At 27.7% G+C, this 57,671-nt stretch carries 55 protein-coding genes, 1 tRNA gene, 1 other RNA gene and 1 pseudogene (2 of these 58 running past the window's edge); 41 read left to right on the forward strand and 17 right to left on the reverse strand.

The genetic code is table 11. The features are described from left to right. From pglJ to CVOLT_RS06310, 14 genes are all read left to right on the forward strand, one after another. Nucleotides 1–640, forward strand: the 3' portion of a protein-coding gene (gene pglJ / locus CVOLT_RS06245) for an N-acetylgalactosamine-N,N'-diacetylbacillosaminyl-diphospho-undecaprenol 4-alpha-N-acetylgalactosaminyltransferase (RefSeq protein ID WP_039665944.1). 467 nt of this gene lie to the left of the window's left edge; 640 of the gene's 1,107 nt are visible here — the last part of the coding sequence; the start codon falls outside the window, past its left edge; the stop codon is at nt 638–640. Further along, nucleotides 637–2,775 carry an undecaprenyl-diphosphooligosaccharide--protein glycotransferase gene (gene pglB / locus CVOLT_RS06250; protein WP_039665945.1) on the forward strand — a complete coding sequence of 713 codons (2,139 nt, stop codon included), beginning with the start codon at nt 637–639 and terminating at the stop codon, nt 2,773–2,775. The genes pglJ and pglB overlap by 4 nt, the downstream gene beginning before the upstream one ends. Next, nucleotides 2,772–3,899, forward strand: a complete 1,128-nt coding sequence (pglA, locus tag CVOLT_RS06255; RefSeq protein ID WP_039665946.1) for a N,N'-diacetylbacillosaminyl-diphospho-undecaprenol alpha-1,3-N-acetylgalactosaminyltransferase — start codon at nt 2,772–2,774, stop codon at nt 3,897–3,899. The genes pglB and pglA overlap by 4 nt, the downstream gene beginning before the upstream one ends. Beyond that, a complete protein-coding gene (pglC, locus tag CVOLT_RS06260) occupies nt 3,892–4,494 on the forward strand; it encodes an undecaprenyl phosphate N,N'-diacetylbacillosamine 1-phosphate transferase (protein ID WP_039665947.1) in 603 nt (200 codons plus the stop codon). Before pglA ends, pglC begins: the two co-directional genes overlap by 8 nt. Continuing rightward, entirely contained in the window at nt 4,481–5,071 is a 591-nt protein-coding gene (pglD, locus tag CVOLT_RS06265) for a UDP-N-acetylbacillosamine N-acetyltransferase (RefSeq protein WP_039665948.1), read from the forward strand. The genes pglC and pglD overlap by 14 nt, the downstream gene beginning before the upstream one ends. Before the next feature lie 125 nt (nt 5,072–5,196). Then, nucleotides 5,197–6,357: a UDP-N-acetylbacillosamine transaminase gene (gene pglE, locus CVOLT_RS06270; protein WP_039665949.1), complete on the forward strand. Its 1,161-nt coding sequence runs from the start codon at nt 5,197–5,199 to the stop codon at nt 6,355–6,357. A 1-nt stretch (nt 6,358) separates the two neighbouring features. Further along, a complete protein-coding gene (gene pglF, locus CVOLT_RS06275) occupies nt 6,359–8,122 on the forward strand; it encodes a UDP-N-acetylglucosamine 4,6-dehydratase (configuration-retaining) (RefSeq protein ID WP_039665950.1) in 1,764 nt (587 codons plus the stop codon). Nucleotides 8,123–8,236: 114 nt separating this feature from the next. After that, on the forward strand, nt 8,237–8,614 hold the full coding sequence (locus CVOLT_RS06280) for a chemotaxis response regulator CheY (RefSeq protein ID WP_039665951.1): 378 nt from the start codon (nt 8,237–8,239) through the stop codon (nt 8,612–8,614). Nucleotides 8,615–8,626: 12 nt separating this feature from the next. Further along, the gene (locus tag CVOLT_RS06285; protein WP_039665952.1) at nt 8,627–9,478 is read left to right on the forward strand and encodes a 50S ribosomal protein L11 methyltransferase; all 852 of its coding nucleotides are present in this window, start codon (nt 8,627–8,629) and stop codon (nt 9,476–9,478) included. After that, nucleotides 9,459–11,381, forward strand: coding sequence for an ATP-dependent zinc metalloprotease FtsH (gene ftsH / locus CVOLT_RS06290; RefSeq protein ID WP_039665953.1), 1,923 nt, complete (start codon nt 9,459–9,461; stop codon nt 11,379–11,381). The genes CVOLT_RS06285 and ftsH overlap by 20 nt, the downstream gene beginning before the upstream one ends. Further along, nucleotides 11,381–11,998: a phosphatidylserine decarboxylase-related protein gene (locus CVOLT_RS06295; RefSeq protein ID WP_039665954.1), complete on the forward strand. Its 618-nt coding sequence runs from the start codon at nt 11,381–11,383 to the stop codon at nt 11,996–11,998. Before ftsH ends, CVOLT_RS06295 begins: the two co-directional genes overlap by 1 nt. Then, nucleotides 11,995–12,705, forward strand: coding sequence for a CDP-diacylglycerol--serine O-phosphatidyltransferase (gene pssA, locus CVOLT_RS06300; protein WP_039665955.1), 711 nt, complete (start codon nt 11,995–11,997; stop codon nt 12,703–12,705). The genes CVOLT_RS06295 and pssA overlap by 4 nt, the downstream gene beginning before the upstream one ends. 64 nt (nt 12,706–12,769) lie before the next feature. Beyond that, nucleotides 12,770–13,327, forward strand: coding sequence for a membrane protein (locus tag CVOLT_RS06305; RefSeq protein WP_039665956.1), 558 nt, complete (start codon nt 12,770–12,772; stop codon nt 13,325–13,327). A 48-nt stretch (nt 13,328–13,375) separates the two neighbouring features. Further along, a tRNA-Ser gene (locus CVOLT_RS06310) sits at nt 13,376–13,465 on the forward strand. On the opposite strand, the gene ciaB is transcribed toward CVOLT_RS06310, so the two are convergent. After that, on the reverse strand, nt 13,444–15,303 hold the full coding sequence (gene ciaB, locus CVOLT_RS06315) for an invasion protein CiaB (protein ID WP_084059217.1): 1,860 nt from the start codon (nt 15,301–15,303) through the stop codon (nt 13,444–13,446). The genes CVOLT_RS06310 and ciaB overlap by 22 nt on opposite strands. A gap of 65 nt (nt 15,304–15,368) precedes the next feature. Between ciaB and CVOLT_RS06320 the strand changes: the two genes are divergently transcribed. Together CVOLT_RS06320 and CVOLT_RS06325 are read left to right on the forward strand one after the other, a co-directional pair. Then, nucleotides 15,369–15,773, forward strand: coding sequence for an acyl-CoA thioesterase (locus CVOLT_RS06320; protein ID WP_039665957.1), 405 nt, complete (start codon nt 15,369–15,371; stop codon nt 15,771–15,773). 65 nt (nt 15,774–15,838) lie between these two features. Then, entirely contained in the window at nt 15,839–16,768 is a 930-nt protein-coding gene (locus tag CVOLT_RS06325; RefSeq protein ID WP_039665958.1) for a ribose-phosphate pyrophosphokinase, read from the forward strand. A gap of 29 nt (nt 16,769–16,797) precedes the next feature. Here CVOLT_RS06325 and CVOLT_RS06330 read toward each other — a convergent pair whose 3' ends face one another. The 4 genes from CVOLT_RS06330 to CVOLT_RS06345 all read right to left on the reverse strand — a co-directional run bounded on the left by CVOLT_RS06330 (nt 16,798) and on the right by CVOLT_RS06345 (nt 22,943). Beyond that, on the reverse strand, nt 16,798–18,354 hold the full coding sequence (locus CVOLT_RS06330; RefSeq protein WP_039665959.1) for an AAA domain protein: 1,557 nt from the start codon (nt 18,352–18,354) through the stop codon (nt 16,798–16,800). Nucleotide 18,355: 1 nt separating this feature from the next. Continuing rightward, on the reverse strand, nt 18,356–22,102 hold the full coding sequence (locus CVOLT_RS06335) for a type II restriction/modification enzyme (RefSeq protein ID WP_039665960.1): 3,747 nt from the start codon (nt 22,100–22,102) through the stop codon (nt 18,356–18,358). A 70-nt stretch (nt 22,103–22,172) separates the two neighbouring features. Then, nucleotides 22,173–22,531, reverse strand: a transfer-messenger RNA (tmRNA) gene (ssrA, locus tag CVOLT_RS06340). 1 nt (nt 22,532) lies between these two features. After that, nucleotides 22,533–22,943 (reverse strand): hypothetical protein, encoded by a 411-nt coding sequence (locus CVOLT_RS06345; protein WP_039665961.1) that lies wholly within the window; start codon nt 22,941–22,943, stop codon nt 22,533–22,535. Between the two features lie 91 nt (nt 22,944–23,034). Here CVOLT_RS06345 and ruvB point away from each other — a divergent pair, with 91 nt between their 5' ends. Both ruvB and CVOLT_RS06355 read left to right on the forward strand, forming a co-directional pair. Next, nucleotides 23,035–24,045 (forward strand): Holliday junction branch migration DNA helicase RuvB, encoded by a 1,011-nt coding sequence (gene ruvB / locus CVOLT_RS06350; protein ID WP_039665962.1) that lies wholly within the window; start codon nt 23,035–23,037, stop codon nt 24,043–24,045. After that, a complete protein-coding gene (locus tag CVOLT_RS06355) occupies nt 24,035–25,078 on the forward strand; it encodes an AI-2E family transporter (protein WP_039665963.1) in 1,044 nt (347 codons plus the stop codon). Before ruvB ends, CVOLT_RS06355 begins: the two co-directional genes overlap by 11 nt. 5 nt (nt 25,079–25,083) lie before the next feature. Here CVOLT_RS06355 and CVOLT_RS06360 read toward each other — a convergent pair whose 3' ends face one another. Further along, nucleotides 25,084–26,385 carry an MFS transporter gene (locus tag CVOLT_RS06360; protein WP_039665964.1) on the reverse strand — a complete coding sequence of 434 codons (1,302 nt, stop codon included), beginning with the start codon at nt 26,383–26,385 and terminating at the stop codon, nt 25,084–25,086. Nucleotides 26,386–26,464: 79 nt separating this feature from the next. On the opposite strand from CVOLT_RS06360, the gene CVOLT_RS06365 reads away from it, so the two are divergent. Further along, nucleotides 26,465–27,076, forward strand: a complete 612-nt coding sequence (locus CVOLT_RS06365) for a non-canonical purine NTP pyrophosphatase (protein WP_039665965.1) — start codon at nt 26,465–26,467, stop codon at nt 27,074–27,076. On the opposite strand, the gene CVOLT_RS06370 is transcribed toward CVOLT_RS06365, so the two are convergent. From CVOLT_RS06370 to CVOLT_RS06380, 3 genes are read right to left on the reverse strand one after another with little or no spacing between them, the layout of a single operon-like run. Beyond that, nucleotides 27,073–29,493 (reverse strand): efflux RND transporter permease subunit, encoded by a 2,421-nt coding sequence (locus CVOLT_RS06370; RefSeq protein ID WP_039665966.1) that lies wholly within the window; start codon nt 29,491–29,493, stop codon nt 27,073–27,075. The genes CVOLT_RS06365 and CVOLT_RS06370 overlap by 4 nt on opposite strands. After that, nucleotides 29,493–30,059, reverse strand: coding sequence for a transporter, toluene tolerance family (locus tag CVOLT_RS06375; protein WP_039665967.1), 567 nt, complete (start codon nt 30,057–30,059; stop codon nt 29,493–29,495). Before CVOLT_RS06375 ends, CVOLT_RS06370 begins: the two co-directional genes overlap by 1 nt. A gap of 8 nt (nt 30,060–30,067) precedes the next feature. Continuing rightward, entirely contained in the window at nt 30,068–30,754 is a 687-nt protein-coding gene (locus tag CVOLT_RS06380) for an MlaA family lipoprotein (protein WP_039665968.1), read from the reverse strand. A gap of 204 nt (nt 30,755–30,958) precedes the next feature. On the opposite strand from CVOLT_RS06380, the gene modA reads away from it, so the two are divergent. The 4 genes from modA to CVOLT_RS06400 all read left to right on the forward strand — a co-directional run bounded on the left by modA (nt 30,959) and on the right by CVOLT_RS06400 (nt 33,450). After that, complete coding sequence (gene modA / locus CVOLT_RS06385) at nt 30,959–31,714, forward strand: molybdate ABC transporter substrate-binding protein (RefSeq protein WP_039665969.1); 756 nt, start codon at nt 30,959–30,961, stop codon at nt 31,712–31,714. Further along, nucleotides 31,711–32,094 carry a hypothetical protein gene (locus CVOLT_RS06390; protein ID WP_039665970.1) on the forward strand — a complete coding sequence of 128 codons (384 nt, stop codon included), beginning with the start codon at nt 31,711–31,713 and terminating at the stop codon, nt 32,092–32,094. The genes modA and CVOLT_RS06390 overlap by 4 nt, the downstream gene beginning before the upstream one ends. Beyond that, complete coding sequence (locus CVOLT_RS06395; protein ID WP_039665971.1) at nt 32,088–32,942, forward strand: sulfate/molybdate ABC transporter ATP-binding protein; 855 nt, start codon at nt 32,088–32,090, stop codon at nt 32,940–32,942. Before CVOLT_RS06390 ends, CVOLT_RS06395 begins: the two co-directional genes overlap by 7 nt. Before the next feature lie 190 nt (nt 32,943–33,132). After that, a complete protein-coding gene (locus tag CVOLT_RS06400) occupies nt 33,133–33,450 on the forward strand; it encodes a DMT family transporter (RefSeq protein ID WP_039665972.1) in 318 nt (105 codons plus the stop codon). Nucleotides 33,451–33,459: 9 nt separating this feature from the next. Here CVOLT_RS06400 and CVOLT_RS06405 read toward each other — a convergent pair whose 3' ends face one another. Then, on the reverse strand, nt 33,460–35,106 hold the full coding sequence (locus tag CVOLT_RS06405; RefSeq protein WP_039665973.1) for a 4Fe-4S dicluster domain-containing protein: 1,647 nt from the start codon (nt 35,104–35,106) through the stop codon (nt 33,460–33,462). Nucleotides 35,107–35,194: 88 nt separating this feature from the next. On the opposite strand from CVOLT_RS06405, the gene selA reads away from it, so the two are divergent. From selA to CVOLT_RS06425, 4 genes are read left to right on the forward strand one after another with little or no spacing between them, the layout of a single operon-like run. Continuing rightward, nucleotides 35,195–36,526 carry an L-seryl-tRNA(Sec) selenium transferase gene (gene selA / locus CVOLT_RS06410; RefSeq protein WP_039665974.1) on the forward strand — a complete coding sequence of 444 codons (1,332 nt, stop codon included), beginning with the start codon at nt 35,195–35,197 and terminating at the stop codon, nt 36,524–36,526. Beyond that, nucleotides 36,519–38,324, forward strand: coding sequence for a selenocysteine-specific translation elongation factor (gene selB, locus CVOLT_RS06415; RefSeq protein WP_039665975.1), 1,806 nt, complete (start codon nt 36,519–36,521; stop codon nt 38,322–38,324). Before selA ends, selB begins: the two co-directional genes overlap by 8 nt. A gap of 44 nt (nt 38,325–38,368) precedes the next feature. Next, nucleotides 38,369–39,082: a thioredoxin fold domain-containing protein gene (locus CVOLT_RS06420; protein WP_039665976.1), complete on the forward strand. Its 714-nt coding sequence runs from the start codon at nt 38,369–38,371 to the stop codon at nt 39,080–39,082. Next, on the forward strand, nt 39,069–39,593 hold the full coding sequence (locus tag CVOLT_RS06425) for a hypothetical protein (RefSeq protein ID WP_039665977.1): 525 nt from the start codon (nt 39,069–39,071) through the stop codon (nt 39,591–39,593). Before CVOLT_RS06420 ends, CVOLT_RS06425 begins: the two co-directional genes overlap by 14 nt. On the opposite strand, the gene CVOLT_RS06430 is transcribed toward CVOLT_RS06425, so the two are convergent. The 4 genes from CVOLT_RS06430 to gltX are packed head-to-tail and all read right to left on the reverse strand — an operon-like array spanning nt 39,571 to nt 43,488. Next, nucleotides 39,571–40,239: a 6-amino-6-deoxyfutalosine synthase gene (locus CVOLT_RS06430; RefSeq protein WP_039665978.1), complete on the reverse strand. Its 669-nt coding sequence runs from the start codon at nt 40,237–40,239 to the stop codon at nt 39,571–39,573. The genes CVOLT_RS06425 and CVOLT_RS06430 overlap by 23 nt on opposite strands. Then, nucleotides 40,236–40,862, reverse strand: coding sequence for a uracil phosphoribosyltransferase (upp, locus tag CVOLT_RS06435; protein WP_039665979.1), 627 nt, complete (start codon nt 40,860–40,862; stop codon nt 40,236–40,238). The genes CVOLT_RS06430 and upp overlap by 4 nt, the downstream gene beginning before the upstream one ends. Continuing rightward, a complete protein-coding gene (locus CVOLT_RS06440; protein WP_039665980.1) occupies nt 40,855–42,096 on the reverse strand; it encodes a malate oxidoreductase in 1,242 nt (413 codons plus the stop codon). The genes upp and CVOLT_RS06440 overlap by 8 nt, the downstream gene beginning before the upstream one ends. Further along, a complete protein-coding gene (gene gltX / locus CVOLT_RS06445; RefSeq protein WP_039665981.1) occupies nt 42,097–43,488 on the reverse strand; it encodes a glutamate--tRNA ligase in 1,392 nt (463 codons plus the stop codon). A gap of 65 nt (nt 43,489–43,553) precedes the next feature. Between gltX and CVOLT_RS06450 the strand changes: the two genes are divergently transcribed. Next, entirely contained in the window at nt 43,554–44,381 is an 828-nt protein-coding gene (locus tag CVOLT_RS06450) for a peptidylprolyl isomerase (RefSeq protein ID WP_039665982.1), read from the forward strand. A 16-nt stretch (nt 44,382–44,397) separates the two neighbouring features. Here CVOLT_RS06450 and CVOLT_RS06455 read toward each other — a convergent pair whose 3' ends face one another. Together CVOLT_RS06455 and accB are read right to left on the reverse strand one after the other, a co-directional pair. Then, nucleotides 44,398–45,729: an acetyl-CoA carboxylase biotin carboxylase subunit gene (locus CVOLT_RS06455; protein WP_039665983.1), complete on the reverse strand. Its 1,332-nt coding sequence runs from the start codon at nt 45,727–45,729 to the stop codon at nt 44,398–44,400. Between the two features lies 1 nt (nt 45,730). Continuing rightward, complete coding sequence (gene accB / locus CVOLT_RS06460; protein ID WP_039665984.1) at nt 45,731–46,177, reverse strand: acetyl-CoA carboxylase biotin carboxyl carrier protein; 447 nt, start codon at nt 46,175–46,177, stop codon at nt 45,731–45,733. Between the two features lie 133 nt (nt 46,178–46,310). Between accB and dcd the strand changes: the two genes are divergently transcribed. The 13 genes and pseudogenes from dcd (at nt 46,311) to CVOLT_RS06525 (ending at nt 57,655) form a co-directional block, all read left to right on the forward strand. Beyond that, nucleotides 46,311–46,871: a dCTP deaminase gene (dcd, locus tag CVOLT_RS06465; protein ID WP_039665985.1), complete on the forward strand. Its 561-nt coding sequence runs from the start codon at nt 46,311–46,313 to the stop codon at nt 46,869–46,871. Between the two features lie 48 nt (nt 46,872–46,919). After that, entirely contained in the window at nt 46,920–47,927 is a 1,008-nt protein-coding gene (pseB, locus tag CVOLT_RS06470; protein ID WP_039665986.1) for a UDP-N-acetylglucosamine 4,6-dehydratase (inverting), read from the forward strand. After that, nucleotides 47,924–49,054, forward strand: a complete 1,131-nt coding sequence (gene pseC / locus CVOLT_RS06475) for a UDP-4-amino-4,6-dideoxy-N-acetyl-beta-L-altrosamine transaminase (RefSeq protein ID WP_039665987.1) — start codon at nt 47,924–47,926, stop codon at nt 49,052–49,054. Before pseB ends, pseC begins: the two co-directional genes overlap by 4 nt. Further along, complete coding sequence (locus tag CVOLT_RS06480) at nt 49,047–50,315, forward strand: DUF2172 domain-containing protein (protein ID WP_052243189.1); 1,269 nt, start codon at nt 49,047–49,049, stop codon at nt 50,313–50,315. Before pseC ends, CVOLT_RS06480 begins: the two co-directional genes overlap by 8 nt. An 86-nt stretch (nt 50,316–50,401) precedes the next feature. Next, on the forward strand, nt 50,402–51,676 hold the full coding sequence (locus tag CVOLT_RS06485; protein ID WP_052243190.1) for a DUF2172 domain-containing protein: 1,275 nt from the start codon (nt 50,402–50,404) through the stop codon (nt 51,674–51,676). Next, nucleotides 51,673–52,455 carry an AAC(3) family N-acetyltransferase gene (locus tag CVOLT_RS06490; protein WP_039665990.1) on the forward strand — a complete coding sequence of 261 codons (783 nt, stop codon included), beginning with the start codon at nt 51,673–51,675 and terminating at the stop codon, nt 52,453–52,455. Before CVOLT_RS06485 ends, CVOLT_RS06490 begins: the two co-directional genes overlap by 4 nt. Nucleotides 52,456–52,457: 2 nt before the next feature. After that, on the forward strand, nt 52,458–52,682 hold the full coding sequence (locus CVOLT_RS06495) for an acyl carrier protein (RefSeq protein ID WP_039665991.1): 225 nt from the start codon (nt 52,458–52,460) through the stop codon (nt 52,680–52,682). After that, nucleotides 52,676–53,578: a class I SAM-dependent methyltransferase gene (locus CVOLT_RS06500; RefSeq protein ID WP_039665992.1), complete on the forward strand. Its 903-nt coding sequence runs from the start codon at nt 52,676–52,678 to the stop codon at nt 53,576–53,578. The genes CVOLT_RS06495 and CVOLT_RS06500 overlap by 7 nt, the downstream gene beginning before the upstream one ends. 49 nt (nt 53,579–53,627) lie before the next feature. Continuing rightward, nucleotides 53,628–54,470 carry a class I SAM-dependent methyltransferase gene (locus tag CVOLT_RS06505; protein ID WP_052243217.1) on the forward strand — a complete coding sequence of 281 codons (843 nt, stop codon included), beginning with the start codon at nt 53,628–53,630 and terminating at the stop codon, nt 54,468–54,470. Beyond that, nucleotides 54,467–54,873: pseudogene (locus tag CVOLT_RS06510) on the forward strand (VOC family protein). The gene CVOLT_RS06505 and the pseudogene CVOLT_RS06510 overlap by 4 nt, the downstream one beginning before the upstream one ends. Continuing rightward, nucleotides 54,870–56,393 carry an HAD-IIIC family phosphatase gene (locus CVOLT_RS06515; RefSeq protein WP_039665995.1) on the forward strand — a complete coding sequence of 508 codons (1,524 nt, stop codon included), beginning with the start codon at nt 54,870–54,872 and terminating at the stop codon, nt 56,391–56,393. The pseudogene CVOLT_RS06510 and the gene CVOLT_RS06515 overlap by 4 nt, the downstream one beginning before the upstream one ends. Continuing rightward, nucleotides 56,383–57,444: a beta-ketoacyl-ACP synthase III gene (locus tag CVOLT_RS06520; RefSeq protein ID WP_039665996.1), complete on the forward strand. Its 1,062-nt coding sequence runs from the start codon at nt 56,383–56,385 to the stop codon at nt 57,442–57,444. Before CVOLT_RS06515 ends, CVOLT_RS06520 begins: the two co-directional genes overlap by 11 nt. Next, nucleotides 57,437–57,655 (forward strand): phosphopantetheine-binding protein, encoded by a 219-nt coding sequence (locus CVOLT_RS06525; protein ID WP_039665997.1) that lies wholly within the window; start codon nt 57,437–57,439, stop codon nt 57,653–57,655. The genes CVOLT_RS06520 and CVOLT_RS06525 overlap by 8 nt, the downstream gene beginning before the upstream one ends. 8 nt (nt 57,656–57,663) lie before the next feature. Here the strand turns inward: CVOLT_RS06525 and CVOLT_RS06530 are convergent, their stop codons facing one another. Continuing rightward, nucleotides 57,664–57,671 carry the end of a DUF2920 family protein gene (locus CVOLT_RS06530; protein WP_039665998.1) on the reverse strand. The gene runs 1,231 nt beyond the window's last position, so only the last 8 of its 1,239 coding nucleotides appear in the window; its start codon lies beyond the right edge, outside the window; its stop codon occupies nt 57,664–57,666.

Here is a 57,671-nt window from a genome sequence, read left to right on the forward strand (position 1 = left end):
AGAAGATCTTTTGCAAAATTTTAACATCCAAGCTGATAAATGCGATATTTTATATAATGCTATAGACTTAGAAAGTATTAGCGAAAAATCAAAAGAGCAAATACCTTTTAAAGATCCTTTTATATTAAGTGTAGGTAGATTAGATAGTGGGAAAAATCATGCTATGCTCATTAGAGCTTATGCAAAAGTGCAAACTAATTTAAAACTTGTCATTTTAGGCGAAGGTATCTTAAAAAATGAGCTTTTAAATTTAATTGAAGAACTAAATTTAAAAGATAAGGTTTTCTTGCTTGGATTTGATAATAATCCTTATAAATACATGAGCAAATGTGATTTTTTTGCTTTTGCTTCTAGTTTTGAAGGTTTTTCCAATGTTTTGATTGAATGCTTAGCTTGTAATTGCGCTGTGCTTTGTACTGATCATAAAAGTGGAGCAAGAGAATTATTTTTAGATGATGAATTTGGACTTTTAGTAAAAGTAGATGATCAAGATGCTATGCAAAAGGGTTTAGAGAAAATGTGCTTTGATGAAAATTTAAAACAACAATACAGACAAAAAGCTTTTACAAGAGCACAAGAATTTGACAAAGTTCAAATCGCTAAAAAACTTTTTGAATTTTTTAATGAGGTTCATGGATGAAATTAAAACAAAATTATATTGAAAATAATTCTATTATTTATACTTGTATTTTAATTTTAATTGCCTTTGGTTTTAGTATAGTTTGTAGGCTTTATTGGGTTGTTTGGGCAAGTGAATTTCATGAATTTTTCTTTAATGATCAACTTATGATTACAACTAATGATGGCTATGCTTTTGCAGAAGGTGCTAGGGATATGATAGCTGGTTTTCACCAAGCAAATGATTTGTCTTATTTTGGTAGCTCACTTTCTACCTTAACTTATTGGCTATATCATTTTTTACCCTTTAGTCTTGAAAGTATTATGGTATATATGAGCACTTTTTTTTCATCATTGATTGTAATACCACTTATTTTAATAGCAAGAGAATACAAACTCACAACATATGGATTTATAGCCGCGTTAATTGCTTCAATTGCAAATAGTTATTATAATCGTACTATGAGCGGGTATTATGATACTGATATGCTAGTGCTTGTTTTACCTATGATGATTTTACTTTCTTTTATACGATTGACCATAACCAAAGATGTCTTTACCCTACTTTTAAGTCCTATTTTTATAATGATTTATTTATGGTGGTATCCATCAAGCTATTCTTTAAATTTTGCTATGATAGGACTTTTTGCACTTTATACTTTAGTTTTTCATAGAAAAGAAAAGATTTTTTATCTTGCTATAGTCGTTATGATTTTAGCTTTAAGTATGTTAGCATGGTATATAAAATTAGCATTAATCGTTTTGCTATTTGCTATTTTTGCATTAAAAGAAGAAAAAATTAACTTTTACACCATTTGGGCTTTAGTTTTTGGAAGCATTTTAGTTTTATTTTTAAGTGGTGGATTAGATCCTGTGTTATATCAGCTTAAATTTTATGTTTTTAAAGCTGATGATGTGCAAAATTTAAAAGAAGCTGCATTTTTGTATTTTAATGTTAATGAAACTATTATGGAAGTAAATACTATCAATCTTGAAGTATTTATGCAAAGAATTAGCTCAAGTGTGCTTGTTTTTATTTGTTCTTTTATAGGTTTAATTTTTTTATGCAAAGATCATAAAAGCATGCTTTTAGCTTTACCGATGTTAGCTTTGGGCTTTGTAGCTTTAATTGCTGGGCTTAGATTTACCATTTATGCTGTTCCTGTAATGGCTTTAGGGTTTGGATATTTTTTATATATTTTAATCAATTTCTTACAAAGAAAAAAAATACTTACTTCGCTTAAAAATATCAATATTTTCTTATTTTTTACTACTATTTTCGCTTTAGCACCTGCTATTTTGCATATATATTATTATAAATCATCTACGGTTTTTACTTCTTATGAAGCTAGTATTTTAGATGATTTGAAAAATAAAGCTCAAAGAGAAGATTATGTGGTTGCTTGGTGGGATTATGGTTATCCTATTCGCTATTTTAGTGATGTAAAAACTTTAATTGATGGTGGTAAGCATCTTGGAAAAGATAATTTTTTCTCATCTTTTATCTTGAGTAAAGATCCTATTTCTGCTGCAAATATGGCAAGACTTAGCGTAGAATATACTGAAAAATCTTTTAAAGAAAATTATCCAGATATTTTAAAAGCAATGGTAAAAGACTATAATACAAGCAATGCTAAAGATTTTTTAAATTTATTAAGCGATAAAAATTTCACACTAGATACTAATAAAACTAGAGATGTTTATATTTATATGCCTTATAGAATGCTACGCATTATGCCTGTTGTAGCTCAGTTTGCAAACACAAGCCCTGACACAGGAGCTCAAGAAAAAAGTTTATTTTTCTCTCAAGCAAATGCTATAGCTCAAGATCCTACAACAAGATCAGTAATACTTGATAATGGAGTTGAAATTGTAAATGATTTTAGAGCTTTAAAACTTGAAGGAGCGACCTTACCTTTAAAAGCTTTTATTGATGTTGAATCCATTGTCAATGGCAAATATTATTACAATGAAATTGATCCAAAATCTCAAATTTATTTATTATTTTTACGAGAATATAAAAGTTTTATTATCTTAGATGAAAATCTTTACAATAGCGCTTATATACAGATGTTTTTGCTCAATCAATACGACACAGATTTATATGAGCAAGTTACCAATGACATTAGAGCTAAAATTTATAGGTTAAAAAAATGAGAATAGGAATTTTAACCCATAGTGCTATGAGTGCTTATTATTTTAGATTAGCACTCATCAAGGCTTTAATAAAAAATAATCACGAAATTATCATCATCACTCCAAAGGATGAATTTTCCTTAGAACTAGCTAAACAAGGTTTTAATGTTTGTCATTATGAGCTTTCAAGAGCTAGTGTAAATCCTTTAGTAGTTTTAAAAAATCTTTTAAGCTTAAAAAATACATTAAAAAATTTAAATTTAGACCTTTTGCAAACTAGCGCACACAAAAGCAATACAACTGGCATCATAGCAGCAAAATTAGCTGGTATAAAATATACTTTTGGTTTAGTTGAGGGTTTGGGAAGTTTTTATATAGATGAAGATTTTAAAAGCAAGCTAGTAAAAACTAGTATTAATTTTTTATACAAAATCGTTTTTAAACTTGCTAATGGTTTTATTTTTGTCAATGAAAGCAATGCTTTATTTATGAAAAATTTAGGCTTAAAAGATGAAAAAATTAAAATCATCAAATCAGTAGGTGTAAATTTAAAACAATTTCTACCACTTCAAATTTCTAAAGAAGAAAGAGAATATTTTTTACAAGAATTTAATATGCCTAATAAACCTATAGTTTTAATGATAGCTAGAGCGCTTTGGCACAAAGGCATAAAAGAATTTTACGAAGCTGCAAATCTTTTAAAAGATCAAGCAAATTTTGTTTTAGTAGGTGGAAGAGATGATAATAAATCTTGTGCACCGCTTGAATTTTTAAACTCAGGTAATGTTTTTTATTTAGGGGCTAGAAAAGATATTGCAAGATTGTTAAATTTATGTGATATTTTTGTATTGCCAAGCTATAAAGAAGGCTATCCTAGAACGGTTTTAGAAGCTATGGCATGTAAAAAAGCTTGTGTGGTAAGTGATTGCGAAGGATGTATTGAAGCAGTAGAAAATGCTATTGATGGTTTAATTTGCAAAAGTAAAGACGCTAAAGACTTAGTAGAAAAAATTCAAATTTTATTAGAAGATGAAAAATTTAAAAATACTTTAGCTAAAAATGCATTTATCAAAGCTCAAAATTATAATGAAAATCATATCGCTTTAGAATATATTGAATTTTATAAAGGATTTGTTGATGTATAAAAATGGCTTAAAAAGAGTATTTGATTTTTTTCTTGCTTTGATTTTGCTTTGTATTTTTTTACCATTTATTTTATTAATCGCTTTGATTTTAAAATTAGTTCAAGGAAGTGCTATTTTTAAACAAGCAAGACCAGGATTAAATGAAAAAGTTTTTTATATTTATAAATTTAAAACTATGAGTGATGAAAAAGATGAAAATGGCAATTTATTAAGCGATGAATTGCGTTTAAAACCTTTTGGTAAATTAATAAGAAGTCTAAGTTTGGATGAATTACCTCAACTTTTTAATGTGCTTAAAGGCGATATGAGTTTTATTGGCCCAAGACCTTTGCTTGTAGAATATTTACCATTATACAATCAAGAGCAAAAAAAACGCCACGATGTAAGGCCAGGCATCACGGGATGGGCTCAAATTAATGGAAGAAATGCTATATCTTGGGAGCAAAAATTTAAATTTGATGTAGAATATGTGCAAAAATGCTCTTTTTTATTTGATCTAAAAATATTTTTTATGACGATCATTAAAGTCATCAAAAGAAGCGGAGTAAATAAACAAGGCAATGCCACAACGGATAAATTCAATGGACACAACTAAAAGTATTTATATATATGGAGCTAGCGGGCATGGTTTAGTTTGTGCTGATGTGGCTATAAATATGGGCTATACTAATATCATTTTTTTAGATGATAATAAAGGCTTAAAATACTCAGCCAAATTAGAAAAACATGATATGTTTATAGCCATAGGTGCCAATGCTATTAGAGAAAAAGTTTTTAATCAAGTCAAGCAAGATGGCTTTAAAATAGTAAATTTAATCCACAAAAGTGCCATCATTAGCCCTAGCGTATCTTTAGATGATGAAGGAATTTTAATCATGCCAAATGTGGTAGTAAATGCCAAAGCTAGTATAAAAAAAGGAGTGATTTTAAATACAGCTAGTGTTGTAGAACATGAATGTTTTGTGGATGAATTTTCCCATATAAGTATAGGAGCTAAAATAGCAGGAAATGTAAAAATAGGAAAGCGTTGCTTTTTAGGAGTAAATTCAAGCATTATACCTTGTATTAATTTAAGTGATGATATCACTTTAGGAGCTGGTGGAGTGATTGTAAAAGATATAAATTGCAAAGGAACTTATATAGGAATTCCTGCTAAAAAACTTCAAAAATAATCTAATTTGTTATTTCATTTTTATAAACATCAAATATCTATTTTAAAAATAAAATTCCAAAAATATCAAATGATAATCTATTTTAGATAGAATACTAAGCAAAATCATTTGCATAAAGGATTAAAATGAGATTTTTTCTATCAGCACCTCATATGAGCAAAAAAGAATTAGAGTACATACACAAGGCTTTTGAAAGCAACTATATAGCGCCTTTGGGAGAATTTGTAAATGCTTTAGAGCAAAGCATAAAAGATTACACAAAAAGTTCTAATGCATTAGCTTTAAATGCCGCTACAGCGGCGATACATTTAGCTCTTAGAGTTTTAGGAATCAAACAAGATGATATAGTCCTTGCTTCAAGTTTTACTTTTATAGCTTCAGTTGCTCCTATTTCTTATATGGGTGCGCGTGCTGTGTTTATTGATTGTGATGAAACTTATAATTTAGATGTAAATTTGTTAAAAAAAGCTATCAAAGAAAGCCCTAAAAAGCCAAAAGCTCTCATTCTTACTCATCTTTATGGAAATGCTTCTAAAATGGATGAAATAGTCCAAATTTGTAAAGAAAATGAAATTTATCTAATCGAAGATGCCGCAGAAGCTTTAGGAAGTTTTTACAAAAATAAAGCTTTGGGAACATTTGGGGATTTTGGAGTATATTCTTTTAATGGTAATAAAATCATCACCACAGGTGGCGGTGGTATGCTAGTAAGTGAAAATAAAGCTAATCTTGAAAAAGCAAGATTTTATAGCACTCAAGCAAGAGAAGATTGCTTGCACTATGAGCATAAAGAATATGGCTATAATTATAGAATGAGCAATATCTTAGGTGCAATTGGTACAGCCCAAATGGAAGTTTTAGATCAAAGAGTAGAAAAAAAACGCCAAATTTATAATTGGTATAAAGAATTTTTAGGGCAAACTTTTACTTTTTTAGATGAGTTAGAAAATTCTAAATCAAATCGTTGGCTTAGCACCGCTTTGCTTGATTTTAGCTTTGATAAACTTAATACTTATGAAAAACACCATATATGTGGCAATGAAAATGTATCAATTCAAAATAAAATTTTAAAAATAATCCAAACTTTAAAAGACAATCAAATAGAAAGTCGTCCTCTTTGGAAACCTATGCATTTACAGCCATTATACAAAGGTTATGATGCATATTTAAACGGCAATAGCGAATTTTTCTTTAGTAATGGCATTTGTCTTCCAAGTGCAACGACTATGGAAAAAAATGATATAGAAGAAGTTTCTATGCTTATTTTAAAAACTTTAAAGGATTAAAATGGATTATAAAAGCAAACGCCTAGGATTTTTCTTAGGTGCTGATATTTTATTATTTGTTATTAGTATATTTTTGTCTTTTTCTTTGCGTTTTAGTGCAGATATACCTAATGAATTTTATGAGGGAATGTTTAAAAGTGCTGTAGTTTTAATCTTTTTAAAGATTATATTTTTAGCTTTATTTAGAATTTATCAGGTTGCTTGGAGGTTTTTTTCTCTTAATGAGGCAAGAAAATTAGTATTGGCACTAGCTTTGGCCGAACTTGCATTTTTAGGAATTTATTTTTTATATGATGATTTTTTTAATCCTTTTCCAAGAAGCGTAATTGGTATAGATTTTGTGCTTTCTTGTATGCTTGTTGGAAGTTTAAGAATTAGTAAAAGAATGGTTGTAGATTTTAGAAAACCAAAATACAATGAAGAACATCCTTGTATAGTAGTTGGAGCAACTTCTAAAGCCTTGCATTTATTAAAAGGAGCCAAAGAAGGTAGTCTTGGATTATTTCCTGTGGCTGTAGTTGATGAGCGCAAAAATTTAATAGGCACTTATTGTGATAAATTTATAGTCGAAAACAAAGAAGCAATCAAAAAATACACCCAAGAAGGCATTCACACAGCTATCATTGCTTTAAAATTAGAACAAGATGAATTAAAAGCTTTATTTGATGAACTTATTTCTTATGGTATAAATGATATTAAACTTTTTTCTTTTACTCAAAATGAAGCAAGAGATATTAGCATAGAAGATCTACTTGCTAGAAAACCTAAAGATTTAGACAATGCTTGTGTAATTGATTTTATCAAGGATAAAACTGTTTTAGTAAGCGGGGCTGGTGGAACCATAGGAGGTGAGCTTTGCAAACAATGTATAAAATTTGGCGCTAAACATCTTATAATGCTTGATCACAGTGAATATAATCTTTACAAAATCAGTGAAGATCTAAACACTCATAAAGAAAAAATCGAAGCTATTATGATAAGCATTTTAGACAAAGAAGCTCTTGAAAAATTGCTAAGTACCAAAAAAATAGATCTTATTTTACACGCTGCAGCTTATAAGCATGTCCCTTTATGTGAGCAAAACCCTCACTCAGCAATTTTAAATAATATCATGGGGACTAAAAATTTAATTGATCTTGCTAAAAAATATGAAGTAAATAAATTTGTCATGATAAGCACTGATAAAGCTGTTCGTCCTACAAATGTCATGGGATGCACAAAAAGAATTTGCGAGCTTTATGCTCTAAGCTCAAGCAAAGATAATTTTGAAGTAGCTTGTGTTCGTTTTGGCAATGTTTTAGGATCAAGTGGTAGTGTTATACCTAAATTTAAAGCTCAAATTGCTGCTAATGAACCTTTGACTTTAACCCACCCTGATATAGTGCGTTATTTCATGCTAGTAGATGAAGCGGTGCAACTTGTATTACAAGCTGCTGCTATTGCAAAAGGCGGGGAATTGTTTGTGCTAGACATGGGCAAACCTGTTAAAATCATGGATTTAGCAAAAAAAATGTTATTATTATCTAATAAGAAATTAGAAATTAAAATCACTGGGCTTAGAAAAGGTGAAAAATTATACGAAGAGCTTTTAATTCACGAAAATGATTTAAAAACTCAATATGAAAGTATCTTTGTTACCACTAGTGAAATTAAAAATTTAGATGAACTAAATAAAGACATTCAAAGATTAATTTGTGCTCAAGATCCTGTGCAAATTTTAAAAGAAATAGTACCTGAATTTAATCATAATAAAAACGGAGAATGATTAAATTCTTGTTTTATTTTAAATAATATAATTTAAATTTTACTTGATTAATATGAATAAAAACGATAGAATTGCATTTTTAAAATGTGATTGAAATCAAATAAAGGAAAAAAAGTGAAATTATTGGTTGTTGATGATAGTTCTACAATGAGAAGGATAATCAAAAATACCCTTGTAAGATTAGGACATAAAGATGTTTTAGAGGCTGAGCATGGGGTTGAAGCTTGGGATTTACTTTCACAAAATGATGATATTAAAGTTTTAATCACTGACTGGAATATGCCTGAAATGAATGGATTAGAGTTAGTTAAAAAAGTAAGAGCTGAAGAAAAATATGCTGATATGCCTATTATTATGGTTACAACAGAAGGTGGTAAAGCTGAAGTTATCACAGCTTTAAAAGCTGGAGTTAATAACTATATAGTAAAACCTTTCACCCCTCAAGTTTTAAAAGAAAAACTTGAAGATGTTTTAGGAAGCAACGAAGGCTAACCTACTCTTTCTATGCAAAAATACTATTATGAACTTTTTTTTCAAACAGACAAGGAATATTTAAATTTATTCCTTGATCTGATTTTTTCTTTTAATATAGATGCAATTGAAGAAAAAGATAATGGTATATACATAAGATCTGAAGAAAACCTAGAACTTATCCATTTAGCTTTAACAGATTTTCATCAAAAACTTTGTGAAAAATTTAATTTACAAATTTTATTTCATTCTAGTTTAGAAAAAAAAGAAAACAAAAATTGGATAGAAGAGTATAAAAAAGGTATACAAGCTTTAACGATAGAAAATATTCATATCCATACAACTTGGCAAGAACCTTTAAAAGATAAAATCAATATTATCATTGATCCTGCTTTAGCTTTTGGCTCTGGTCATCATGAAAGCACTTATACCTGTATAGAATTTATACAAAAATACACTAATAAAGAAAAATTTTGCCTTGATGTAGGATGTGGAAGTGGAATTTTAAGCATCATCATGGCTAAGTTAAACGCCAAAGTACAAGCTTGTGATACTGATGAATTAGCCGTAATAGCAAGCAAAGAAAATGCAAAATTAAACAATGTTGTTTTTGATGATATATGGATTGGTTCAGTTAATAAAAGCTTACAAAAATATGATATAGTTGTGGCCAATATCATCGCTGATGTGATAATGATATTAGAAAAAGATTTAAAAGAAAAAATGAAAGATGATGGAATTTTAATATTATCTGGAATTTTAAATAAATATGAAAACAAAATTAAAGAAAAATTCAAAGATCTTACTTTATTAGAGTCTAAAAATAAAGGAGATTGGTTGAGTTTAGTTTATAAAAAGGAAAAGAATGGACAAAAAAACAAATAACCCTAAAGATAACCAAAATAATAATAGTTTTTTTAATAAAAATCCTATTTTTATTTTTGCTATTTTTGCCATAGTAATGATTTTCTTGTTTAAAGGATTTTCAGATGATCCTAGTATGGGAATTACAGGCAGCGAAAATACTAAAAAAATTACATATTCTGAGCTTAAAACTCTTATAGAAAACAATCAAATAGCTCAAGTAAATATAGGACAAACTACTATAAAAGCCGTTTCTAAAGCAGGAAATATGGTTTATATCACTAAAAAAGTCCCAAGCGATACTACATTTGTTCCTTTGCTTGATTCAAAAGGTGTTTCATATGGTGCATTTAATGAAAGCAATTGGTTTATAGATATTTTGCTTTCTTGGGTATTACCTGTGTTTATTTTCTTTGGAATTTGGATGTTTTTGGCTTCTCGTATGCAAAAAAATATGGGGGGATCCATACTTGGCATCGGTAGCTCTAAAAAACTTGTCAATTCAGAAAAACCAAAAGTAAAATTTAACGATGTAGCAGGTGTTGAAGAAGCTAAAGAGGAAGTAAAAGAAATAGTTGATTTTTTAAAATATCCTGAAAGATACATTAGCTTAGGGGCAAAAATTCCAAAAGGGCTTTTGCTTGTAGGTCCTCCAGGGACAGGTAAAACTCTACTTGCAAAAGCAGTAGCAGGTGAAGCTGATGTACCTTTTTTTAGCGTATCAGGCTCATCTTTTATAGAAATGTTTGTAGGAGTTGGTGCTTCTAGAGTAAGAGATTTATTTGAAAATGCTAAAAAAGAAGCTCCAGCTATAGTTTTCATAGATGAAATAGATGCTATAGGAAAGTCTCGTGCAGCTAGTGGAATGATGGGTGGAAATGATGAAAGAGAACAAACTTTAAATCAACTTTTAGCTGAAATGGATGGTTTTGGAACTGAAAGTTCTCCTGTTATAGTTTTAGCAGCTACAAATCGTCCAGAAATTTTAGATGCAGCTTTGCTTAGACCAGGTCGTTTTGACAGACAAGTTTTAGTAGATAAGCCTGATTTTAAAGGAAGATGTGATATTTTAAAAGTTCATATGAAAGATGTTAAAATTTCACCTGAAGTTAAAGTAGAAGATATAGCAAGACTTACTGCTGGACTTGCGGGTGCTGATTTAGCAAATATTATAAATGAAGCAGCATTATTAGCTGGTAGGGATTCTAAAAAACATGTAGAGCAAAAAGATTTAGTAGAAGCTGTTGAAAGAGCCATAGCAGGACTTGAGAAAAAATCTCGTAGAATTAACGATAAAGAGAAAAAAATCGTTACTTACCATGAATGCGGTCATGCTTTAATAGCTGAAACCACAAAAGGCGCTAAAAAAGTTAGTAAAGTGTCTGTTATACCAAGAGGTTTGGCAGCTTTGGGATACACACTAAATACACCTGAAGAAAATAAATTTTTAATGCAAAAGCATGAACTTTTAGCTGAAGTAGATGTATTGCTTGGAGGAAGAGCAGCTGAAGAAATTTTCATAAAAGAAATTTCAACCGGAGCAAGTAACGATCTTGAAAGAGCTACTGATATCATTAAAGCTATGATTTCTATGTATGGAATGAGTGAGATAGCTGGGCTTATGGTTCTTGAAAAACAAAGAAATACCTTTTTAAGCGGTGGTCAAACCATAAAAGATTATTCTGATAAAATGGCACAAGATTTGGACGAGTATGTTAAAAAAACTTTAGATGAACGCTATATTGGAGTAAAAGAAATACTTAAAACTTATAGCGGAGCCATAGAAACTATGGTTCAAGCTTTATATGAAGAAGAAACTATAGATGGTGCAAAAGTTAGAGAGATTATCAAAAACTACGAAGAAGAAAATAATCTTCCTACACGCTTGGAAGAAAAAGAACAAGAAGCTACTAAGGAAAAATAATGAAAACTAATTTTATTGCAAAATCTGGCTGGGGATTTTTGATATCTCTTGCCATAATTTTTGCAATAATTCAAATTATTTGGGGATTTTCTTGGGTATTGTGTTTGATTTTTGCTTTTTTTGTATTTATTTTTAGATCAAGCAAAATCGAAAATGTTGCTGATTTAAACACTATTATTTCTCCTATAGAAGGAAAAGTAAAAAAAATTCAATCTACTACTTATACAGAGCTTGGAGAATGCGTTGAAATTCAAATTGTAAATTCAATTTTTTCTCAAGGAAGCATTGTTACTCCACTTGATATGGAGATAAAAGAAACAAAAATCAAACATGGTCTTTTTTTATGTCCTTTTATGAAAAGCTCTAGTTTATTAGGAGAAAGAATTTTATTTTTAGCAAATTCTAAAAATAAAAAATTAGCAATGAGAATCATATTTGGTGCGTTAAATAGAAAAACTTGCATTTATGAATTTGGCCATTATTTAAATCATGGACAAGAAATGGGTTTTATGTTGGATGGAAGCGTGAGTTTATTTTTGCCAAAAGATAGCAAAATTTGTGTCAATGAAAATGATAGTGTTCGTATTGGCGGATTAATAGGGTATTTAAACTCATGAATTTTAAATTAATTTACATCTTACCAAATCTTTTTACAGCGGCTTCAATTTTTTTAGGAATTATTTCTATCATAGCTTCTATTAATCAGCATTTTGATAAAGCACTTATTTATATCATACTTTCTTTAATTTGCGATGGACTAGATGGACGCGTTGCAAGAGCTACAAATTCAACATCTAAATTTGGTATAGAATTTGATTCTTTAGCTGATTTAATCGCTTTTGGCGTTGCCCCTGCAATCTTATTTTACATGAGTATAGGATATGAATATGGCAAATTTGGCTCTCTTGTTGCGGGTTTATTTGTAGTTTTTGGCGCTATACGCTTAGCAAGATTTAATGTCACTACAGGCACTTATGAGCCATCTGTATTTATAGGTTTGCCTATACCAACTGCTGCTGTAGTAAGTGCTTTATGGGTAAGTGCTTATTTATATTATGATATTTTTAAAGATTATTCTTTATTGATTTTAGGTATTCAAATTTTACTTGCATTTTTGATGGTAAGTAACATCAGATACCCAAGTTTTAAAAAAATTGATCTTAAAAGAGCCAATGTATTAAAAGTTTTAATCGCTTTGGTTGTTTTATTTTCCATGTTTTATTTATATTTTTTAGAAAGCACTTTAATACTTGCTAGTTCTTATGTTTTATATGGCTTACTTAGAAGCGTATATACCCTAACAAAGACTTTCAAAAAAGACTAAAATTCATTTTTACTTCATTTTGGAATGTTAAACTTAATTAAGATTTCAAAATAAGGAGTAAAATTTGAATAAAAATAAAATTTTTAGACAAATTCATATTTATATTAGTTTGTTTTTTTTGCCATTAGCTTTTTTATATGCTATCACAGGTTTTTCTTTTCTTGCTAGTATTGATGGAGATGTTGGATCTAAAATTCAAGAATATAAAGTTCAAGCTGTGATACAAAAAGGTGCTGAAGCAGAATTTTTAATAGATTTTTTAAAGCAAAACAATCTTGCTCTACCATCTTCTTTAGAGCCAAAATTTAACAAAAAAAATCACAATATAATTGAAATTGGAAAATTACACTATAGCGTAAGCATAGAAAAAATCAATGAAAATGAATATAGAATTAGCACAAAAACTAGAAGTTTGCTTGGAGATATGATTTTATTACATAAAGATAAAGGTATGTGGTATTTTTCTATACTAGGTTTAGCCTTTGCTTTAGCTATGATTATTCTTTATTTTTCTGGACTTTTAATAACTTTAGTTGCCATCCGTAAAGACAGAGGAAAACAAATTGCAGTATTGATTTTAGGCTTTATTGTTACACTAACAATTGCTTATTTTAGCGTATAGTATTTAAGGTATATCTTATAAAATTTAAGATATACTTACGACTTTTAAGGACAGATGGGTGAGTGGTTGAAACCACACCCCTGCTAAGGGTGCAGATCTTAACGGGTCTCGAGGGTTCAAATCCCTCTCTGTCCGCCACTTTCAATAGCGTTTATGTATTTTTCAAATTCCCCACTTTCATCAATATCATTTCCATATAATTGATAAAGTTCATAGTAATATTTTACAAATTCCTTGTACTCTTCATCAAGTGGTAAAAACACCTCATCTTCTAAAATACAAAATTTATCCAAATAATTTTTCGCATCTTCTTTTAATACATAATGTCTTGCAAGCTCATAATAATTTTCTAAAAATACTTTTTTAAATCTTTCATACGCTTCTATGCTAAAATCTATATTTAATTTTTCATCTTCAAATACCAATACTCTTGCGTTAAAAAGTAATGATAGATGTATCAAACCTTCAGTGTAATAAGGTTTTACCTCTTCAACTTTTTGCCAAGCTATAAGACCTACAGCCCTTTTTATAAGCTCATAAAATACAGGTAATTTTAGCTCCTCTTCTTCATGTAAAAAGAAATTCACAAGCCCGCCTGCAGTAGCTTTAAATTCTTCAATATTTTTAAACACCCCACTTTCATTCATTTTCTTTTCACTATCATTTGCCACAAAGAAAATATGTCCAAATTCATGACCTATAGTGGAAACTTCATATATTTTTTTCCAAAGTTTTTCATTAAAAAATAAAATTTGTCGCCCATAATCTAAAAATTCTTTTTCAAAAATCATAGATGAAAGTTTCATAAAAGGTTTTGTTTTAGCATTTTCATACACATAGTTTAAAAATGCAAAAATCTTTTTACCAGCAATATTGCTTACATATTCATCATTTGGCACTACTTGAGCCGAAAAAAGTCCTTTAAGCTCTGCTCCATAAAAAATCATAGGCATACAAATATAAAGTTGAGTTTTATCTAAATTAAAATTCACTTCTTCAAAAAGTTTTTCATCTTTTTCTTCTAAATTTTCATAAATCATAGAAAAACTTTCTTTAATTTTTTGCTTAAAATTATCAGCGTTAAAATCACTCACATCTTCTAAGCGTATATCCCATTCTAAAGCAACTGCATGTGTGTAAGAATCTTCATAATATTCTAATGGATGACCTATTTGCAAAGGAGATTTTACTTCCATCCATGCAAGTTCAGCTTCTTGCCATTTTTTAATCACCTCATCATTATTTTTTTCACAAAATGCTAATTTTAATTTTTCTATATAATCAACATAAGCTTTTTTACCATCATCTAAATCATAATTTTTTAATTTTTCCAAAAGTTTGTCAAATTCATACTCAAGTTTTAAAACTTCATTTTCAAACGCTTTAGCATAAGGTAAAAATCTCCAAATAGTTCCTATCTTTACCAAAGCTCCATAACTTCTTTCACAAATTTGCTCATCTTGATTTAATTGGTATAATTTATTTTGTTTTAAAAATTCTAATACATCACTTAAATTTGGAAATTGTTCTTTTAAAATTTTATTATTAGTATCTAAAATTTGCTTACTCCAAACAATATCAAAAGAATTCATCACAACGCCTATATTATGCACCCCTTGAATCAAAGCTAAATAAAATTCATCAAGCAAATTTTTAGTTTTAATTTCATCGATTAAATCTTGATGTTCTACTTCATAAAAAGCCCTTACTAAAGAATGAACTTTATATTTAATCTGCGTAATTTCTTCTTCACTCAATCCTTTTTTTTCAAGCTCTTGAACTAAATTTTCTTCTTTTAAATCCACCAAACGACGCAAAATAGCTAAAACATTGCTTTTTTCATTGTCAAGTTCAGCTAGCTCTAAAGCTCTATCAATTAAAGGATGGCTTTGATTGTTTTGTAAAATTTTATAAAGATCATTGATGTTTTGTTTTCTATTTTTTACAATTTGTGCAATTTGTTTAAAATCATTCATATTAACCTTTCTTTTTTTTTCATTCTTAATTATAATATTTTTTTGAAAATACAAGGAGAAATTGTATGAAAAATATGGGTGAAGCAAAATTAAAAATTATAGCTATGCCAAGCGATACAAATCCTGCGGGCAATATATTTGGTGGATGGATTTTATCTCAAATGGATTTAGCTGGTGGCATTGCAGCTAGAGAATTATCTCCTCAAAGAGTAGTAACTATTGCTATGGATGAAGTTAGCTTTAAAGAACCTATATTTGTAGGAGATTTAGTATCTTGCTATGCAAAAATCATAAAAGCTGGAAGCACTTCAATAACTGTAAAAATCAAAGTAGTCGCTCAAAGAGCCAATGAAAATGGTAATGTATATTGCATACATACTAATTCTGCCACTGCTACTTATGTTAGTGTTGATAAAAATGGAAATAAATTGCCAATTGATGCTGATTTAAAAAGAATACACGGCTTTTAGAATAAATTTTATTGTATTTTTAAAAAACTTTCTATATCATCACAAAAAAACTTCTAAGGCTATATATGCGTGGATATAAAATATTTTCTGGCTCTGCAAATGAAGAATTTGCAAAAAAAATTTCTAAGTATCTTTCTTTGCCTTTAAGCGATGCTGGCATCAAACGCTTTAGTGATGGTGAAATTAGTATTCAAATAGATGAAAGTGTGCGTGGAAAAGATGTTTTCATCATACAAAGTACTTGTGCACCAACTAATGATAATCTAATGGAGCTTTTAATCATGACTGATGCTTTGCGTCGATCAAGTGCAAGCTCTATTACTGCTATTATCCCTTATTTTGGCTATGCAAGACAAGATAGAAAAGCAAGTCCTAGGGTACCAATTACTGCAAAATTAGTAGCAAATCTTATAGAATCAGCTGGCGTAGATAGAGTAGCCACTATAGACTTACACGCTGGACAAATTCAAGGATTTTTTGACATACCTGTGGATAATCTTTATGGAAGTATTATTTTTAATGATTATATTAAAAATAAAAATTATAAAAATCCTATCATCGCAAGTCCTGATATAGGAGGTATAGCAAGAGCTAGAAGCGTGGCAAAAGCTTTAGGACTTGACATAGTCATAGTCGATAAAAGACGCGAAAAAGCCAATGAAAGTGAAGTGATGAATGTCATAGGTGATGTAAAAGATAAAGAAGTGATTTTAGTAGATGACATCATCGATACAGCAGGAACCATAGTCAAAGCAGCTGAAGTGTTTAAAAACAAAGGTGCAAAATCTGTTATAGCTTGTTGTACCCACCCTGTGCTTAGTGGTATAGCTTATGAAAGAATAGCCAAAGATGCATTAGATGAACTAGTAGTAACTGATACCATACCTTTAAAACAACAAATGGATAAAATCAAAGTCTTAAGCGTAGCACCAATTTTTGGTGAGGTAATACGCAGAGTTTATCATAATGAAAGCGTGAATTCTTTATTTGTATAAATTCTTTGCAAGGTAATCCTTGCAAAGAATTATTCTGTAAAGCTTGGAATATATTTTAAGACTTCTTTTCTAAGCTCTTCATTTTCTCTTAATAATTTTAAAACCGATTTTACATAAGCTTCCTTTGTTTTACCAACTCTATTCAAAAACCCACCATCTTTAAAAATTCCTTTTTGATTAAATATTTTTAATAATTCATCATAGTCTTTATTTTCATATACAAAATTAAATTTATTTTCAATCTTTTTGTGTAGATTTTCAAAATCTATTAATCGCTCTAAAGAATTAATCTTTTCTTGTATTTGCCCAGGTGTTTTTGATTCTTTAAATATAGATTTTAATTTATGTTTTACTTCTTTTTCTAATTTTTCTGAAATTTGATTTTGTAGAAAATTTTTATATTTTGTTTCAAAGATATAATCTTTTACTTCTTCAAATTTTTCTTTTTCGTCTGATTGTTCTAAAATAGCCAAAATAACACATTCTAATAAAAATAAATTTTCTACTTCAGCTACCTCTAAAACTTTCACTTGATTTTTATTTGCGTTATCTATTTCTTCCTTGGTTCTAAAATCTCTATCTATAATTCCATAAGCATTAAAACCATGCAAGGCATTTTGTTCGTTGAAAGTTTTTGTATAGCTTAAAACATTTTCACAACCATCACATGGTATGATTTGATATTGTGGGTATAGTATGCTATAAATTTTAGTGTCTAAACTTTCACTTTTTCCTTCTACAAATAAAATATTTCTTCTAGCACCTAAAAGTTTTAAAAATAATTCTTGTGGTATATCATTTTCTTCTATTTTTTCTATTTCCCATTTTTGTCCATTGTAAAATTTAATCCAAAATTTATCCGCTTCTATATGATTTGCAGCAAAATTTAAATCATGCGTTATGTATATAAATAAACAATCTTGCCTATGTCTTTCTAAAACACTCCAAAGTTTATTAGTTAAAGATGGATGCAAGTGTAATTCTGGCTCATCAATTAAGATAATTTTTTTCTCAATACACAAAACATACATTATCAAGTATAATACAGCTCTTTCTCCATCACTCATCATTCTTGCTTCATATTCGTGCTGATTACTCATAACGCATAAAAATTCATCTTCTTTAAGTTCTATTTCTCTATGAGTAAAAATTTCTTTCCAAATGTTTTTAGCTTTATCTATGATATTTTCAGTTTTTATGCCACTTTTATGTTCTTGTCTTAATTGCTCGTGTTCATAAACTAAGACATAGCTTAAAAGCTTATCATAATCACTATGAAGCTTTATTGTTGCATTTTCAAATCCATTATATTTATAACTGAAAATATTATATGAATCATAATTAATATTTCCATAAAACAAATCATTTTTAGCCTCTTTATAGCTATGTCTTGTTATATATTCTGATATAGTCGTGTCTCTTTGAGCTGGAATTCTATATAAATTTTCACATTCTTTTTCCATCCAAGCTCCAAGCCTACTTTTACCTGAACCATTAGCACCTACTATTATAATAGAATTTGTATTTGTTTTAAATTCTTGTTTTATTCCATTTTCATCAGGTAAATAATAAATATATTCTTCCACCCTAACTCCTTAACAACGCTATATATTCACTTTGTTTTTGATTTAAGACTTTGAAAGTGCTTATGATGTAAGAAAATTCATCATCATTTAAACTATAAAGTCCTTTTATCAAAATGTCATTTTTTGCTCTTAAGATATCATAGGCTTTTTTGGTTTTTGGAATTTCTTCATCTTTTATGTTAAATTCTTGTTTTAGTTCATCAAAATAATGATTTTTATCATTATAAAGCTCTAAAAGCAAAGCATTTTTAGCTAAGATTTTGTAAATTTCATTATTTTGTAATTCTTCATCGCTTGGTTGAGGTAGAGGAATTCTTTCTAGGTAAGTTTTGCTTACATTGATTTGCACCATATTTCTTATAATAAAATCAACCACTAAAGAATTAAACAAAGCTAAAACAAACAAAACTCTTTCATAAGGCATTGCATCTATAGAAATTCCATCATCTTTTAAAACATATTGTTTTGGCACATTTGCAAACATACTATGTCCAAATCCGCAATTTTTTGGCAATAAAGAAGCTATTAAAGTTCTTTCATCGGTATCCCTTGCAACAGCTCTATAAGCAAGTCTAAAAAATTCTCTATCATATTTTATTAACTCAGGTTTTAATTCCTTGCCAGTAGCTTTTTTAGCTCTTGAAAGTTCTTTGTTTTTTAAACGCTCATCAAATTTAGCCTTTTCTAAAAAATAAGTAGCTTGGCTAAAATTTGGGTCAAATTGGTGTATCATTTTACCTTCATATAAAGGCAAAAGTCCTTCCCTAAACTCTTCTATAAACAAATCTTTATCATTTGTCATATCAAGTTCTCTTCTAAAATCTATATAATCAAAAGATAAGTTTTCAAAAGCATTGTAAGATTTTTTTAAAATTTCTAAAGCTTGTTTGTCTTTTAGCTCCATTAAGGCTAGGTGAGTTGGGCTTAGCTTTTTGATATCTTTTAAGCTTAGAGTTAAAATTTCATCTTTGTTTTCTAATGAGCTAATATCTGTTTTATAAAACATAGTTTTGATTTTGTGAGTGTGATTTGCTTGTGTATTTTTTATAAGCATAAGGGCAAATTTATATCTTGAATCTACATCAGCAAATATAGCTTGTCTGTTTTCAAAACTATAAAAATATTCTAAAGTTTTATTTTCTAAAATTTCTTTTCTTAAAGTTAAGCTTCCATCTTCAAACATCAAAGCACTAGGCAAAACATAAGCTAAATTTCCTTCTTGTTTTAAAAGAGAAAGATTTTTTTCTACAAAAAGACGAAATAAATTTCCATCTCCGCTACCTTTATTTAACGGATAAGAATTTTTATAATACTCGTTTAAATCATTTATATATGCTTTTTGTTTTTCGTAATTTTGCTTTATATAATCTTTAGCTAGTAAGTTATTTTGAATTTCTTTTTTCTTGCTAGCGATTAAGCTTCTATAATCGCTTTTGTATTGTGGAAAGAAATCATCGTCACTAAATTTAGTTTTGTCCCAAGGTGGATTGCCTACGATAACATCAAAACCTTTAAAATTTTGATTTTCTATGATTTCAGGAAATTCTATCTCATAATTAAAAAATTTAAATTTTTTAGTGTATTTTGTGATGATATTTTTTGCTTGTTCGTTTTGATTTAGATTTTCTATGCCATCTTGATTTAAAGCTTGCAAAATTTGTAATTCTTCTTTGTTTGCAAATTTTAAAGTATTTATGTAATTTAAATATAAGTTTAAATTATCAAGTTTTGGTGTGATTTCATTTTTATAAATTTGTTTAGATTGTTTTATCTCTTCTTCGTTTGTGTCTTTTAGATTGTCTAATTTTTCAAAAACTTCTTTTAAATTTTCAAATTCTTTAGTGATGGAATTTGTAAAAAGGTTATTTGCATTTTGCATGGTTAAATTTTTAAAATCATTTATGCTTGAATTTATCAAAGCATTACCACATTTTATATGATGTTCTATGAAAGAAAGTGGAGTCCCAAAGATAAAACTATCTATCCAAAGACTAAGTTTTGTAAGCTCTATACTAAAAGGATTTAAATCCACTCCATAGATAATACGCTTTAGCAATAATCTTTTTAAAACATCGCTTTCATCTAGCTCATAATCTTGCACAAAATCTTTTATGGAATTTAAAATATTTTCTTTTTCTTGCTCGTGAAGTTCTTTTAAATTTGTAAAATTATCAAAGTCATTTAAAACAATATGAGTGATTGCATTTAAAGCATTAACTAAAAAATGCCCACTACCGCAAGCATTGTCTAAAATTTTAAATTTTAAAATATTTTCGTTGTTTAGTTTATCTTTTAAAGCACTTTGTATTAAAAAATTTGTTATAGATTGAGGTGTATAAAAACTCGCACTTGCTTTTCTTGAATTGCTAGTATTTTTAAGATAAATTTGTCCTTTTTTATAAAAAGTGTATTTTTCTACTTTTTTTGATTTTTCTAACATTTTAAAATCATAATTATCAAAGTAGCATTCTATTTCTTTAGATTTTTCTTTATAACTTACATAGTATATATCTTCACTTGCTATTTCAAAAAAATAAGAAAGCAAGCCTTCATAAATAGTCCCTAAATGTTCTACGCTTAAGGTTTTGTAATCTCTTGTGAAAATTAAATTTTTATCTTTGTAATTTAATAATTTTTCTAAAATATATTTTAGATCTTTATCGCTAAAAATTTTTGGAGTATTTAAAAGTTTTGTTTTTTGAGTATCAAATAACCCACCATTAAAAACAGGCATATCAAAACTATTTTTACCTTCATTGTAAATTTGAAAAATAGTTTCTAAATCGCCAAAACCAGCACTTGAGCTTTCATCATCACTTAAATTTTGCAATAAAGTTTTTATGCTAATTTTGCTTTTAAAATATTTATGTTTTTCTAAAATATTTTCAAATTTATCTTCAAAATAAGCAATAAATAAAAGCCTAAATACAAAATATAAAGAATTTTCATAAATTTCTTGCAAATTTGCTTGAGTTTTAGTATAAATTTTAGTTCCTATAAATTCAAATAAAGATTCATTACCATTTGTTCCGTATATTATGGATTTTAAATCATCTTCTATTTTAATTTTTGATTCTTTATTAACTTGTAAGGATTTTTCTATGTGATTTTCTTGAGTGTAATTTATAAGACTAAAAACGCTATAAAAATACGCAAAAGCTTGATAATTTTGATCTTTTATAATTTGTTCTAAATTTATTTCATAAAAAATTTTATTTGAACTAAGTATGGAATTATCATAAAAACGCCAAAATCTTCCATTGGTTAAAAAGCCATAATTTTTTTTGAGATTACTCAAATATCTTAAAATTTGAAAATGCGGATTTTCTTTTACTTTTTTATTGTCTATTTCTACTTCGTAAGCTTTTGATTCTACTATGATGGCGAAGTCGTTGTTTGATTTTTTTATTTCTTTATTTAATTTTTCATATTTTATTTTTGATTTTTCATCATAAAATAGTAAAAAATCAGGTTTTTCTTCTTTTCCTTGTATGATTTTGATATCTTGTCTTACAAATTTCCATCCTAGAATTTCTAATACTTTTGATATAAAATCATCTTCAAATTGATGCTCGTTTTGTTTTTTAAATTTTTCTATATCATATAATTTTATGATTTTATCTAGGTTGTTTTTGTATATTTTTTCATTTTCTTTAAAATTATATATATTTGGAAATTCAACTTCTAATGTATAACTTGTAAAGAGATTATTATTTAAATATTTTTTAATTTCTTGATAAAAATTCATTTAAAAAGCACCTTTATATTATTTTTCAAATGATAACAAAAAGAACTTTTTAAAATACTAAGAGCAATTCTGGTGGAGACGAGGGGAATTGAACCCCTGTCCAAAAATAAAACAACCACGGCATCTACATGTTTAGCAAAGGTGAAAAATTCATCTAGCCAAACTCACCTTCCAAAATTTCAAGCTAGACTAAGACTTTAATTTCGATTAAAATTTGTCAAATTCTAATCTACACTATCAAAAATGACCAAATTCTAAGCTAGATAGTATCACTTAAAATTCAGGCTCAACTGAACTTACGCAGCTTTAGCGTAAGCAGGAGCGAATTTAACGTTGTTTGCGTTTAATTTTAATTTGAGCTTTTTACGCTTTGCTCAAAGCGACATGCCACCAAGGCCACTCTACTCCTGTCGAAGCCAAGTCGTCCCCGTTATTTAGAAATTTTATCAGGTACATTTGCAATTTGAGGATTAAACACACTTAAAAACGAAGCATTTTTTTCATAATCAGCACAATATTTTTCAAGTTGCTCAGCTACTAAAAACATCCAATCAACAAATTCATCACTTGCTGGACCATCAAATTTTAAAGCTTCATTTGTAATCTCTTCACAAAAAGTGCAAAAATTTACAAGTTCATCTAAATTTAATCTCTTAGCAGCCCATACAACATTATGTATATTTTGCTCTAAATCTTTTAAAGCCTCTTTGTATTTTTCACTATCACTGCTTAATTTCACAATCAAAGGTTCTAAAATATCACAAAGGCTTCTAAAAAAATACAAAAAACGCTCGATTTCTTCAAGCTCATAATCTATCTCTAATTGCTCTAAAATTCCCATAAAAACTTCTATAATTTAAAGTTTAAATGTTTATTTTAGCAAATTTTAGATAAAATTAAAATTTCATACAAAAATTAATTTTTGGAAAAAAATGGATAGAATTGTAGAAATTGAAAAATTTTCCCCAGATGAAACTTATGAAACAAGCTTAAGACCTTCAAATTTTGATGGCTATATAGGTCAAGAAAATATCAAAAAAAATTTACAAATCTTTATAAAAGCAGCAAAAAAACGCAATGAATGTTTAGATCATATACTTTTTAGTGGTCCTGCAGGACTTGGTAAAACTACTTTAGCTAACATCATTTCTTATGAAATGAATGCAAACATCAAAACCACAGCCGCACCCATGATAGAAAAAAGCGGTGATTTAGCAGCGATTTTGACAAATCTTCAAGAAGGAGATATTTTATTTATCGATGAAATTCATCGTTTAAGTCCTGCTATAGAAGAAGTGCTTTACCCTGCTATGGAGGATTTTAGACTTGATATCATCATAGGTAGTGGGCCTGCTGCTCAAACCATAAAAATTGATTTACCAAAATTTACACTCATAGGAGCTACCACAAGAGCGGGTATGCTAAGCAATCCTTTAAGAGATCGTTTTGGGATGCAATTTCGCCTTGAATTTTATAAAGATGAAGAGCTTGCTATCATTTTAGAAAAAGCTGCTATAAAACTTAATAAAACTTGTGAAACAAAAGCTTCTTTAGAAATAGCCAAACGCAGCCGCTCTACTCCAAGAATAGCCTTAAGACTTTTAAAAAGAGTAAGAGACTTTGCTGATGTAAATGATGAGTCTATCATCAGCGAAAAAAGAGCTAAAGAGGCACTTGATTCATTAGGAGTAAATGAGCTTGGTTTTGATGCTATGGATTTAAGATATCTTGAACTTTTAACACAAGCAAAAAGAAAACCCATAGGGCTTTCTAGCATAGCTGCAGCATTAAGTGAAGATGAAAACACTATTGAAGATGTCATAGAGCCTTATTTGCTTGCAAATGGCTATATAGAAAGAACTGCTAAAGGACGCATAGCAAGTTTAAAAAGCTTTGATGTTTTAAAACTAAAATATAATAAAGGTTTATTTGATGAAAAATAGCAAATTTTTTCTAATTAGTTTTATTTTAATCGTTTTATTTTGGGTGCTATATTTATTCCAACCTTTTTTGATGAATATTGCCATAGCTAGCTTGATGGCTGTCTCTACTTCTAATGTCAATGTAAAATTTCTAACTATTTTTAAAGACAAAAAAGTTGTAGCAGCTCTTGCAACTACTTTGTTTATGCTAGCTTTATTTTTCATACCTTTTGTATATGCTATCATAGAACTTGCCAAAGCAGCTAAGAATTTTGACATCAATTATATTTACAATACCATACAATATTTTAAAAATTATAATTTAGAATTACCAGAATCTTTAAGTTTTATAGAACCAAAAATTCAAGAAACTTTAGCAAGTATTGATTTTAATTCTATTTCGAAAAATATTTTAGGGTATATTTCTAGTGCAACTAAATTTGGAACCAAATTTTTAACAGATATGGTTTTAATCTGTGTTTTTTACTTTTTTGCAAATTTATATGGGGCTAGATTAATTAGCTATATTAAAACCATAGTTCCTATGCAAAAAGAAGAAACACAAGGGATTTTAAGCGAAGTAAGCAATGTAATGTCCGTGGTGTTTTATTCTATGGTGTTAAATGCAATCTTACAAGGAATACTTTTTGGAATCATCACAAAATTTTATGGCTATGATGCTATTTTAATGGGAATTTTATTTTGCTTTAGTTCTTTGATACCTGTGGTTGGTGGGGCATTAGTTTATGTGCCAATATCACTTTATGAATTTGCAAATGGCAATTTAAATGCAGCTTTAGTGATATTTTTATATAGCGTGATTATGATTTCTTTTGTTGCAGATACTTTAGTAAAACCTTATATCATCAAATGGATCAACAACAAACTCGTAGAAATCCCAACACAAATTAACGAACTTTTGATATTTTTTGCAATGATAGCTGGAATTTCAAGCTTTGGATTTTGGGGAATTATTTTAGGGCCTGCTATATTAACTTTTTTTATTTCCACTTTAAAATTATATGTGATTTTAAACGAAAGACATTTTGTATAAAGCGATTATTTTGAAATAATCGCTAAAATTTCTTCTTCACTAGTGAGTTTTTTATTATATTTTATCACTAAAAATTTAGAGTTTTTATATACATCTAAAACCCCTTTAAAATCTTTAATAACGCTTAAATCTTTTTGTATATCTAAAGGCAAATATACATTTTTAAATTCAGAAGGACTTTGTAAAAACAGCAACAATACAAACCAAACAACTGATAAAACTATCAACACACTAGCAAGCATTGTTAAGCTAAAATGATGCAAAAAGTATCCTCCAACAACACCACCTAAAAAACTTCCAAAATAACCAAAAGCATTAAACACTCCTAAAGCTGCACCTTTTTCATTTACTTTAGCAAATTTACTCGCGCAACTTTGCATAATAGGCTCATGCAAATTAAATCCTACAAAAAAGATTACCACTCCTACCATAAAAAATAAAGCATTGTCAGAAAAAGCAAAAATCGCATAAGCTATAATAAAAAATGCCACCCCTAAAAGTAAAATTTCTTTACTAAGTCCTTTTCTTTCTCCTAAAGAACCTGATAAACCCATAGCTAAAAATCCAAGCACCATAGAGCTAACATAAACATGCCATAAATTCTCACTTGGGTAATTAAACTCATGCACCAAAACCAAAGGAATGCTTAAAAATGCGATACTCATAAGCATTTTTTGCATGCAATTAGTTAAATTCATAAGTGCTAAATTTTTTTCTTTTAAAAGTGTTTTCAAAGGAGTTTTTGTATTTTCATGATGAATAGCTTGTTCTTTTGGCACAACACTAAAAAGCAATACTATACAAATAAAACTCAAAATAGCACTAAGATCAAATAAACTCGATAAGCCAAATTTTGCACTTAGCAAAGGAGAAAGCACCAAAGAAGCTGCAAATGAAATTCCTATAAATGCACCCATTATAGCCATAGCTTTACCACGATTTTCTTCATTGATAAAATCACTTATCATAGCCGTTGCTACAGCTCCTATAGCTCCAGCTCCTTGTAATAATCTTCCAAAAATCATAGTATAAATATCATCAGCATAAGAACAAATCAAAGAACCTATTATAAAAACAATAAGCCCTATTAACATAGTTTTTTTACGCCCTATTTTATCTGAGATTACTCCAAAAGGAACTTGCAAAGCCATTTGCATTAAAGCATAAACACCAATTAACAAACCTACTAAAAATTCATTAGCACCTTGAAGTTTTAAAGCATATAAACTTAATACTGGCAAAACTATAAATAATCCAAAAAATCTAGTTCCAATTATAAAAGATAAAGGTAAAACTGTTTTTAGCATATATTCTCCTTAATAAAGGATAATTTTACTATGATTTTGATAAACTTTTTTTAAAAGCGATTTACAAAAAGGCTAATCTTTGAAAAATAAATTAAAAATTGTTGTTGCTAGTTCCAATTTACATAAAATAGCAGAAATCAAAAAAATTCTAAATAATACTTATGAAATTTATGCCCTTGATGAAGTTATAAAACCTTTTGAAATCATTGAAGATGGAAAAAGTTTTAAAGAAAATGCACTCATTAAATCAACCACTATTTTTAATGCCTTAAAAAAAGATGATTTTATAATTTTAAGTGATGATAGTGGCATAAGCGTAGAAGCTTTAGATAATGCTCCTGGAATTTTTTCAGCAAGATATTCTAAAAAAGCAAATGATATAGCTAATAATCAAAAACTTATACGCAAATTACACGAAAAAAACCTCACTCAAAGTAAAGCATTTTATACAGCAGCAATTGCCATAAGCTCAAAATATGGAAATTTTTACACTCACGGCTATATGCACGGCTTAGTCATTGATACTCCAAAAGGAAGCAATGGATTTGGATATGATCCTTTATTTATACCTAATAATTTTACTCAAACTTTAGGCGAACTTGATGAACAAATCAAACTTCAAATTTCTCATCGCACAAAAGCTTTAAAGTTAGCAAATTATATATTAAGACTTTTGGAAAAATTAAATTAAGATTTGTTTTTTTTAGAAAAAGTGATGATTAAACTTGGCAATAAAAACAAAGAGCCAAACAAAAGCAAACTCATAGCTAAAACCGTAAGTAATCCAAAATAAATAGTAGGGATAAAATTACTACTTACCATCACTAAAAATCCTAAAATAATTGCAAAACTAGTATAATAAATCGCACTACCTATACCTAAATGTGAAGCAATTATAGCTTCTTTTAATTTTTTGTGTTTTAATTCTTCTTTTAATCTATGAATATAATGAATCATATCATCAACACCTATTCCTATACAAATAGCAGCTATAGTAATACTCATAATATCTAAAGAAATTCCAAGCCATCCCATTAAACCAAACACTAAAGTCAAAGGAATGATATTTGCCAAAATTGCTACAAAAGCATAAAAAAAGCTTCTAAAAATTAGCACAAATAATACAAAAATAACAAAAATAACAAAAACCAAAGTATCAAATTGTGATGCAAAAAGATTTTGAAGTAAATTATTATACAAAAGCATAATACCGCTGATTTTAACTTCAACATTATCATTTTGCAAAAGTATTTGTAAATCATGCTGAAGTTTTTTGATAAATTCATCGCGTCTTAAATTAGGATTACTATCTAACACCCTTATACTAAATCTTAACTCATCATTTTTAATGCTCACATATGGAGTTAGAATTTGATTTTTAAAAGAAGTTTCTAAATTTTCATATAAAAATGCTAAGACAAAATCATCTAAAGGCTTACCATCATTGATATTTTTTCCAAGCTCTAATAAACTTTGCAAACTAAGAACTGATCCTACAAAATTTTGCGAAGCTAAAAAATTATGCACTTTTGCTGCTATTCTTGTTTTATCGCTACTAAAAAAATACCTATCATCTTGAGCCAAATCTTCAAATTCTTTTTCAAATTCATCTAGTGTAGTGCTATTTTGAGTATTTTTAAATTTAACAATCACATCCAAAGGCATAGTCCCACCTAGCTCTTTATCAATGACTAATAAACCTTGTTTAATCCTAGAACTATCTTTAAAATAATCAACGAAGCTATTTTCTACTCGAATTTTGGAAATTCCAAAAAGAGCAAACACCACACAAACTACACTTATAAAATAAATAATTTTTCTATGATTTAAACTAGCATTTGCACAAAATTGTAAAAATTTTAGTGAATTTTGATCAAGTTTTTTAGTTTTCATTCTTGGTAAAAGCACCACAACACTTGCAAAAAATACATAAGCTAAAATCAAACTTAGTGCAATTCCAAGACTCATCATAATACCAAGCTTAATAATAGGCTCAATATCAGAAAAAATAAAACTTAAAAATCCTACAATCGTTGTTAAAATCGCATAAAAACTAGGATTTGCCTTAGCAAGTAAGGTTGATAATAATATCTTATAAACACTAGATTTTGAATGTTTTTGTAAATTTTCTATAAAATGAACGATTAAATGTATGACTACAGAAACAGTGATGATTAAAACAAGAGCAACATAATTAGACGAAACAATGGTTATATCAAAACCTAAAAGTGCAAAAATTCCACTAGAAGTAAAAAGTGAAATAATACAAATACCCAAAGCCAAAAACACCCAATACAAAGAACCAAAAAACCACCATAGCACTATAAATAAAAGCCCTATTAAGCTTAAACCATAAACTACAAGATCAGATTTTACATAAGAGATCATATCATTAGCAATCATCTCCACACCACCAAGGTGTAAAAAATCATCATTTTTGCTGTATTTATCAACTATATTATTGATTTTATCCAATCTTGCTTTGCTAAATTCTCTCATAAGCTCTTGATGATCTTTAATCAAAACTCTAAAATGTTCTTTTTCTTTTTCATTTTTTGCTTCATCTCTTGATTGAATCAAAGCATTATAAGTTAGATCAGGCTCAAGATAAATTAAAATTCCAGCGGTTTTACCATCTTTAGAAATAAGATTATTTTTATAAAAAGGATGGTTTAAAATTTCTTTTTTGGCTAAAGTTATATTAATATCTTGACTAAAAATATTAGGAATATTTTTGATAATTTCTTTTAAATCTTTATCATTAAAGCTTTGAAGTAAAGGAGCATTGGCTATAGAAAAAACTTGTTTTACACCTTTAATTTGAGCGAACTCTTCGCTAATATTTTTAATAAAATTTAAATTTTTTTGTGAAAATAAATCTACATCTTTTGGGGTAAAAGCAAGCATTAAAAAATCATCACCGCCGTAACGACTTGAAATTTCTCTATAAAATTTTAAATCCTCATCATGCTCTAAAAGCAAACTCTGCGCACTAGCATCTACGCTTAAATTTTTTGAAAAAAAAGTAAAAAATAAACAAAAAGCTAAACTAAAACTTAAAGTAATTTTTGGAAATTTTAAAAAAAACTGGATTATTTTGCTTAGCATTATTTAAAATTAACATTAGAAAGCTTGCTAAGCAAGGTAGCAAAATCAGCATTTTGCAACACATCTTTAAATTGTGAGCGATAAGTTTGTATAATACTTACTCCAAAAATATCTACATCATAAATTTGCCAATCTCCGTTTTTATTGTAAAATTTAAATATCACAAAATTTTCTTTACCATCTACTACCATAGAAGTTTTTAAAAATACTCTTTTGTTTTTTTCTTCTAAATTAACAACTTTTAATTTTTGCGAATCATATAAAGCAAGTTTTTCTGTAAAACTTCTTTTTAGATTAGCCTCAAAGGCTTGATTGTATTGTTTTTTTTCTTCATCACTTAATTGCTCATACCTAGTTGATAAGCTTAATTTGGCCATAAACTGATAATCAAAAATATGATCAAATAAAGCAAAAATTTGCTCAGCTGCCTTAGTGTGATTGTTTTTATTTTGCTCTAAAATTTTAACGCTTTGATCGATGTTATTTTGCATTGTTTTAGAAATTTCTTCTAATTGCAAAGCAAAAACAAAACAAACGCTAAATAATAATCCCAAAATTTTACGCATAAAATCTCCTATTTGATCAATTCTTGGCGTCTTTGCTCATACGCATCGCGAAAGAAAATATAATAATCTACACTATTTTGGTAAACATCATCAATTTGTTCATGTAAAAAACTAAGCTCATTGACTTTTAAAGCAGCATTTACACCTATACCAAGCCAAAAATTTCCTATATAAGCTTCAGGGATTAAAAACCAATCTAGTGGCAAACTCAAAGCATCTCTAACATTAGATGGGCCTAAGATTGGTAAAACAAGATGTGGGCCACTTTTTACACCCCACTTGCCTAGCGTAGTTCCAAAATCAGCATCATAGCTTTTTAAAGAAGTCTTGCTAGCACTATCTAGCAAACCAAAACCAAAAAGCACATTAATACAAAATCTTCCAAATTCCTCTCCTGCTTTTTTAAATTCCAAAGTCAAAAGATGATTTGCAATTTTTAAAGGCGATCTTGTGGTTTCAAATACATTTTTTATCCCTGTTCTTGCTACTTGTGGCATAACGGTTTTATATGAAAGTGTTACAGGTCTTAATAAATAATGATACAAATTATAATTAAATTGAGACATCATTTTATTATAAGTATAAAAGTCATCTTGAATTTCTTGTTTTTGGTATTCTTGATCAAATTCTTCAAAGCTTTGTGCAAAAAGCATTGTGTTAAAAAACAAAAGCAAACTAATAAGATATTTTAACAATTTAAATCCTTTAAAAAATAACCAAATATTATATGAAACAATCAATTAAAATTTTATTATTTTTAATATGTTGTAAAAATAAATAAAAATTTTTCAAACTCTAATACATAAGTCTTATAAAATATGCAAAAAAATGAATTTTAAAATCAACTTTAAATTTAAGCTATAATTTTTAGCAAAATCATTGAAACTCAAGGAGCAATCATGAAAAAAATTTTACTTTTATTGTGCATATGTGTCTTTGGATATAGTGCTAATATCAATATAGCTGCTGCTGCAAATGTAGCTTATGCTTTTAAAGCTTTAGAGAGTGAGTTTAAAAAAGAAAATCCAAATACAACTATAAATGTTACCTTAGGAGCAAGTGGAAATCTTGTAGCACAAATTAAAAACGGAGCTCCTTTTGATATTTTTATGGCTGCAAATATGAAATTTGCACAAAATCTTTACGATGAAAATTTTGCCATTACAAAACCTGTGATTTATGCCCAAGGAGCTCTTGCTTTACTAACTTTAAGAACTAATGTAGTTGATTTAAGCAAAGGTTTAGATGCATTAAAAGATGATAAAGTCAAACTCATAGCCATTGCAAATGCAAAAACAGCTCCTTATGGCCAAGCTAGTATAGAAGCTTTAAGCAAAACTCAAATTTATCCAAACATCAAAAATAAAATCATAGAAGCAAAATCCATAGGTGAAGCATTAACACAAACTCTAAAAGCAACTGATGCGGGTTTTATAGCTGCTAGTGCATTATATGAAGAAGGGCTTAAAAAATATGATTTAAAAGAAGGGATTAATTATATTTTAGTTGATCCTTCACTTTATATGCCAATTGATCAAGGCATAATCATAACTAAACATGCAAAAGATAATAAAGAAGCTAAAAAATTTTATGATTTTATTTTAAGTGAAAAAGGCAAAGCTATATTTAAAGCTTATGGATATAGCGTTCCATGATAGAAGCAAAAATTAGCTTTATTGATTTTCATGAGGGTGTTAATTTAATAGAATTTACAAATGAAAAACAAAAATTTTACATGCTCTCTCTTGATGAAAATATCAAAATTCATCAAAAAGTGATTTTATCTTTTAAAAGCACCGAATGTTTAGTTGTTAAAGAGCAACTAAACACTTCTTTTATTAATGAATTTTATGTCAAAATAGAAGCTATTTTTCAAGGTAAAATTATCACTATTTTAAGAGTAAAAAATGATTTTTGCACCTTTGAAGCACAAATTAGCACCAAAGCTTTTAAAAATTTAAACTTAGCAATAAAAGAGCATATTTATGTATATATCAATCCAAGCGCGTTGTTTATAAAAGAATACTTATGTTAAAAGTAGATATTTGTAAAATTTTTAAAAACAAACATAATGATTTTAAACTCCAAGCTAAATTTGAGATCCAACAAGGAGAGTTTTTAGCTATTTTTGGCAAAAGCGGGAGTGGAAAAACTACACTTTTAAGAGTCATAGCTGGATTTGAAAAGGCTTTGGGATTTTGTGAGTTTAATAATGAAATTTTTTTCAATCAAAAGCAATTTTTAAACATACAAAAAAGAAATATAGGCTTTTTGTTTCAAGATTATGCTTTGTTTGAAAATATGAATGTAGAACAAAACTTACTTTTTGCAAAAAATGATCAAAAATTTGCTAATGAGCTCTTAGAGCTTTTAAATTTAAACTCTCATAGAAAAAATCATATTTTAGAGCTAAGCGGTGGTCAAAAACAACGCGTAGCATTAGCAAGAGCTTTAATGAGAAAACCAAAACTTTTGCTTTTAGATGAACCTTTTAGCGCTTTAGATAATGAGATTAAGCTTAATTTGCATGATTATCTTTTAAATATCCATAAAATTTATAATATCACTACTATTTTAATTACTCACGATGTAAGCGAAGCATATAAACTAGCTAATAAAGTAATTATTTTAGATCAAGGTCAAATCATCAAACAAGGAAATCCAAGTGAAGTTTTTTTAAAAACCCAAGGTTCTCAAAAATTTGCAATCAAAGCAAGAATTTTAAAACTCCAACCGCAAGATAGCATTATAGTTGCCATACTTAGCATAGGAAGCCAAATCACACAAATTGCTCTTAGTCCATTAGAAGCTCAAAATTTAAAAGAAAATGATGAAGTGATTATAAGTCAAAAAGCTTTTGGGTTAAATTTAATCAAAATATAAAAACTATTGGATAAAATATTTAAAATAATTTTGGATAATGAATGTTTTATGGATTTTTTATTTTAAAATTTTTTATTAATCTATGGACAAAATGGAAAATAAGATTGTCTTATGGTTATTTTATAACTCCAACTGCACCACCTATTTTTTAATATTTTTAAAACTTATAAAATATTAAAAAAGGATATTAATGTTACATTGGATAATTTTAGCATTTAGCATAATCTTAGAAGTTATTGCAACAAGCTCTATGAAATATGCAAGTATAAGTAAAAATAATTATTATTTGATTATTTTTGGGATATGTTTTTGCTTATCTTTAACAGGTTTGTTTTATACTCTTAAAAAAATTGATTTAAGTATAGCTTATGCAATTTGGGCTGGATGTGGCGTAGCTCTTATAAGCATAGTGGGATTTTTTATTTTTAAAGAAATCGTTACGATTAATAAAATTATTTTCATCACTTTAATTGTTATAGGAGTGGTAGGATTAAAACTTAGTGCTTAAGCTTTTAGCTTAAAGCACATTCATATTTTCAATCATCACTTTAGCTTTGCATTCACTACAACAATATAAAGTTTTAATCTTAGCATCATCACCTAAAAATTTTGGCTTCATGATGCTAGCTATTTTTTCAATAGCTTTTTTAGTGGCAAATTCCTTGCCGCACTCTATACAGGCAAAAAGTTCATCTTGAGCTAAAATCATAAAAGAAAAATAATCTTTTTCCAAATCTATCCCACTTCTTTGAAGCACCAAGGTGTCTTTTTCAGCACAACTTGCTTCACAATATCCACAGGTTGTGCATAAGCTTGCATTAAATTTCAAAGAATTATCCTTAGTATCAGCCACCAAAGCTCCTACATTACAAGAACCCACACAGGCTAAACACAAGGTGCAAGTATTTGTATTGATAGAAATTTTTCCATAGCGTATCCATTCTTTACTTGCGATATTTCCTAAATTTTCATCTTTGATTAATTCTCTTAATCTCACTGCAAAATCTTCTCTTTTTAACAAAGAAGAATTATCAATCATAAATTTTAAATTAGGTATGAAGCTAACTTGATTTAAAGCTTGTTCAAGATCTTTTTTAGAATGAGCCAAAAATATACCTTTTTGATTAAATTTTTTCTCAAAAATTTCATTTACAAGTTCCATTGCTTCTTGATTATTGATTTTTTCATCATAAACAATCATACTAGCTCCACTCGTTTGAAGCATAGCTAAAAAATGTCTTTGATCTAAAAATTGGCTAGTTTTTACTATAAAAGGCATGATATTTTCATTTAGTTTTATGTCTAAATTTTCTATTTTGATGTTTTCTGAAATAACCAAGATAATCTTATCTTCATAAAATTTTAAAATTTCATAAAAACAATTTTTAGGCATAGGAGCATAATCAAGTGCTCCGCTTGGGCAAATACTTACACACTCCCCACAATCAATACAATCAACATGAGAAAATTCTAATTGTTTTGTTTCATCATCTTTTAAAATCGCAACACTTGGACACACCTCATCGCATTTTCCACAATGAACACTTCTTCTATGATGATATTGACAAATACTATCATCGTAACTGATATAATTTTTAAATTTATGCTTTGGAAAATTAGAATTTAAAAGCTCTAAAATATCTTTAAAATTAAAATTAGAAATGTCATAACATCCACTTTGCTTGTCAAAACTATCTTTTTTGACTTTGTATAAGAAAAAATCACACTCTATTTCTACTTGCTCTTTATCTTTTAAAGCTATCACACAAAGCTCACCTATAGAGCCTAATACTGCTATACATTGATCATTAGAAAGTTTTAAAACTTTATATCCATTTTCTTTTAAATTTTCTATCAAGCTATCTTCATTATCATCACTAACAATAATGACATTTTTACCTACTTCTTTAGAGTATTCTAAATCAAGCCCCATATCATAAATTTTAGATCGTATCTTATATAAAGCTTCTATGGTTTTAGCCTTTTGCAAAACATTATCTTTGGAATTTTTTAAATAAAAATTAATTTCTGGGGCGTAAATTTGTGGCTTTAAAAGTAAAGAATTTCCTATAAAAACTTCTTCTTTAAAAGACTCATCAACTATATTAATACAATCACTTAAAGGGATTAAATCTTCATTTTCTAAAAATACAAAATCTTTCATAAAGCTTTCTTTCTACAAATTTTTAAATAATTATATAAATCTCATTATAAAAAAGTTATAATTTTGTAATTTTTTCTTAAGGTTTAAGATGTACAAATTTAGAAATTTTCCCCCAATTAATGCTTTAATTAATGATAAAAGCTTAGATGTATATCCTTTATATTTAAAAAATTATTTTGCAAAATTAGTTGTTTCAAATTGTAAAAAGCAATTATCAAAAAATCCTAATTTAGAATTTTCTTTTGAAACTCTTAGTTTAAAAATCAAAGAAACAATAGATGAATTTTTAATTTCGCAACCAAAAAGTCTAATCAATGCAACAGGAGTAATCATACATACAAATTTAGGGCGTAGCATTATAGATGAAAGTGCTTTTGATGAGATAAAAAACATCATTTGTTCGTATTCTAATTTAGAATTTAATCTTCAAAATGGAAAAAGAGGTTCAAGATATGATGCAATTAGTGCAAATTTAAAGATATTATTTTCTTGTGAAGATTGCTTAGTGGTAAATAACAATGCTTCAGCGGTATTTTTAATTTTAAACACTCTAGCAAAAGATTACGAAGTAATTACCTCAAGAAGTGAATTAGTAGAAATTGGAGGGAGTTTTAGAGTACCTGAAGTAATCAACGCAGCAGGAGTTTTACTCAAAGAAGTTGGTACTACAAACAAAACCCACTTGAAAGATTATGAAAACGCCATCTCAGCTAATACCAAAATCATCTTAAAAACACATCGTTCTAATTTTGCTTTTAAGGGCTTTTTTGAAGAAGTTTGCTTAGAACAAATTCATACATTAGCAAAAAAGAAAAAAATAGTTTCTTATTATGATTTAGGTTCTGGTTGGTGTGAAAATTTAAACAAAACTTTGGCTAAAAATGAACCTTGCGTGAAAGATTTATTAAAACATTGTGATATTTTAAGTTTTAGCGGTGATAAACTTTTTGGATCAACCCAAGCTGGAATCATCCTTGGAAAGAAAAAATACATACAAAAACTCAAAAAAAATCAACTTTTAAGAATGCTAAGGGTTGATAAAATTACCCTAGCTTTGTTAAATCAAACTACAAAAGCTTATTTGCAAAAAGAATATGAAAAAATTCCTACCTTAAAACTTTTAAATGATGATATAAAAACCATAGAAAAAAAAGCATTATTTGTAAAAGAAAATATCCGCATACCTTGCGAACTTAAAAAATCAAAAAGCTTAGTAGGTGGTGGATCTATGCCTGATAAGACTTTAGAAAGCATGGTTTTAAGCTTCAAAGGAAAAGCTTTAAATTTGCAAGAAAATTTTAGAAAAAATAGCGTGATTGGACGTATTGAAAAAGATGAATTTGTATTAGATTTTCGGACTATTTTAGATAAGGATTTAAACCAACTAATTGATATTATAAAAAAGGTTTTTCATGTATAGTATCATCATAGGAACTGCTGGACATATTGATCATGGTAAAACCTCGCTCATTAAAGCTTTAAATGGCTTTGATGGAGATGATTTAAAAGAAGAGCAAGAAAAAAAGATCACAATTAATCTTAGTTTTTCAAATTTAAAAAATAAAGATGTAAATATTTCTTTTATAGATGTTCCTGGTCATGAAAATTTGATTAAAACTATGATTAGCGGTGCTTTTGGTTTTAGAATATGTATGTTTGTAGTAGATATTAATGAAGGCTTAAAAGCTCAAAGCATAGAGCATTTAAAAATTTTAGAATTTTTAGGAGTAAAAGATCTTATACTTGTTTTAACTAAAATAGATTTATGTGAAAATATCAATCAAAACCAACAAATACTCCTAGATGAGCTAAAAAAATACAAAATTAATATTTTAAAAATTTTTCCAACTAGCATTTATAAACAAGAAAGTATTAATACTTTAAAAACTTATCTTTTAAACTTAACTCCTAAAAAAAGTGATGAAGATTGTATCTTTAGATATTTTATCGATAGAATTTTTTCTTTAAAAGGTATAGGCACCATAGTAACTGGTAGTTTAAATGAAGGTAAAATCAGTAAAAATGAAAAAATATATTGTCTTGAAACTCAAAAAGACATCATAGTTAAAAATATACAAGTTCATGATGAAAGTGTGGATGAAATTAGTGCTTATAACCGCGTGGCTTTGAGTTTAAATTCAAACTATCAAGATTTAAAAAAAGGTTATATTTTAACCAAAAAAGGATTTTTTAAAAGTTTTACAAATATTGATGTGGTAATTTTTTCTAAATCAATCAAACACAAAAGCGAATTAGAATTTTGCACAGGAAGTAAAAAGATCAATGCTAAAATTTATATTATTAAAGAATTTGAAGATAAAATCTATGCAAGTTTGGAATTTGAAAAAGCTTTGGCTTTGTGTTTTAATGATAAATTTATTTTACTTCAAAATGGGCGTGTAAAAAGTGGCGGGGTTGTGTTAAATCCTGTAAGCGAACCTTTAAAAAAAGAAATGAAGATTAAATTTTTACATCTTTTAGAACAGCAAAAAATCATACAAGTATTTGAATTTTTAAAAGATATTCACAAATTTGGCTTTGGCTTATTATCAAGCTATCAACGCTTTAAAGTATCTCACCAACAAGCTTTAAAATTAGCTAAAGATTTGAGTGATATTTTTGTAGATGAGCAAGCTTTAAATGTTTATAATCTAAACTCTAAACAAGAAATTAAACAATTTATACAATTTATATTTTCTAAAAATCCCAATGCTTTAATATCAGCTCATTCTATATCTTTAAGATTAACTTGGGCAAGTGAAAATTTTTGTGCATTTATCTTAAAACAGATGGATGAAATTTTAGATTTTAAAGAAGGGGTGTATTTTTTAAAAGGGCAAAATTTTGAAAAATTAAAAGAAACAAATTATTGTGAAATTTATGAGATTTTAAAAACAGAAGGCATTAGACCTACTGCTCCTTATAATCTTTATGAAAGATTGGGTTTAGATAGAAAAAATGGAGATTTGATATTTAAAAAACTCAGCAAAGAAAATAAAATCATAAGATTAGCTCATAATATCTTCATAGAAAAAGAAGCTTTAAATTCTTTAATGGATGAATTTTTATTGCTTTTAAAAACGCAAAATTTAGATGTTAATTTTGTAAAAAATCATTTTAACATCTCAAGAAAATATGCTATTGCTTATTTGGAATATTTAGATAAAAATTTCAAACAAGTGACAAAAGTAGATGAAAAAAGAATACTTAAGTATTAAATTTAACTCCTTATAATTATAAAAATTTAAAACAAAGGAAAATAATGAAAAAATCTTTAGCCTTATTAGCTCTAACTAGCTCTTTATTTGCGGCAAATAATGATGAAATAATTAATTTTTTTAAGAAAAATCCTAATTTAAATGATGCAAAAATAACCATAGTAGAAAGAGAAAAAATTCAAAATAGTGATTTTGAAGCAGTAATTGTAAATTTTGAAATTGCAGGTAAAAATCTTCAAGAAATAGTCTTTACTCAAGGAAATTTTATCACTACTGAATTAGTAGATATTAAAAAAGGAGAATTTTATTCTCAAGTATTCCAAGCAAAACTTATGGAAAAACAACAAGCTGAATTTTCAAAAAAAGCTTTAGTGGAATTAAAAAAAGAAAAAATGTTTGTTTCCTTAGGCGATAAAAACAAACCTTTACTTTATGTATTTAGTGATCCAGAGTGTCCATATTGTAGAATTCATTTAGATAAAATCGAAGATACTTTAAAAACTCATCAGGTTAAATTTATACTCACTCCAATCCACGATACTAGTGCATTTGAAAAATCAGCTTTAATTTACAAAGAAAGTAAAGATGCCAAAGATGATGCACAAAAAATCGCCATAATGAGAAAATACTACGATAAAGACATTAAAGATTATAAAAAACCAAGCCAAGCTGAAGTAAAAGCTGTAAGAGATAATTTTGAAAAATACTCTAAACTTGGTCTTCGCGCAGTTCCTACTATAATCGATGCTCAAAAATAGTATATTTATCATATTTTTTGCACTTTTTTTAAGTGCTTGTTCGTTTGAAACTAAAGCCCTCATTCAAACTAACAATGAGGGTATTTTTATACAAGCAAAGAAAAATCAAAGTATCAATTTACACATTCACAATCCCTCAAAAATCCCTAATGATTTAGAAAACAAACTAATTGCAAAATTTAAAGATTTAAATTTTAATTTAAAAGATAAAAATGCTGATTATGATATTTTTATCAATATAGTGGATTTTAAAAAATATTCTTATGCTCAAAGATTGCGTTCTTCTAGTGCTAAATTCTTTTTTAATGATTTTGATAGAATTGATGATGTGTTTGAAATGGAAGTAGAAAACTACTATCTTATGCAAGTAAATTTACAAATTAATTCACATAATTTATCTCAAAAAACTTCGCTTTTAGCAAGAACTACCCATCTTGGAAATTTAAACGATGTCAAACAAGCCTTAGAAGATAAAATTGTCGAGCAAATTATAAGCTTTTTTTATTTTTAACGCTAAATAAAAATTTCTTCAATGCTAATTGCTCTTTAGTATCAATTTTATAATAAATTAACCGCAAGTAATCCTTAATATCGCTTTGAGAAAGCTTTCTTGAGTTAGAATAATTGATCAAAATATATTGGGGTATAAAAATTTTACTTTTAACAAATTGATTCATTATTTTTTTATAACTTGAAAAATTTTTCACACAAGAAAATCTAGCAAATACAAAAGGTAAATTTGTTTTTTCATGCCATAATTTACATAAATCAATATAATCATTTGGATTTTGCAAATAAAGCTTTAAAGCTCTATCTCCAATAATAACTTCGCCATTTTGTCTTAAAACTTTTGCTAGTGCATTAGAAGTAGCCGAGCTCGTATCATCTTTGTTTTGAGTATTTTTTTTCACCAAAACACTTTTAACCTTTTTATTTGCACAAATTCCTATATTTAAAGTTTTGTATTTTTTTAAACGACTTTCTATGCTTGAAATAATCGCAGCATCAACGCGTCTATAATATAAATGCTTATTGAGTTTAGCAGGAACGCCTTTTTTATACTCTGTAGTTTTTTTTACATAAGTAGGCAATGGCATTTTTTTAAGATAAATATGCAAAGGAAGTAAATTTAAATAATCAATCTTCCCAAAAATCATAAAGTATTAAACACCCTATCACCAGCATCACCAAGACCTGGGACTATGTATCCATTTTCATTTAAACACTCATCTATGCTAGCTACATAAATTTTTACATCTTTATGAAATTTATTAAAATTTTCAAGTCCTATTGGAGAAGCTACTAAACTTATGAATTTTATATCTTTAACCCCATATTTTTTTAAAAGATCACAAGCATTTATAGCCGTAGAGCCTGTTGCAAACATAGGATCTATAATTATAGCTACTCTTGAACTAGCATCTTTAGGTAATTTTTGAAAATAAAGCTTACTTTCTAAAGTTTGCTCATCTCTAGCAAAGCCTAAAAAACCCACACTTGCATCAGGTATAAGCTTAAACACACTATCAAGCATTCCCAAAGCTGCTCTTAGTATAGGACAAATCATTATTTTTTGATTGATTTTTTTAGCCTTAGTTTTAATTATAGGAGTATTAATACTTACTTCTTTTAAGGTTAAATCTTTTGTAGATTCATATAATAAATAAGAAGTTATTTCATCTATTAACATTCTAAAATGAAAAGGCTTAGTGTTTTTATCCCTTAATATAGCTAATTTATGCTCTATTAAAGGATGTGAAACTAAATTTATATTATTCATTTTTTAAACTTTCAAAATACTTTTTCTCATTAAATTCTTTGATTTTTGCTACTCCATCTTTAAATGCAGCAGCTGCAACTGCTGTACTAACTAAGGCTTTTACTCTACTATCAAAAGGTTTTGGTATAACATAATCTCTACCAAATTTTAATTCTTCTACACTATAAGCTTGCTTAACCTCATCAGTAATTTCAAGTTTAGCTAAATCTGCTAAAGCTTTAGCTGCCGCAACTTTCATATTTTCTGTAATTTTTGTAGCTCTAACATCCAAAGCCCCTCTAAAAATAAAAGGAAAACCTAAAACATTATTGATTTGATTTGGATAATCACTTCTACCAGTTCCTACTATAGCATCGCTTCTTACTCTTTTTACATCTTCAGGCATAACTTCTGGGATAGGATTAGCTAGTGCAAAAATCACAGGATCTTTTGCCATAGATAAAATCATCTCATCATTTAAAATTTTTGGAGCACTAAGTCCTAAAAATACATCAGCATCTTTTAATGCTTCTTGTAAAGTCATTGCTTTAGTATCGCTGACAAATTCTAATTTATATTTATTTAAATCATTTCTTTGGGTATTAACAACACCTTTGCTATCTACCAAAATAATATTTTTTACACCTAAATTTCTATACATTCTAGCACTTGCAATACCTGCTGCACCTGCCCCACTAACTACAACTTTAATATCTTCAAATTTTTTACCACTAATTTCCATAGCATTTATAAGTCCTGCTGTAGAAATAATAGCAGTTCCATGCTGATCATCATGCATTACAGGAATTCCAAGATCTTGCAAAGCTGCTTCTATCTCAAAACATTTTGGAGCAGATATATCTTCTAAATTTATCCCACCAAAAGTAGGAGCTATAGTTTTACAAAAAGTAACAATCTCATCAACGCTATGTACATCTATTTCTAAATCATAGGCATTTACATTAGCAAATTTTTTAAATAAGCACGCTTTTCCTTCCATAACAGGCTTACTAGCACTAGGACCTATATTACCAAGTCCTAAAACCGCACTTCCATCGCTCACTATGGCTACTAAATTTGATTTTGCTGTGTATTTATATGCTAGTTCTTTATCTTTTGCTATCTCTAAGCATGGTTGTGCAACCCCAGGAGAATAAGCTAATGATAAATCATGAGCACTATCCATAGGTTTGCGAGCTATCACATCGATTTTACCTCCTATGTGATATCTTAAGGCTTCTTCTTTTAAATCCATTTATTTTTCCTTCATATATTTTAATAAATTCTCCACCCTAAGCTTACATTTTTGCACACCTAAAAATTCTAACACTTCAAATATACTAGGACTTACAGAACTTCCAGTTAATGCAATGCGTATAGCTTGAGCTAAATCTTTTAATTTCAACCCATTTTCTTCTAAAAATTTATTAGTAAATTCTTCAAATTCATGAGCTTTTTTTTGATTTTCCAAAACATTAGCGTATTTTTCCAAATAAGTTAAATTTGTTTCATTAAGAAATTTATCTATGGCTTTTTGATCGTATTCTTTTGGGTCATTTAGTAACACTTTGGCATTATTGATAATATCGTGTAAATTTTTAGCTCTTTCTCTTAGCATATCTAGTAAAAAACTAGCATTTTCATATACACTTAGATCAAAACCTAAATCTTTTAATTGTCTATTAATCTCTTCAAAAGGTAAAGTCTTAATATAATGAGCATTAAGCCATTCTAGCTTTTTAAAATTATAGCAAGATGCACTTTTATTAATATGATTTGGATCAAAAAATTCTTTCATTTTTTCAATATCAAAAATTTCATCATCTCCATGACTCCAACCAAGTCTTACTAAGAAATTTAACAAAGCTTGAGGTAAAATACCCATATTTTTATATTCCATTACATCTGTTGCACCATGACGCTTAGAAAGTTTTTTACCATCTTCACCATGTATCATAGCAACATGATAAAATTTTGGAATTTTAAAACCAAGTGCTTCATAAAGCACAATTTGCTTTGGAGTGTTAGATAAATGATCATCACCTCTTATAACATCACTAACTCCCATTAATGCATCATCAATTACAACCGTTAAATTATAAATTGGACTTCCATCGCTTCTTGCAATTACAAAATCATCTAAAATATCTTCAGCCTGAAAACTCACTTCTCCTTTAATGCCATCTATAAATTTGATTTCTCCGCTGCCAGGAGCTTTTATACGCACTACAGGCTCTATACCGCTTGGTGGTGTTCCTTTAAAATCTCTATATCTTCCATCGTATTTTGGTCTTTGTTTGTTTGCTTCTTGTTTAGCTCTTAATTCATCAAGCTCTTCTTTACTCATATAACAATAATAAGCTTTACCCTCATCTAATAATTTTTGAATATATTTTTTATAAATATCAAATCTTTGAGATTGGTATTCTATCTTGCCATCATAATCAAGCCCACACCATTTAAATGCTTCTATAATAGCTTGCGTTGCTTCTTGTGAATTTCTTTTTAAATCAGTATCTTCAATGCGTAATAAAAATTTACCATTATTTTTTCTTGCATAAAGATAATTATATAAAGCTGTTCTTAATCCTCCAATGTGCAAATATCCAGTAGGAGAAGGAGCAAAACGCGTAGAAATTTCTTGCATATTTTTACCTTTTTTAAATTTTTATTGTTATAATGCTATATTTACACTTAAACAAAGGTTTTAAAATGAAAAAATTTTTAATATCATGCTCTTTTGCTGCAAGTATTTTATATGCTCAAAATATAGGTGGAATAGCTATGATAGTAGAAAATGAACCTATTACCATTTATGATATAAATCAAGCCATGAAACAACTAAATACTAAAGATAAACAAAAAGCTATAGCTTTTTTGGTAGATGATAGAATTCAAACAAGTGAAGCAAAAAAATTTGGAATTCAAGTAAGCAATTTTGAACTAAAGAAAAAACTAGATCAAATAGCAAAAGGTAATAATACTGACATAAATGGCTTACAAGCAAAAATGGAAAAAGACGGGCTTAGTTTTGAAATTTTCAAAGAACAAGTTAGAAAAGATCTTCAAAGAGAAAAGCTTTATCAAAATATTATGCAAAATGCAAAAATCAACACTGATGATGAAACACTAAAACATTTTTATGAAACCAATATTGATAAATTTAGCACTTTTTCTAATGTTGATTTAGTAGTTTATAATTCTAGCAATCCTGAACTTTTACAAAAACTTTTAAACAATCCAATGTATAAAAATTCACAAATTAAATCTAAAGCTATTAGTTTAAATGCATCTAGTATCGATCCAAGATTGCTTGCTTTACTTAATAATACCAAAGTTGGAAATTTCACTCCTATATTAAATGGGGAAAATACTTATATTATTTATTTTGTAAAAGAAAAATATGGTAAAAATCCTATCGAATTTGATTTAATCAAAGATCAAATCGCCAATGCATATACTATAAATCAAAAAGAACAAGCTTTAAAAAATCATCTTGATAAAATTAGAGCCAATGCTCATATAGAAGAACTAAGATAGACAAGCTATCTTAGTATTAATGTCTTGAAAGATAATTTGTATCATAATTGTTATTTATAAAATCTGCATTATCCATCATCGCTAAATGAAAATCTTTAGTAGTTTTAATTCCACCTACTATAAGCTCATGCAAGGCTATTTTCATTTTTGCAATCGCTGTGTTTCTGTCTTCACCCCATACAACTAATTTTCCTATCATAGAATCATAATAAGGAGGCACGCTGTAATCTTGATAACAATGGCTTTCCATTCTTACATTGCGTCCTGCTGGAGCTACATATTTTGTAATTTTACCTGGGCATGGTAAGAAAGTTTTAGAATCTTCTGCAGTGATTCTACATTCTATAGAGTGACCTTTAAGCTTAATCTCTTCTTGTTTTGGCAAAGGATAACCCTCAGCTACTTTAATCATAAGCTCAATTATATCTATACCGCTTACCATTTCACTTACACAATGCTCAACTTGTAAACGCGTATTCATTTCTATAAAATAAAAATCTAAATTTTTATCCACTAAAAATTCAAAAGTACCCGCACCCTCATAATCAATCGCTTTAGCAGCTTTGACTGCAGTTTCATGAAGTCTTGCTCTAGTTTTTTCATCTAATAAAATCGCAGGAGATTCTTCTATAAGTTTTTGATGTCTTCTTTGCATAGAACAATCTCTTTCTCCAAGATGAATCACATTGCCAAAACTATCTCCTATAACTTGCACTTCTATATGGCGTGGATTTTGTATATATTTTTCCATATACATAGTTCCATCTCCAAATGCACTCATAGCCTCACTCTCAGCTGACCAATATGCTTTTTCTATATCTTTTTCACTTTCTACAACACGCATACCGCGACCGCCACCACCTGCTGCAGCTTTTAAAATAACAGGATAACCTATTTCTTTTGCTAGTTTTTTAGCCCCTTCGACTCCATTTAAAGCCCCATCACTTCCTGGTATAACTGGTACTCCTGCTCTTTGCATAACTTGTTTTGCTTTACTTTTATCACTCATTAAAGCCATAGCAGCTACCGAAGGACCTATAAATTTGATATTATGTTTAGCACAAATTTCTACAAAATTTTGATTTTCACTCAAAAAACCATATCCTGGGAAAATAGCATCAGCTTCGCTTATTTCAGCAGCACTTATAATAGCTGGTATGTTTAAATAACTTTCTGAGCTTCTTGCACTTCCTATGCAAATACTAGCATCAGCATATTTTAAATATAAAGCATCTTTATCTGCGGTTGAATACACACAAATTGCTTTTTTACCCATTTCTTTGATGGTTCTTAAAGCTCTTAATGCGATCTCTCCACGATTTGCAATTAAAACTTTTTTGATTTCCATTTTATATTTTCTCCACCACAAACAATGGCATACCAAATTCTACAGGCTGTCCATCAGCTACTAACACTTCAACTATCCTACAATCATATTCAGCTTCAATTTCATTCATAATTTTCATCGCTTCAATAATAGCTATAGTACTTCCTTTTTTGATGGTTTGACCCACTTTAGCAAAAGGAGCTGCACCTGGACTTGGTGCTTGATAAAATGTTCCCACCATAGGGCTATTTATAGTAGGTTTATTAGATGATGGGGTGCTTTTTGTCTCATTTACAACATTTACATTAATTGGCTGTGGAGCTGGAGCTACTGGAACCGGAGCTGGTATATCACAACATAAATCTTTTTCAAGTTCTATTGCAAATCCATCTTGTTCTTTTATTTTAATCTTACTTACATTTGCTTTTGCAAAAAGCTCCATAAGTTCTTTTATCTCTTCTTTGGTCATATATTCTCCTTAATTTATAAGACTTAATTTATAATTATATAAAAAAATACTAAAAATAACTTCAATTATTTCTTTTTAACTATTTTTTTAAGATATAATTAAAAAATTTATTTATCACTTTTAAAGGAAAAACATGGGCTTAAAAGCAGATAATTGGATCAAAAAAATGGCATTAGAACACAAAATGATAGAACCATTTTGCGAAGCAAATATAGGTAAAGGCATGGTTAGTTATGGACTTTCAAGCTATGGTTATGATATAAGAGTAGGAAGAGAATTTAAAATTTTTACCAATGTAAATTCAACCGTGATAGATCCTAAAAATTTCGTAGAAGAAAATGTAGTGGATTTTGAAGGTGATGTTTGCATAGTTCCTGCAAACTCTTTCGCCCTAGCAAGAACCATAGAGTATTTTAAAATGCCAAAAGATGTTTTAGCTATTTGTCTTGGAAAAAGCACTTATGCAAGATGTGGCATTATAGTCAATGTAACTCCTTTTGAGCCAGGTTTTGAAGGACATATCACTATAGAAATTTCAAACACTACCCCACTTCCTGCAAAAATTTATGCAAATGAGGGTATAGCTCAAGTTTTATTTTTACAAGGCGATGAACCTTGTGATATTACTTATGCTGACAAAAAAGGTAAATACCAAAATCAAACAGGCATAACCTTGCCAAGAATTTTAAAATAAATGTTTTTTGACGATATAAATTAAATTAATAATTCTAGGATTTTACATATGTTTAATGGAAAAAGTATTTTAATCACAGGTGGAACTGGAAGTTTTGGGAAAACTTACACAAAAACACTTCTTAAAAAATACAAACCTAAAAAAATCATCATCTACTCAAGAGATGAGTTAAAACAATTTGAAATGGCTAGAGAATATAGTGATTCTTGTATGCGTTATTTTATAGGTGATGTTAGAGATAAAGAAAGATTAAGCGTAGCTATGAAAGATGTGGATTTTGTAATCCACGCAGCAGCTATGAAGCATGTTCCTATAGCTGAATATAATCCCATGGAATGCATAAAAACCAATATAAATGGTGCCCAAAATGTAATCGATGCATGTTTGGAAAATAATGTTGAAAAATGTATAGCTCTTTCAACTGATAAAGCTTGTAATCCTATAAATTTATATGGAGCTACAAAATTAGCAAGTGATAAATTATTTGTTGCAGCAAACAATATAGCAGGATCATCTCATACTAAATTTAGCGTAGCAAGATATGGAAATGTAGTAGGCTCAAGAGGTTCAGTGGTGCCATTTTTTAAAAAGCTAATAGAAAATGGGGTAAAAGAGCTTCCTATAACAGATGAAAGAATGACTAGATTTTGGATATCTTTAGAAGATGGGGTAAATTTTGTATTAAATAATTTTGAAATTATGCATGGTGGGGAAGTTTTTGTGCCCAAAATTCCATCTATGAAAATTGTTGATTTGGCTAAAACTATGGCTCCAAATTTAAAACATAAAATCATAGGCATAAGAGCGGGTGAAAAACTCCATGAAATAATGATTTCAAGTGATGATAGTCATTTAACTTATGAATTTAAAAATTATTATGCAATTAGTCCAAGTATTCAATTTAACTCTATAGATGTTGATTTTAGTATAAATGCCCAAAATGAAAAAGGCAAAAAAGTCCAAGATGGTTTTTCATACAGCTCTGATAATAACACAAAATGGGTTAGCAAAGAAGAACTTTTAGATATAATAAATCACACAGAGCTTGAAAAATGATAACTTATTCTCATCAAAATATAGATCAAAGCGATATAGAAGCCATCATAAATGCTTTAAAAAGTGAAATTTTAACCGGTGGGAAAAAAGTAGAAGAATTCGAACAAGCACTTTGTGAATATGTCGGAGTAAAATATGCTTGCGTTTTAAATTCAGCTACCTCAGCACTTCATCTTGCGTATTTAAGCTTAGATGTTAAAGAAAAGATTGTTTTAACTACTCCTATAACTTTTGCTGCTACTGCAAATGCTGCTTTAATGGCCGGTGCAAAAGTAGAATTTATAGATGTAAAAAGTGATGGAAATATAGATGAAAAAAAATTAGAACAAAGATTAAAACAAGATAGCAAAAACATAGGTGCAATTTGCGTTGTTGATTATGCTGGCAACAGCGTAGAAATGGATGAAATTTTAAGTCTTTGTAAAAAATATAACATAGCTTTAATAGATGATGCAAGCCATGCTTTAGGAAGTATTTATAAAAATGAAAAAGTAGGAAGCAAGGCTGATTTAAGCATTTTTTCTTTTCATCCTGTAAAACCCATCACTACTTTTGAAGGTGGTGCTGTAGTTAGCAATGATAAAAATTTGATAGAAAAAATAAAATTACTAAGATCTCATGGAATTTGTAAAAAAAGACTATGGGATAGTGATATGTATGATTTAGGATATAACTATCGTTTAAGCGATGTAGCTTGTGCTTTAGGTATAAATCAATTAAAAAAACTCGATCAAATGCTGGAAAAAAGAGAACAAATAGCAAGTTTTTACGATAAAGAATTTGCAAAAAATCCATATTTTTCTACCATAAAAATCAAAGATTATAAAAAAAGCTCAAGACATTTATATCCTATATTGCTTTATCCTGAGTTTTATTGTCAAAAAGAAATAATTTTTCAAAAATTATTAGATTTAGGTATAGGTGTGCAAGTACATTATAAACCTACCTATGAATTTAGTTTTTATAAAAATTTATACAAAAATATCTTTCTAGAAAATGCTGATAATTTTTATAAAGCCGAACTTAGCATACCATGCCATCAAGAAATGAGCTTAAAAGATGCAAATTTTATAAAAGAAAATTTATTTAAAATTTTAGAAAATTCTAAAAAGGATTGCAATGCATGAATTAAGTATGTATGAACTTGCTTGTAAGCTTTTTCCAATTTGCAGAAGCATTACAGGAACTGGTTTTAGAGCTAGTTTAAAAATACTTGATGATGCTATGGGGGGGGGTATTTTAAAAATTCACTCCATAAAAAGCGGGACTAAAGTATATGATTGGATAGTGCCACAAGAATGGCAAATAAACGATGCTTATATCATAACTCCAGATGGAGAAAAAATTTGTGATTTTAAAAAAAATAATTTACATGTATTAAATTATAGCGAAGGTATAAATGATGAAATTTCACTAGATGAGTTGCAAGAGCATTTATACTCTATAGAAGATTATCCAGATGCCATACCTTATATAACAAGCTATTATAAAAAAAGATGGGGCTTTTGCATAGAACATGAAAAAAGAGAAAAACTTAAAAATGGAAAATATAAAGTTTTTATAGATGCGAAACATTTTGATGGAGTTTTAAACTATGCTGATTTTATAATACCTAGCACACAAAACAATAAAGAAGAAATTTTAATCTCTACCTATCTTTGTCATCCTTCAATGGCAAATAATGAATTAAGTGGGCCTATAGTAGCTACATTTTTAGCAAAATGGCTTTTAAAACAAAAAGAAAGAAAATATAATTATCGTTTTGTGATAATTCCTGAAACTATAGGTTCTATAGTATATATAAATAAAAATTTAAATCATTTACAAAAATATGTAAAAGCTGGATTTGTATTATCTTGCATAGGTGATGATAATGCTTATTCTTTGATCCACTCTCCAAATGAAAATACTCTAGCTGATAAAGTAGCACTTTATACTTTAAAAAATAAAGAAAATTTTAAAAGATTTTCCTTTATAGACAGAGGATCTGATGAAAGACAATATTGCTCACCTTTGGTAAATTTACCTGTGGTATGCATATGCAGGACTAGATTTGGCGATTATAAAGAATATCACACTAGCAAAGATGATTTAAATTTCATAAGTGAAAAGGGTTTGCAAGGTGGTTTAAAAGCCATGCAAGAAATTATAATGAATTTAGAAATAAACGCAACTTATAAAAATACAACTTTTTGTGAGCCCAATTTAGGAAAAAGAGGGTTGTATCATACTATAAACCAAAAATCCAGAAAACCTATCTCTACAAAATTTTTGGCTTATTGTGATGGAAAAAATGATGTTTTAGATATAGCTAATAAATTAAATTTACAAGCTTATGAAATAAAAGAATTAATAGAAAAATTAAAAGAAAATGGACTTATAATATGAAATATGTTACAATTTACAACTAAAAAAATAAATATTTATAAAAGAAAATTTATTTAAAATTTTAGAAAATTCTAAAAAGGATTGCAATGCATGAATTAAGTATGTATGAACTTGCTTGTAAGCTTTTTCCAATTTGCAGAAGCATTACAGGAACTGGTTTTAGAGCTAGTTTAAAAATACTTGATGATGCTATGGGGGGGGGTATTTTAAAAATTCACTCCATAAAAAGCGGGACTAAAGTATATGATTGGATAGTGCCACAAGAATGGCAAATAAACGATGCTTATATCATAACTCCAGATGGAGAAAAAATTTGTGATTTTAAAAAAAATAATTTACATGTATTAAATTATAGCGAAGGTATAAATGATGAAATTTCACTAGATGAGTTGCAAGAGCATTTATACTCTATAGAAGATTATCCAGATGCCATACCTTATATAACAAGCTATTATAAAAAAAGATGGGGCTTTTGCATAGAACATGAAAAAAGAGAAAAACTTAAAAATGGAAAATATAAAGTTTTTATAGATGCGAAACATTTTGATGGAGTTTTAAACTATGCTGATTTTATAATACCTAGCACACAAAACAATAAAGAAGAAATTTTAATCTCTACCTATCTTTGTCATCCTTCAATGGCAAATAATGAATTAAGTGGGCCTATAGTAGCTACATTTTTAGCAAAATGGCTTTTAAAACAAAAAGAAAGAAAATATAATTATCGTTTTGTGATAATTCCTGAAACTATAGGTTCTATAGTATATATAAATAAAAATTTAAATCATTTACAAAAATATGTAAAAGCTGGATTTGTATTATCTTGCATAGGTGATGATAATGCTTATTCTTTGATCCACTCTCCAAATGAAAATACTCTAGCTGATAAAGTAGCACTTTATACTTTAAAAAATAAAGAAAATTTTAAAAGATTTTCCTTTATAGACAGAGGATCTGATGAAAGACAATATTGCTCACCTTTGGTAAATTTACCTGTGGTATGCATATGCAGGACTAGATTTGGCGATTATAAAGAATATCACACTAGCAAAGATGATTTAAATTTCATAAGTGAAAAGGGTTTGCAAGGTGGTTTAAAAGCCATGCAAGAAATTATAATGAATTTAGAAATAAACGCAACTTATAAAAATACAACTTTTTGTGAGCCCAATTTAGGAAAAAGAGGGTTGTATCATACTATAAATACTAATTCTACAAATGACATACCGTTATCTTGTAATTTTTTAGCTTATTGTGATGGAAAAAATGATGTTTTAGATATAGCTAATAAATTAAATTTACAAGCTTATGAGATAAAAGAATTAATAGAAAAATTAAAAGCAAATGGACTTGTAATATGAAATACTTTTTAGAGCACAATAATAAAAAATATTCAGATATAAATTTGATAAAAGCTTTTGAAAATTTAGGCATTAAAAAAGGTGATATTTTATGTGTGCATACTGAATTATTTAACTTTGGCATACCTTTACTTAAAAAAAATGAATTTTTACAAACTATAATTGATTGTTTTTTTGAAGCAATAGGAAAAGAAGGCACGCTCATAATGCCGACTTTTACTTATAGCTTTTGCAAAAATGAAGTTTATGATAAATTGAATTCTTATACAAAAATAGGTGCTTTAAATGAATATTTTAGAAAATGCGAAGGTGTAAAAAGAACAAATGATCCTATTTTTTCTTTTGCTATAAAAGGTGCTAAACAAGATTTGTTTTTAAAAGATACAAAAAGTTGTTTTGGAGAAAATTGTGTATATGATATTTTATGGAAAAATAATGGAAAATATATGCTTTTTGGAAGTTACACAGGGCATACTTTTACTCATTATGTAGAAGAAGAATATAAGGTAGAATATAGATATTTTAAAAATTTTAGTGGAATTTTAATAGATGAAAATGGCAAACAAAATAACAAAAATATAAATTTTTATGTAAGACATATAGATAAATTTTCTTTACCAAATGTCGATAATATAAATACTATAACAAGAAAAACTAGTTCTTTCAAATCAGAAATCTTTGCTGGGGCACAAATTTGCGTTTTTAATACTAAAGAATACAAACAAGCTATAATAGATGCCCTAAATAAAGATAAAAATATACTTATTTTACAGGAATAAAAATGGAAGATAAATTTTATGAAATTTTAGAAAATATTTTAGAAACTAAAGTAAATAAAAATTCAAATCTAAGTATGGATAATTGTAAAAATTGGACTTCTTTAGCTCATATAGATATAATAATGAGTCTAGAAGAAGAATTTGAAATAAAATTTAATAAAGAAGAATTGACTAATTTAAAATCTCAAAATGATTTATTAAATTCTATAAAGGAAAAATTATGCTAGAAAATACTAAAAAATTATTTGATTTAATAAAAGAAAAAAATCCTTTACATGAAAAATGTTTAAATGGATTAAATCTTTCAAAACAAGAATATAACGATTTAGAAAAATTAATTATATACTATAAAAATGATTTAAAAATAAACTTAGAAGAACAAGCACAAAGCTATATAGTTGTTTTAAATGACACTTTGGAAGAAACAAGATATTTTATTGAATTTGGCAAATACAGATATAGCACCTTAGCTGAAGTCGAAGATAAAGTTTATTTAAATAAAGATTATATGAAAAAATATATGGTAGGTTTAGCTATATCATCATTTATATGGAATGCCCATATAGAAGTTAGGAGATATTTTGCAGATTTTATAGATGAAAAAAAAGATATAAAAAATACCTATTTAGAAATAGGTCCAGGGCATGGGGAATTTTTTACAAAAGCTTTAAGAAGTGCTAAATTTAAAGAATACTATGGTATAGATATATCTCCTATTAGTTGTCAAATGAGTAAAGATATGGTAGAAAATCAAGTTGGAAAAACTGAGGCTAAATATGAATTTATATGTAAAGATTTTACAAAATGCGATTTTAATAATAAAGCTGATTTAGTTGTGATGGGTGAAGTCTTAGAACATGTAGAAAAACCTTTGGAATTTATGCAAAATGTAAAAAATTTATTAAATGATAATGGAGAAATTTTTGCAACTATACCTATAAATGCTCCTGCCATTGATCATATATACTTATTTTCTCATCCTGATGAAGTAAAAGATTTGTTAAACAAAGCAGGATTAAAAATAAAAGAAAGTAAATATTTTATGGCAAATAATTATTCTTTAGAAAAAGCTTTAAAGACTAAAAATGCCGTAGTTATGGCTGTGGTATTACAAAAGGCTTAATGTGAATTATATAAAAGATTTATTTGATCTAATATCCACTAAAAACCCAATGCATGCAAAATATTTAAATAAAATTACATTTTCAAAAGAAGATGAAATAGAATTTAATAATTTAATAGCATATTATCTAAAAAATAATATAAGCTTAAAAGAGCAATGTGAGTGTTATTTGACTATATTAAATGATACATTAGAAGAAACAAAATATTTTATAGAACATGGCAAATATAGATATGAAAGTTTTGAGCAAATCAAAGATAAGGTATATTTTAATAAAGCTTATATGAAAAAATATATGATAGGCTTAGCTCTTTCATCTTATATATGGATAGCTCATATAAAGGTTAGAAAATATTTTGAAGATTATATAAAATCAATAAATAAAAAAGAACTTTATTTTGAAATAGGTCCAGGACATGGGGAATTTTTCACCAAGGCTGTAAAAAGTTTAAAATTTGAAAACTATATAGGCTTAGACTTATCTCCAACTAGCTGTGAACTTACAAAAAATATGGTCGAATATCAAGTGAAAACTCTTATAAATAAATGCAAATTTTTATGTGAGGATTTTTTTAATTTTAATTTTGACAAAAAAGCCGACTTAATAGTAATGGGAGAAGTTTTAGAGCATGTAGAAAAACCTTTAGAATTTTTAAAAAGAGCTAAAGATTTACTAAGTGATGATGGAGAAATTTTTGCAACTATACCTATAAATGCTCCTGCTATTGATCATATATACTTATTTTCTCATCCTGATGAAATTTTTAATATGGCAAAAAAAGCTAATTTAAAAATAAAAAATTACGAATGCTTTATGGCTAATGATTATTCTTTAGAAAAAGCTTTGAAATTTAAAAATGCTATAACTATGGCCGTGGTATTTAAAAAATGAATCTAAACTTACCAATACATCATATAGGCGTAGCTTGTAAAAATTTAGAAAAAGAAAGAGAAATTTTTTATAAACTAGGTTTTATCAAAGAAGCAGATTTTATAGATGAAAGACAAGGAGTTAAAGGGGAATTTATAATACCAAAAAATAATAATTTTCCACAATATCGCTTTGAGCTTTTATCAAATTTAAATGAAAAAGGTGTTTTGGATAATTATTTAAAAAATAAAATCAAAATGTATCATATAGCTTATGAAAGTAAAAATATACAAAAAGATTTAGATAAATTATCCATGGGGGGGGGATTTTGGTAGTAGATATAATGGAAGCTAGTTATTTTGCTAAGCTTTGTTTTGTTATGATGAATAATAATTTATTAATAGAATTAGTGGAATTAAAATGAATCTTTTTTCACCAAATTTAAAAAGAAATGATTTAATAAAACTTGGCAAAGAAAATAATTTTCAAAGTATAAAAATAAATGTTTTTAGAAATCATTCCTTTGAAGTTATATCAAGCATTATAAATGCATTTTTAGCTTTTAGCGAACTTAAAGCTGAATTTAATATAAGCTCTTATGATGATAGCTTAAATTTTGATGATTATAAAGACGCAAAAATCAATATTATATTTTTAGATTTAAATAATTATAAAAACAATATAGATGATTTTATAAAAGAAAAAATACAAGAATTATCAAATCTTAGTAAGGTGCCTATAATAACACTTTTATTAGGCAAGACTTCCTTAAAAAAATATGATATTTATGAAATTTTAAAGCCTTTTATTGATAAAAATTTAATTATAGATGAAAGTAATTTTGAAATAAATGCAAGCAGATTAAGCAATAAAGCTTGTATAAGCCTAGCACAAATTTTAGGCCTTAGCATAATACCTTCTCTTTTAAGACCAAAACTAAAAGCCATAATAACAGATCTTGACAATACCTTATATGATGGAATTTTAGGCGAAGATAGAATAAATAATTTAAAACTAAATCAAAATCACAAAAATTTACAAAATGAGCTTTTAAGATTAAAAAACGAAGGTATTTTACTGGCAATTTGCTCTAAAAACGATGAAAAAGATGTAAAGAAATTATTTGAAAAAAGAAAAGATTTTCCTTTAAAAATAGATGATTTTGCATTTATAAAAGCAAATTGGCAAGGTAAAGATGAAAATATAAAAGAAATTATAAATTTTTTTAACATAGGCTTTGATAGTGTTTTATTTATAGATGACAATATAGCAGAAATTGAAAATGTAAGATATTTAGGTATAAAAACTTTATTGGCAAATGAAGAAAGTTATTTTGTGTTAAAACTTTTTCCTGGACTTTTAAAAACAAAATTAAGCAAAGAAGATGAACTAAGAAATGCTGACATAAAAGCAAATTTACAAAGACAAGAATTAAACAAACTAAGCCAAAAAAATTATTTTGAAAACTTACAAATTCATTTAAAATTTGAAATAAATAACAAACAAAGCTTAGAAAGAATAAGCCAACTTTTAAATAAAACAAATCAATTTATATCAAATTATTCTCGTATGAGCTTAAAAGAATGTGAAGATTTTATGCAAGAAAATGCTATTTTAACTATAGCTATGAGTGATAAATTAAGCGATAGTGGCATAATAGCCATTTTTATAGCTTGTAAAAATAATGATGATTTAATAATAAAAGATCTTTGTATAAGCTGTAGAGCCTTAGGAAGAAAATTAGAAAAGATTATGTTTTTCAAGGCTTTAGAATTATTAAAAAAATATTTTGCCACTAAAAACATAAAGCTTTATTTTCAAAAAGGACAAAAAAATACTCCTTTTTTAGAGTTTTTATATTCTTTAAAAAATGATATTAAAGATGATTATGCGCTTATATATGAAGAAAAAATATCTTATGAAGGACTTGTAATTGAAAGCTAAATTCCAAAATGGAACTATATCTGGCATAAGTGTATGTGTGCCACCAAAATGCATAAATATAGATGATTGTTTAGAAAATGTATTTAAAAATGATGAAAAATTATTAAAACGAATGAAAAAAATTTCAGGCTTGCAAAAAAGATTTATAGCTGATGATGATATTAGCACTACAGATTTAGCTTATGAAGCAAGTATAAATTTATTTAATATGCTTGATTTTGATAAAAACGAACTTGATATGGTGATTTTTGTTACTCAAACTCCTGATTTTTTTATGCCATCTTGTGCAAATTATTTACACAAAAGATTAAATTTAAATCAAAAAACCATAGCCTTTGATATAAATCAAGCTTGTGCTGGATATTTATATGGACTTTTTACTTGTTTTTCTTTTATGAAAAATGAAAATATAAAAAATATTTTATTGCTTTGTGGAGATACTTTAAGTAAAAGCATAAATCCTTTAAATGTAAATTTAGCACCTATTTTTGGAGATGGAGTAAGTGCTAGTTTGATACAAAATAAAAAGAATTTAAGCTTTTTTGAGCTTTATTCTGATGGCAATGGTTTTGATAGACTTATCATTGCAAATGGTGCTTTTTCAAAACTTAAAAAAAGCACAAATGAAGATATTTTTAAAATAGATGAGTATAGATCTTTAAATAATCTTTACATGGATGGAGCTGAAATTTTTAACAAAGCTTTAGAATTAGAAAGTCAAGGTGTTAAAAATATGCTTGAATTTTGTGGTAAAGATAAAGATGAGATTGATTATTTTTTATTCCATCAATCAAATAAATTCTTAGTAGATAATTTAATAAATGATTTAAATTTAGACAAAGAAAAAACTCCAAATTTTTTAATGGAAAAATATGCAAATTTAAGCGCTTGTTCTTTGCCTGCCCTACTTTGTCAAATGCAAAAAAATGATTTTGATGCCATTTTAAGTGCTTTTGGGGCTGGATATGCTTATGGAAGTGCTTATATAAATTTTGATAAAAATTTTAAAACAGATATAATTTCAATTTACAAAGGAGAAAAAAATGACTAAAGAAGAATTATTAAAACAAATCGCAGATGCTATGCATATGGATGAGCCATTAAAAGAAGATATGATTTTAGATGATATAGATGAGTGGGATAGTCTTGCTTTTGTTTCTATAATGGTGCTTTTTAAAAATGTTTTAAATATACAAATAAATGGTGATGATCTTAAAAAATGTGAAAAAGTAAGCGATCTTTTGGCTTTGGCTAAAATTTAAACTAGAGATTATTGTT

It is taken from the genome of Campylobacter volucris, assembly GCF_008245045.1.
Taxonomy (GTDB): domain Bacteria; phylum Campylobacterota; class Campylobacteria; order Campylobacterales; family Campylobacteraceae; genus Campylobacter_D; species Campylobacter_D volucris.

Excerpts from the sequence above, each read along its gene's own strand:
- pglB (WP_039665945.1), top strand. The coding sequence starts at position 637 with ATGAAATTAAAACAAAATTATATTGAAAATAATTCTATTATTTATACT.
- pglA (WP_039665946.1), top strand. The coding sequence starts at position 2,772 with ATGAGAATAGGAATTTTAACCCATAGTGCTATGAGTGCTTATTATTTT.
- pglC (WP_039665947.1), top strand. The coding sequence starts at position 3,892 with ATGTATAAAAATGGCTTAAAAAGAGTATTTGATTTTTTTCTTGCTTTG.
- pglD (WP_039665948.1), top strand. The coding sequence starts at position 4,481 with ATGGACACAACTAAAAGTATTTATATATATGGAGCTAGCGGGCATGGT.
- pglE (WP_039665949.1), top strand. The coding sequence starts at position 5,197 with ATGAGATTTTTTCTATCAGCACCTCATATGAGCAAAAAAGAATTAGAG.
- pglF (WP_039665950.1), top strand. The coding sequence starts at position 6,359 with ATGGATTATAAAAGCAAACGCCTAGGATTTTTCTTAGGTGCTGATATT.
- CVOLT_RS06285 (WP_039665952.1), top strand. The coding sequence starts at position 8,627 with ATGCAAAAATACTATTATGAACTTTTTTTTCAAACAGACAAGGAATAT.
- ftsH (WP_039665953.1), top strand. The coding sequence starts at position 9,459 with ATGGACAAAAAAACAAATAACCCTAAAGATAACCAAAATAATAATAGT.
- CVOLT_RS06295 (WP_039665954.1), top strand. The coding sequence starts at position 11,381 with ATGAAAACTAATTTTATTGCAAAATCTGGCTGGGGATTTTTGATATCT.
- pssA (WP_039665955.1), top strand. The coding sequence starts at position 11,995 with ATGAATTTTAAATTAATTTACATCTTACCAAATCTTTTTACAGCGGCT.
- ciaB (WP_084059217.1), bottom strand. The coding sequence starts at position 15,303 with ATGAATGATTTTAAACAAATTGCACAAATTGTAAAAAATAGAAAACAA.
- CVOLT_RS06320 (WP_039665957.1), top strand. The coding sequence starts at position 15,369 with ATGAAAAATATGGGTGAAGCAAAATTAAAAATTATAGCTATGCCAAGC.
- CVOLT_RS06325 (WP_039665958.1), top strand. The coding sequence starts at position 15,839 with ATGCGTGGATATAAAATATTTTCTGGCTCTGCAAATGAAGAATTTGCA.
- CVOLT_RS06335 (WP_039665960.1), bottom strand. The coding sequence starts at position 22,102 with ATGAATTTTTATCAAGAAATTAAAAAATATTTAAATAATAATCTCTTT.
- CVOLT_RS06345 (WP_039665961.1), bottom strand. The coding sequence starts at position 22,943 with ATGGGAATTTTAGAGCAATTAGAGATAGATTATGAGCTTGAAGAAATC.
- ruvB (WP_039665962.1), top strand. The coding sequence starts at position 23,035 with ATGGATAGAATTGTAGAAATTGAAAAATTTTCCCCAGATGAAACTTAT.
- CVOLT_RS06355 (WP_039665963.1), top strand. The coding sequence starts at position 24,035 with ATGAAAAATAGCAAATTTTTTCTAATTAGTTTTATTTTAATCGTTTTA.
- CVOLT_RS06360 (WP_039665964.1), bottom strand. The coding sequence starts at position 26,385 with ATGCTAAAAACAGTTTTACCTTTATCTTTTATAATTGGAACTAGATTT.
- CVOLT_RS06370 (WP_039665966.1), bottom strand. The coding sequence starts at position 29,493 with ATGCTAAGCAAAATAATCCAGTTTTTTTTAAAATTTCCAAAAATTACT.
- CVOLT_RS06375 (WP_039665967.1), bottom strand. The coding sequence starts at position 30,059 with ATGCGTAAAATTTTGGGATTATTATTTAGCGTTTGTTTTGTTTTTGCT.
- modA (WP_039665969.1), top strand. The coding sequence starts at position 30,959 with ATGAAAAAAATTTTACTTTTATTGTGCATATGTGTCTTTGGATATAGT.
- CVOLT_RS06390 (WP_039665970.1), top strand. The coding sequence starts at position 31,711 with ATGATAGAAGCAAAAATTAGCTTTATTGATTTTCATGAGGGTGTTAAT.
- CVOLT_RS06395 (WP_039665971.1), top strand. The coding sequence starts at position 32,088 with ATGTTAAAAGTAGATATTTGTAAAATTTTTAAAAACAAACATAATGAT.
- CVOLT_RS06400 (WP_039665972.1), top strand. The coding sequence starts at position 33,133 with ATGTTACATTGGATAATTTTAGCATTTAGCATAATCTTAGAAGTTATT.
- CVOLT_RS06405 (WP_039665973.1), bottom strand. The coding sequence starts at position 35,106 with ATGAAAGATTTTGTATTTTTAGAAAATGAAGATTTAATCCCTTTAAGT.
- selA (WP_039665974.1), top strand. The coding sequence starts at position 35,195 with ATGTACAAATTTAGAAATTTTCCCCCAATTAATGCTTTAATTAATGAT.
- selB (WP_039665975.1), top strand. The coding sequence starts at position 36,519 with ATGTATAGTATCATCATAGGAACTGCTGGACATATTGATCATGGTAAA.
- CVOLT_RS06420 (WP_039665976.1), top strand. The coding sequence starts at position 38,369 with ATGAAAAAATCTTTAGCCTTATTAGCTCTAACTAGCTCTTTATTTGCG.
- CVOLT_RS06425 (WP_039665977.1), top strand. The coding sequence starts at position 39,069 with ATGCTCAAAAATAGTATATTTATCATATTTTTTGCACTTTTTTTAAGT.
- CVOLT_RS06430 (WP_039665978.1), bottom strand. The coding sequence starts at position 40,239 with ATGATTTTTGGGAAGATTGATTATTTAAATTTACTTCCTTTGCATATT.
- upp (WP_039665979.1), bottom strand. The coding sequence starts at position 40,862 with ATGAATAATATAAATTTAGTTTCACATCCTTTAATAGAGCATAAATTA.
- CVOLT_RS06440 (WP_039665980.1), bottom strand. The coding sequence starts at position 42,096 with ATGGATTTAAAAGAAGAAGCCTTAAGATATCACATAGGAGGTAAAATC.
- gltX (WP_039665981.1), bottom strand. The coding sequence starts at position 43,488 with ATGCAAGAAATTTCTACGCGTTTTGCTCCTTCTCCTACTGGATATTTG.
- CVOLT_RS06450 (WP_039665982.1), top strand. The coding sequence starts at position 43,554 with ATGAAAAAATTTTTAATATCATGCTCTTTTGCTGCAAGTATTTTATAT.
- CVOLT_RS06455 (WP_039665983.1), bottom strand. The coding sequence starts at position 45,729 with ATGGAAATCAAAAAAGTTTTAATTGCAAATCGTGGAGAGATCGCATTA.
- accB (WP_039665984.1), bottom strand. The coding sequence starts at position 46,177 with ATGACCAAAGAAGAGATAAAAGAACTTATGGAGCTTTTTGCAAAAGCA.
- dcd (WP_039665985.1), top strand. The coding sequence starts at position 46,311 with ATGGGCTTAAAAGCAGATAATTGGATCAAAAAAATGGCATTAGAACAC.
- pseB (WP_039665986.1), top strand. The coding sequence starts at position 46,920 with ATGTTTAATGGAAAAAGTATTTTAATCACAGGTGGAACTGGAAGTTTT.
- pseC (WP_039665987.1), top strand. The coding sequence starts at position 47,924 with ATGATAACTTATTCTCATCAAAATATAGATCAAAGCGATATAGAAGCC.
- CVOLT_RS06480 (WP_052243189.1), top strand. The coding sequence starts at position 49,047 with ATGCATGAATTAAGTATGTATGAACTTGCTTGTAAGCTTTTTCCAATT.
- CVOLT_RS06485 (WP_052243190.1), top strand. The coding sequence starts at position 50,402 with ATGCATGAATTAAGTATGTATGAACTTGCTTGTAAGCTTTTTCCAATT.
- CVOLT_RS06490 (WP_039665990.1), top strand. The coding sequence starts at position 51,673 with ATGAAATACTTTTTAGAGCACAATAATAAAAAATATTCAGATATAAAT.
- CVOLT_RS06495 (WP_039665991.1), top strand. The coding sequence starts at position 52,458 with ATGGAAGATAAATTTTATGAAATTTTAGAAAATATTTTAGAAACTAAA.
- CVOLT_RS06500 (WP_039665992.1), top strand. The coding sequence starts at position 52,676 with ATGCTAGAAAATACTAAAAAATTATTTGATTTAATAAAAGAAAAAAAT.
- CVOLT_RS06505 (WP_052243217.1), top strand. The coding sequence starts at position 53,628 with ATGCATGCAAAATATTTAAATAAAATTACATTTTCAAAAGAAGATGAA.
- CVOLT_RS06515 (WP_039665995.1), top strand. The coding sequence starts at position 54,870 with ATGAATCTTTTTTCACCAAATTTAAAAAGAAATGATTTAATAAAACTT.
- CVOLT_RS06525 (WP_039665997.1), top strand. The coding sequence starts at position 57,437 with ATGACTAAAGAAGAATTATTAAAACAAATCGCAGATGCTATGCATATG.